General features: G+C 64.5%; 60 protein-coding genes and 2 pseudogenes (1 of these 62 running past the window's edge). 27 read left to right on the top strand and 35 right to left on the bottom strand.

All coding sequences use genetic code 11. From position 1 onward, the window contains the following. Positions 1 to 110: the start of a DUF3846 domain-containing protein gene (locus tag ACWIBS_RS14555; RefSeq protein ID WP_376127398.1), read on the bottom strand. It extends 253 nt beyond the left edge of the window; the window shows 110 of its 363 coding nt (coding positions 1–110); the start codon lies at positions 108 to 110; its stop codon lies off the left edge, out of view. Positions 111 to 551: 441 nt separating this feature from the next. On the opposite strand from ACWIBS_RS14555, the gene ACWIBS_RS14550 reads away from it, so the two are divergent. The 3 genes from ACWIBS_RS14550 to ACWIBS_RS14540 are packed head-to-tail and all read left to right on the top strand — an operon-like array spanning position 552 to position 5,286. Next, positions 552 to 1,769 carry a ComEC/Rec2 family competence protein gene (locus ACWIBS_RS14550; RefSeq protein ID WP_282837534.1) on the top strand — a complete coding sequence of 406 codons (1,218 nt, stop codon included), beginning with the start codon at positions 552 to 554 and terminating at the stop codon, positions 1,767 to 1,769. Then, a complete protein-coding gene (locus ACWIBS_RS14545) occupies positions 1,766 to 4,213 on the top strand; it encodes a ThiF family adenylyltransferase (protein WP_282837533.1) in 2,448 nt (815 codons plus the stop codon). Before ACWIBS_RS14550 ends, ACWIBS_RS14545 begins: the two co-directional genes overlap by 4 nt. Further along, positions 4,210 to 5,286 (top strand): patatin-like phospholipase family protein, encoded by a 1,077-nt coding sequence (locus ACWIBS_RS14540; RefSeq protein WP_282837532.1) that lies wholly within the window; start codon positions 4,210 to 4,212, stop codon positions 5,284 to 5,286. The genes ACWIBS_RS14545 and ACWIBS_RS14540 overlap by 4 nt, the downstream gene beginning before the upstream one ends. Before the next feature lie 92 nt (positions 5,287 to 5,378). Here the strand turns inward: ACWIBS_RS14540 and ACWIBS_RS14535 are convergent, their stop codons facing one another. Next, positions 5,379 to 5,699 carry a hypothetical protein gene (locus ACWIBS_RS14535; RefSeq protein ID WP_282837531.1) on the bottom strand — a complete coding sequence of 107 codons (321 nt, stop codon included), beginning with the start codon at positions 5,697 to 5,699 and terminating at the stop codon, positions 5,379 to 5,381. A 336-nt stretch (positions 5,700 to 6,035) separates the two neighbouring features. On the opposite strand from ACWIBS_RS14535, the gene ACWIBS_RS14530 reads away from it, so the two are divergent. Further along, positions 6,036 to 6,551 (top strand): hypothetical protein, encoded by a 516-nt coding sequence (locus ACWIBS_RS14530; RefSeq protein ID WP_279071139.1) that lies wholly within the window; start codon positions 6,036 to 6,038, stop codon positions 6,549 to 6,551. A gap of 161 nt (positions 6,552 to 6,712) precedes the next feature. Here ACWIBS_RS14530 and ACWIBS_RS14525 read toward each other — a convergent pair whose 3' ends face one another. Beyond that, the gene (locus tag ACWIBS_RS14525) at positions 6,713 to 7,396 is read right to left on the bottom strand and encodes a uridine kinase family protein (protein ID WP_279071142.1); all 684 of its coding nucleotides are present in this window, start codon (positions 7,394 to 7,396) and stop codon (positions 6,713 to 6,715) included. 137 nt (positions 7,397 to 7,533) lie between these two features. Here ACWIBS_RS14525 and ACWIBS_RS14520 point away from each other — a divergent pair, with 137 nt between their 5' ends. The 5 genes from ACWIBS_RS14520 to ACWIBS_RS14500 all read left to right on the top strand — a co-directional run bounded on the left by ACWIBS_RS14520 (position 7,534) and on the right by ACWIBS_RS14500 (position 11,164). Continuing rightward, positions 7,534 to 8,802 carry an IS256 family transposase gene (locus ACWIBS_RS14520; protein WP_242089912.1) on the top strand — a complete coding sequence of 423 codons (1,269 nt, stop codon included), beginning with the start codon at positions 7,534 to 7,536 and terminating at the stop codon, positions 8,800 to 8,802. 153 nt (positions 8,803 to 8,955) lie between these two features. Next, positions 8,956 to 9,378: a thioredoxin family protein gene (locus ACWIBS_RS14515; protein ID WP_101966232.1), complete on the top strand. Its 423-nt coding sequence runs from the start codon at positions 8,956 to 8,958 to the stop codon at positions 9,376 to 9,378. A gap of 320 nt (positions 9,379 to 9,698) precedes the next feature. After that, the gene (locus ACWIBS_RS14510) at positions 9,699 to 10,082 is read left to right on the top strand and encodes a thioredoxin family protein (RefSeq protein ID WP_101966233.1); all 384 of its coding nucleotides are present in this window, start codon (positions 9,699 to 9,701) and stop codon (positions 10,080 to 10,082) included. A gap of 157 nt (positions 10,083 to 10,239) precedes the next feature. Beyond that, positions 10,240 to 10,740 carry a hypothetical protein gene (locus ACWIBS_RS14505; RefSeq protein WP_144820275.1) on the top strand — a complete coding sequence of 167 codons (501 nt, stop codon included), beginning with the start codon at positions 10,240 to 10,242 and terminating at the stop codon, positions 10,738 to 10,740. A 61-nt stretch (positions 10,741 to 10,801) separates the two neighbouring features. Then, complete coding sequence (locus tag ACWIBS_RS14500) at positions 10,802 to 11,164, top strand: hypothetical protein (protein ID WP_180951267.1); 363 nt, start codon at positions 10,802 to 10,804, stop codon at positions 11,162 to 11,164. 60 nt (positions 11,165 to 11,224) lie between these two features. Here ACWIBS_RS14500 and msrA (ACWIBS_RS14495) read toward each other — a convergent pair whose 3' ends face one another. The 10 genes from msrA (ACWIBS_RS14495) to msrB (ACWIBS_RS14450) all read right to left on the bottom strand — a co-directional run bounded on the left by msrA (ACWIBS_RS14495) (position 11,225) and on the right by msrB (ACWIBS_RS14450) (position 16,920). Further along, entirely contained in the window at positions 11,225 to 11,782 is a 558-nt protein-coding gene (msrA, locus tag ACWIBS_RS14495; protein ID WP_101966235.1) for a peptide-methionine (S)-S-oxide reductase MsrA, read from the bottom strand. Beyond that, on the bottom strand, positions 11,779 to 12,255 hold the full coding sequence (msrB, locus tag ACWIBS_RS14490) for a peptide-methionine (R)-S-oxide reductase MsrB (RefSeq protein ID WP_251393508.1): 477 nt from the start codon (positions 12,253 to 12,255) through the stop codon (positions 11,779 to 11,781). The genes msrA (ACWIBS_RS14495) and msrB (ACWIBS_RS14490) overlap by 4 nt, the downstream gene beginning before the upstream one ends. Positions 12,256 to 12,385: 130 nt before the next feature. Continuing rightward, positions 12,386 to 12,877, bottom strand: a complete 492-nt coding sequence (locus tag ACWIBS_RS14485; protein ID WP_219721920.1) for a carboxymuconolactone decarboxylase family protein — start codon at positions 12,875 to 12,877, stop codon at positions 12,386 to 12,388. Between the two features lie 18 nt (positions 12,878 to 12,895). Continuing rightward, on the bottom strand, positions 12,896 to 13,315 hold the full coding sequence (locus ACWIBS_RS14480) for a GNAT family N-acetyltransferase (RefSeq protein ID WP_101966237.1): 420 nt from the start codon (positions 13,313 to 13,315) through the stop codon (positions 12,896 to 12,898). Between the two features lie 52 nt (positions 13,316 to 13,367). Further along, a complete protein-coding gene (msrA, locus tag ACWIBS_RS14475; protein ID WP_101966238.1) occupies positions 13,368 to 13,928 on the bottom strand; it encodes a peptide-methionine (S)-S-oxide reductase MsrA in 561 nt (186 codons plus the stop codon). Further along, positions 13,925 to 14,401 (bottom strand): peptide-methionine (R)-S-oxide reductase MsrB, encoded by a 477-nt coding sequence (gene msrB / locus ACWIBS_RS14470; RefSeq protein WP_101966239.1) that lies wholly within the window; start codon positions 14,399 to 14,401, stop codon positions 13,925 to 13,927. Before msrB (ACWIBS_RS14470) ends, msrA (ACWIBS_RS14475) begins: the two co-directional genes overlap by 4 nt. A 420-nt stretch (positions 14,402 to 14,821) precedes the next feature. After that, positions 14,822 to 15,217, bottom strand: a complete 396-nt coding sequence (locus tag ACWIBS_RS14465) for a carboxymuconolactone decarboxylase family protein (RefSeq protein ID WP_376127409.1) — start codon at positions 15,215 to 15,217, stop codon at positions 14,822 to 14,824. A 113-nt stretch (positions 15,218 to 15,330) separates the two neighbouring features. Next, the gene (locus tag ACWIBS_RS14460; protein WP_376127411.1) at positions 15,331 to 15,768 is read right to left on the bottom strand and encodes a GNAT family N-acetyltransferase; all 438 of its coding nucleotides are present in this window, start codon (positions 15,766 to 15,768) and stop codon (positions 15,331 to 15,333) included. Positions 15,769 to 15,880: 112 nt separating this feature from the next. After that, positions 15,881 to 16,447: a peptide-methionine (S)-S-oxide reductase MsrA gene (msrA, locus tag ACWIBS_RS14455; RefSeq protein ID WP_376127413.1), complete on the bottom strand. Its 567-nt coding sequence runs from the start codon at positions 16,445 to 16,447 to the stop codon at positions 15,881 to 15,883. Further along, complete coding sequence (gene msrB, locus ACWIBS_RS14450; RefSeq protein ID WP_376127415.1) at positions 16,444 to 16,920, bottom strand: peptide-methionine (R)-S-oxide reductase MsrB; 477 nt, start codon at positions 16,918 to 16,920, stop codon at positions 16,444 to 16,446. The genes msrA (ACWIBS_RS14455) and msrB (ACWIBS_RS14450) overlap by 4 nt, the downstream gene beginning before the upstream one ends. A gap of 293 nt (positions 16,921 to 17,213) precedes the next feature. Between msrB (ACWIBS_RS14450) and ACWIBS_RS14445 the strand changes: the two genes are divergently transcribed. From ACWIBS_RS14445 to ACWIBS_RS14425, 5 genes are all read left to right on the top strand, one after another. Then, positions 17,214 to 17,561 (top strand): GNAT family N-acetyltransferase, encoded by a 348-nt coding sequence (locus ACWIBS_RS14445; protein ID WP_452325341.1) that lies wholly within the window; start codon positions 17,214 to 17,216, stop codon positions 17,559 to 17,561. Further along, on the top strand, positions 17,548 to 18,102 hold the full coding sequence (locus tag ACWIBS_RS14440; RefSeq protein ID WP_376127419.1) for a carboxymuconolactone decarboxylase family protein: 555 nt from the start codon (positions 17,548 to 17,550) through the stop codon (positions 18,100 to 18,102). The genes ACWIBS_RS14445 and ACWIBS_RS14440 overlap by 14 nt, the downstream gene beginning before the upstream one ends. A 635-nt stretch (positions 18,103 to 18,737) precedes the next feature. Continuing rightward, complete coding sequence (locus tag ACWIBS_RS14435; protein WP_376127421.1) at positions 18,738 to 19,394, top strand: hypothetical protein; 657 nt, start codon at positions 18,738 to 18,740, stop codon at positions 19,392 to 19,394. 40 nt (positions 19,395 to 19,434) lie between these two features. Beyond that, positions 19,435 to 20,454: an NADPH:quinone reductase gene (locus ACWIBS_RS14430; RefSeq protein ID WP_376127471.1), complete on the top strand. Its 1,020-nt coding sequence runs from the start codon at positions 19,435 to 19,437 to the stop codon at positions 20,452 to 20,454. Further along, a complete protein-coding gene (locus ACWIBS_RS14425) occupies positions 20,451 to 21,299 on the top strand; it encodes a zf-HC2 domain-containing protein (protein WP_454137040.1) in 849 nt (282 codons plus the stop codon). Before ACWIBS_RS14430 ends, ACWIBS_RS14425 begins: the two co-directional genes overlap by 4 nt. A 209-nt stretch (positions 21,300 to 21,508) precedes the next feature. On the opposite strand, the gene ACWIBS_RS14420 is transcribed toward ACWIBS_RS14425, so the two are convergent. The 7 genes from ACWIBS_RS14420 to ACWIBS_RS14390 form a co-directional block, all read right to left on the bottom strand. Beyond that, positions 21,509 to 22,746 (bottom strand): IS3 family transposase gene (locus ACWIBS_RS14420; protein WP_282838261.1). Its coding sequence is split into 2 segments (ribosomal slippage): positions 21,509 to 22,461 and positions 22,461 to 22,746, totalling 1,239 coding nucleotides; the frame shifts between segments, so codons are not numbered across the junction. 454 nt (positions 22,747 to 23,200) lie between these two features. Continuing rightward, positions 23,201 to 24,433, bottom strand: a complete 1,233-nt coding sequence (locus ACWIBS_RS14415; protein WP_282837942.1) for a bifunctional alpha/beta hydrolase/OsmC family protein — start codon at positions 24,431 to 24,433, stop codon at positions 23,201 to 23,203. Between the two features lie 210 nt (positions 24,434 to 24,643). Further along, positions 24,644 to 25,072 (bottom strand): Rid family hydrolase, encoded by a 429-nt coding sequence (locus ACWIBS_RS14410; RefSeq protein WP_282837943.1) that lies wholly within the window; start codon positions 25,070 to 25,072, stop codon positions 24,644 to 24,646. Positions 25,073 to 25,271: 199 nt separating this feature from the next. Further along, the gene (cysS, locus tag ACWIBS_RS14405; RefSeq protein WP_282837944.1) at positions 25,272 to 26,678 is read right to left on the bottom strand and encodes a cysteine--tRNA ligase; all 1,407 of its coding nucleotides are present in this window, start codon (positions 26,676 to 26,678) and stop codon (positions 25,272 to 25,274) included. Between the two features lie 39 nt (positions 26,679 to 26,717). Continuing rightward, positions 26,718 to 26,975 (bottom strand): DUF6510 family protein, encoded by a 258-nt coding sequence (locus ACWIBS_RS14400; protein WP_282837945.1) that lies wholly within the window; start codon positions 26,973 to 26,975, stop codon positions 26,718 to 26,720. Beyond that, complete coding sequence (locus ACWIBS_RS14395; RefSeq protein WP_345947492.1) at positions 26,972 to 27,706, bottom strand: FAD-binding oxidoreductase; 735 nt, start codon at positions 27,704 to 27,706, stop codon at positions 26,972 to 26,974. Before ACWIBS_RS14395 ends, ACWIBS_RS14400 begins: the two co-directional genes overlap by 4 nt. Beyond that, complete coding sequence (locus tag ACWIBS_RS14390; protein ID WP_282837946.1) at positions 27,703 to 28,296, bottom strand: molybdopterin-dependent oxidoreductase; 594 nt, start codon at positions 28,294 to 28,296, stop codon at positions 27,703 to 27,705. Before ACWIBS_RS14390 ends, ACWIBS_RS14395 begins: the two co-directional genes overlap by 4 nt. A 553-nt stretch (positions 28,297 to 28,849) precedes the next feature. Between ACWIBS_RS14390 and ACWIBS_RS14385 the strand changes: the two genes are divergently transcribed. Then, on the top strand, positions 28,850 to 29,380 hold the full coding sequence (locus tag ACWIBS_RS14385; RefSeq protein ID WP_282837947.1) for a TetR/AcrR family transcriptional regulator: 531 nt from the start codon (positions 28,850 to 28,852) through the stop codon (positions 29,378 to 29,380). A 132-nt stretch (positions 29,381 to 29,512) separates the two neighbouring features. Beyond that, positions 29,513 to 30,544 carry an IS110 family RNA-guided transposase gene (locus ACWIBS_RS14380; RefSeq protein ID WP_376127427.1) on the top strand — a complete coding sequence of 344 codons (1,032 nt, stop codon included), beginning with the start codon at positions 29,513 to 29,515 and terminating at the stop codon, positions 30,542 to 30,544. A gap of 814 nt (positions 30,545 to 31,358) precedes the next feature. Here ACWIBS_RS14380 and ACWIBS_RS14375 read toward each other — a convergent pair. Both ACWIBS_RS14375 and ACWIBS_RS14370 read right to left on the bottom strand, forming a co-directional pair. Next, a complete protein-coding gene (locus tag ACWIBS_RS14375; RefSeq protein WP_282837949.1) occupies positions 31,359 to 32,057 on the bottom strand; it encodes an RraA family protein in 699 nt (232 codons plus the stop codon). Between the two features lie 297 nt (positions 32,058 to 32,354). After that, the gene (locus ACWIBS_RS14370; RefSeq protein ID WP_282837950.1) at positions 32,355 to 32,915 is read right to left on the bottom strand and encodes a nucleoside/nucleotide kinase family protein; all 561 of its coding nucleotides are present in this window, start codon (positions 32,913 to 32,915) and stop codon (positions 32,355 to 32,357) included. A gap of 339 nt (positions 32,916 to 33,254) precedes the next feature. Here ACWIBS_RS14370 and argS point away from each other — a divergent pair, with 339 nt between their 5' ends. Continuing rightward, positions 33,255 to 34,922 carry an arginine--tRNA ligase gene (gene argS / locus ACWIBS_RS14365; RefSeq protein WP_376127429.1) on the top strand — a complete coding sequence of 556 codons (1,668 nt, stop codon included), beginning with the start codon at positions 33,255 to 33,257 and terminating at the stop codon, positions 34,920 to 34,922. Between the two features lie 319 nt (positions 34,923 to 35,241). Here argS and ACWIBS_RS14360 read toward each other — a convergent pair whose 3' ends face one another. From ACWIBS_RS14360 to ACWIBS_RS14345, 4 genes and pseudogenes are all read right to left on the bottom strand, one after another. Continuing rightward, positions 35,242 to 36,252, bottom strand: coding sequence for an aldo/keto reductase (locus ACWIBS_RS14360; RefSeq protein WP_376127431.1), 1,011 nt, complete (start codon positions 36,250 to 36,252; stop codon positions 35,242 to 35,244). Positions 36,253 to 36,322: 70 nt separating this feature from the next. Continuing rightward, positions 36,323 to 36,916, bottom strand: a complete 594-nt coding sequence (locus tag ACWIBS_RS14355; RefSeq protein WP_376127432.1) for a molybdopterin-dependent oxidoreductase — start codon at positions 36,914 to 36,916, stop codon at positions 36,323 to 36,325. Positions 36,917 to 36,935: 19 nt separating this feature from the next. Further along, positions 36,936 to 37,886: an MFS transporter gene (locus ACWIBS_RS14350; protein ID WP_376127434.1), complete on the bottom strand. Its 951-nt coding sequence runs from the start codon at positions 37,884 to 37,886 to the stop codon at positions 36,936 to 36,938. Positions 37,887 to 37,956: 70 nt separating this feature from the next. Next, positions 37,957 to 38,319, bottom strand: a pseudogene (locus ACWIBS_RS14345) (MFS transporter); the annotation flags it as partial. Positions 38,320 to 38,491: 172 nt separating this feature from the next. On the opposite strand from ACWIBS_RS14345, the gene ACWIBS_RS14340 reads away from it, so the two are divergent. The 8 genes and pseudogenes from ACWIBS_RS14340 (at position 38,492) to ACWIBS_RS14305 (ending at position 44,839) form a co-directional block, all read left to right on the top strand. Then, a protein-coding gene (locus ACWIBS_RS14340) for an IS3 family transposase (protein WP_376127435.1) occupies positions 38,492 to 39,744 on the top strand; the annotation gives its coding sequence in 2 pieces (ribosomal slippage) (positions 38,492 to 38,774 and positions 38,774 to 39,744; 1,254 coding nt in all). An 18-nt stretch (positions 39,745 to 39,762) separates the two neighbouring features. Then, positions 39,763 to 39,912 (top strand): annotated as a pseudogene (locus ACWIBS_RS14335) (AAA family ATPase); the annotation flags it as partial. Beyond that, positions 39,893 to 40,285 (top strand): hypothetical protein, encoded by a 393-nt coding sequence (locus ACWIBS_RS14330; RefSeq protein ID WP_454137039.1) that lies wholly within the window; start codon positions 39,893 to 39,895, stop codon positions 40,283 to 40,285. The pseudogene ACWIBS_RS14335 and the gene ACWIBS_RS14330, both read left to right, overlap by 20 nt. Positions 40,286 to 40,363: 78 nt before the next feature. Next, positions 40,364 to 40,927 carry a hypothetical protein gene (locus ACWIBS_RS14325; RefSeq protein ID WP_376127439.1) on the top strand — a complete coding sequence of 188 codons (564 nt, stop codon included), beginning with the start codon at positions 40,364 to 40,366 and terminating at the stop codon, positions 40,925 to 40,927. A gap of 100 nt (positions 40,928 to 41,027) precedes the next feature. After that, positions 41,028 to 42,089 carry a phosphogluconate dehydrogenase (NAD(+)-dependent, decarboxylating) gene (gene gnd, locus ACWIBS_RS14320; protein WP_376127441.1) on the top strand — a complete coding sequence of 354 codons (1,062 nt, stop codon included), beginning with the start codon at positions 41,028 to 41,030 and terminating at the stop codon, positions 42,087 to 42,089. A gap of 94 nt (positions 42,090 to 42,183) precedes the next feature. Beyond that, positions 42,184 to 43,551, top strand: coding sequence for a glucose-6-phosphate dehydrogenase (locus ACWIBS_RS14315; RefSeq protein ID WP_282837952.1), 1,368 nt, complete (start codon positions 42,184 to 42,186; stop codon positions 43,549 to 43,551). Between the two features lie 244 nt (positions 43,552 to 43,795). Next, the gene (locus ACWIBS_RS14310) at positions 43,796 to 44,296 is read left to right on the top strand and encodes a hypothetical protein (RefSeq protein ID WP_071044872.1); all 501 of its coding nucleotides are present in this window, start codon (positions 43,796 to 43,798) and stop codon (positions 44,294 to 44,296) included. A 63-nt stretch (positions 44,297 to 44,359) separates the two neighbouring features. After that, entirely contained in the window at positions 44,360 to 44,839 is a 480-nt protein-coding gene (locus ACWIBS_RS14305) for a hypothetical protein (protein ID WP_376127443.1), read from the top strand. A 16-nt stretch (positions 44,840 to 44,855) separates the two neighbouring features. On the opposite strand, the gene ACWIBS_RS14300 is transcribed toward ACWIBS_RS14305, so the two are convergent. From ACWIBS_RS14300 to ACWIBS_RS14285, 4 genes are read right to left on the bottom strand one after another with little or no spacing between them, the layout of a single operon-like run. After that, entirely contained in the window at positions 44,856 to 46,145 is a 1,290-nt protein-coding gene (locus tag ACWIBS_RS14300) for a hypothetical protein (protein ID WP_376127445.1), read from the bottom strand. An 11-nt stretch (positions 46,146 to 46,156) separates the two neighbouring features. After that, entirely contained in the window at positions 46,157 to 46,624 is a 468-nt protein-coding gene (locus ACWIBS_RS14295) for a hypothetical protein (RefSeq protein ID WP_376127447.1), read from the bottom strand. After that, entirely contained in the window at positions 46,617 to 46,868 is a 252-nt protein-coding gene (locus ACWIBS_RS14290; RefSeq protein WP_376127449.1) for a hypothetical protein, read from the bottom strand. The genes ACWIBS_RS14295 and ACWIBS_RS14290 overlap by 8 nt, the downstream gene beginning before the upstream one ends. A gap of 2 nt (positions 46,869 to 46,870) precedes the next feature. Next, a complete protein-coding gene (locus ACWIBS_RS14285; protein WP_376127451.1) occupies positions 46,871 to 47,077 on the bottom strand; it encodes a hypothetical protein in 207 nt (68 codons plus the stop codon). Positions 47,078 to 47,320: 243 nt separating this feature from the next. Between ACWIBS_RS14285 and ACWIBS_RS14280 the strand changes: the two genes are divergently transcribed. Further along, positions 47,321 to 47,638, top strand: coding sequence for a hypothetical protein (locus ACWIBS_RS14280; RefSeq protein ID WP_376127453.1), 318 nt, complete (start codon positions 47,321 to 47,323; stop codon positions 47,636 to 47,638). 69 nt (positions 47,639 to 47,707) lie between these two features. After that, positions 47,708 to 48,424, top strand: a complete 717-nt coding sequence (locus tag ACWIBS_RS14275) for a helicase associated domain-containing protein (RefSeq protein ID WP_376127455.1) — start codon at positions 47,708 to 47,710, stop codon at positions 48,422 to 48,424. Here the strand turns inward: ACWIBS_RS14275 and ACWIBS_RS14270 are convergent, their stop codons facing one another. The 5 genes from ACWIBS_RS14270 to ACWIBS_RS14250 form a co-directional block, all read right to left on the bottom strand. Continuing rightward, positions 48,425 to 49,699 (bottom strand): AAA family ATPase, encoded by a 1,275-nt coding sequence (locus ACWIBS_RS14270; RefSeq protein WP_376127457.1) that lies wholly within the window; start codon positions 49,697 to 49,699, stop codon positions 48,425 to 48,427. 50 nt (positions 49,700 to 49,749) lie between these two features. Next, the gene (locus ACWIBS_RS14265; RefSeq protein ID WP_376127459.1) at positions 49,750 to 50,907 is read right to left on the bottom strand and encodes a hypothetical protein; all 1,158 of its coding nucleotides are present in this window, start codon (positions 50,905 to 50,907) and stop codon (positions 49,750 to 49,752) included. Next, complete coding sequence (locus tag ACWIBS_RS14260) at positions 50,904 to 51,107, bottom strand: hypothetical protein (RefSeq protein ID WP_376127461.1); 204 nt, start codon at positions 51,105 to 51,107, stop codon at positions 50,904 to 50,906. Before ACWIBS_RS14260 ends, ACWIBS_RS14265 begins: the two co-directional genes overlap by 4 nt. Positions 51,108 to 51,450: 343 nt before the next feature. Next, positions 51,451 to 52,647 carry a vWA domain-containing protein gene (locus ACWIBS_RS14255; RefSeq protein ID WP_376127463.1) on the bottom strand — a complete coding sequence of 399 codons (1,197 nt, stop codon included), beginning with the start codon at positions 52,645 to 52,647 and terminating at the stop codon, positions 51,451 to 51,453. After that, a complete protein-coding gene (locus ACWIBS_RS14250; RefSeq protein WP_376127465.1) occupies positions 52,644 to 53,774 on the bottom strand; it encodes an ATP-binding protein in 1,131 nt (376 codons plus the stop codon). Before ACWIBS_RS14250 ends, ACWIBS_RS14255 begins: the two co-directional genes overlap by 4 nt. Positions 53,775 to 53,987 lie beyond the last annotated feature (213 nt).

Here is a 53,987-nt window from a genome sequence, read left to right as displayed (position 1 = left end):
TCCCCCTGGACCGCCTCCGAGATCACCGGATAGGCGTTCGCCCCCAGGTCCACGCGCTCCGTGCGCGCATCGGGCGAGACCTTCACTGCCAGTCGCATCGTTCCGCTCATATCATGCTCCTTTGTTTGTATCTCTGACAGTTACACTTTAGCGCGGACCACTGACATTGCTGAAGAAGAAACTGTAGGTTCCGCGTGAAGATGGCACTTTCCACGACGAGATGGCATGCAGTTGGCATTCGTGCCAGGTACCCGGGATCCGCTCCTTGTGCCATTCGCCGGTGCTTGCCGTGGTGACGTCGAATGTGGGGCGGCGCTGGGAGCCGGATTGGCGCTGGGTGGCTCAATGATCCGCTTGCGTTTCCCAGTGTTGGTGTCGGTGGTCGTAGCTACCTTGAGCAGTGCACACCCGAAGTGTGGCGGATTGGCGCGCACCGGTTTTGGTCGACAGGAAGGTGCGTGATGTATTCAGAGGGGCTTCCCGCGAGAGGCGCGGTGTTCTGGCCGGTTGGCACCGGAGATAGTACGACAGTCGTCGTTGATGATGGCGTGGTGATGCAGGTCGATCTTCATGACCTTGCGAAGGCGGACAGCGATGAGAACCCAGAAGTCGCGGTTGTTGATCGCCTCGTTGATGCCCTCCCGATCGTTGATGGGGAGCCGTATCTTGCCACCTTCGTGTTGACGCATGCCGATAAGGACCATTGCCTGGGTTTTGCGGATCTGCTGGCGAAGGTCCGTATTGGTGAGCTGTGGTCGACGCCGCGCCTGTGGCGTGAATACAACGATCCGGAGGCACCGGAGCTGTGCGCGGACGCGATCGCGTTTCGTGAAGAGTCGGAGCGTCGTATTGAGGTCACGCGTGCAGCGGTGAGCGTCGGTGGGGCTCCAGGGAGTGGCGATCGGATCCGAGTAGTTGGATACGACACCGATCACAGCTCCCATGCGTACGACGATCTCCCGAAGGAGTACTTGGCGTATCCGGGGACGTCGCTGACAGTGCTGGACGGTCATGATCGTGCCGGTGTTTTCGAGGCGTTCATCCATGCACCCTTCAAGGAGGATGCTGCGGCTGCCCGGAACGAGACATCGTTGTCGATGCAGGTGACCCTCACCGACGAGTCGGGTGTTGACGGCAAGGTTCTGCTCTTCGGAGATCTGGCGCACGACACGATCATGAAGATCTTCAAGTACAGCGAGGCGAAGGATCGCGAGCAGTATCTCGAGTGGGATCTGTTGCTTGCGCCGCATCACTGCTCGAAGCGGGTGATGTACAAGAAGGATGTGGACGGCGCGGAGGTCTTGCAGCAGGACATCCTTGACGCTTTCGAGCGCAACGCCCGGCTGGGTGCCTCGATTGTGGCCAGTAGCGCGGTGTTTCCTGACGTGGACGTGGACGGCCACAACCCGCCGCACCTTATGGCGGCGGATCGGTACGCCGAGATAGCTGATGAGCTGATTTGCACCATGTCGTGGGTTGATGAACTGGCACCCAGTCCGGTGGTGTTCGGCGTCGACGCGTACGGTGCGCGCGTGATCCGCGGCGAGCTGCTTGAGAAGTCGGCGCAGGAAGCGGCGCTGGAGTTGTCGATGTCCTCCGTCGGCCGCCGGTTTGCCGCCGTCACTGCTGCCGCGGTGAGCTTGGCGCACGCACTTCCTGCGACAGCGGTGGCCTCTGAGTTCTCGGGCGTGGATCGGGTTCAGGACGCGATCGCCGCTGATCGTGGTGGGCAGAGCGCACCGGAGAACCCCATCGGGTTCGGTCGTTGAGCGAACTCGCCGCCCGCCAGCTCGCGGATCTCGCCGACATGAGTGGCGGCGCTATCCAGCTTCTCGGATCGACGGCGGACGAGACGATCTCCACCTACAGCATCTCCTTGGACACGGCCGGTGTCGTTACCGCTGGCTCCGGTATCTCAGTGCGGCGCAGGGAACGATTCGAGATCCTGGTCGAGCCGTCATACCCTCACGCGTACCCGTCAGTGATGGTTCGACACCGGCGGTGGGCGGGCACACCGCACGTGCAGTGGGGTTCGGTGTTGTGTCTCTATGCGGCGCCGTCCGTTGAGTGGAATCCAGCAGATGGCATGCGGGGTTTGATTTCCCGCCTGATGTCGTGGGTGCAGCGCGCAGCTGCGGGAGAGCTCGATCCAGCGGGTCAGCCGCTGCACCCACCTATCGCGTACGGCTCCTATAAGAACGGGTGGATTGTGCTGCGCCCGGATCTGGGAGATCTGGTGCCGTGGCGCGATCTCGGCGGTGACGGGGTCAGGCTGGTCTACGCGTGGTGTGTGCAACGCGGGTCTCGCGTTGATGTGCTCGAGTGGCTCACTCCGCTTCAGACCTATGAGCGCGTTCTCGAGGACGGTGTCGCGAGCCATGACGATCAGGGTCGCGCGCTCTTCGTGGCGCCCTCGATAGTGATCAGCGACACACTCGATATGGAGTACCCGGCAACTGCCGCTGCCCTCGCCGACGCGCTGGATGGGTACGGGGTTCCGCGGGACATGCTTCTCTCGGCTCTCGTTCGGGCATCGACGATCAACAAGGTGCTCGGGCACTCGGTAAGCGGTGGCAGTGCAGTGCCAGCGATGATGCTTCTGGCTACACCTGCGCGGCGCCTCGACCCTGGGAAGCCGCTTGCGCACGTGACGTGCTGGCACCTCGATGACCTCGGCTCCAAGATCACCGATCTCTTGCAGATGATCCGACCGGAGAACGAGCAGCTCGCCACGGACGTTCGCGAGCTGGCCGAGGCCTGGTTGGGTTTCGCGAAGGTTCAATGGATGATCGTCCATGAGGCGCGCGCCGAGGTGACACGACGCCGTGACACGGGATCAGCGTCGACATGGCTGGCCGGAAAGCGTGTGCTGCTGCTCGGCGCCGGGGCGCTCGGCGCACCGATCGCAGAGCAATGCGTTCGCGCAGGCGTGGCGGCTCTTCACGTGATCGACAAAGGGAATGTCGGCCCGGGGATCCTCGTGCGCCAGCCTTACGACGATGATGACATCGGTTACAACAAGGCGGAGCGTCTGGCAGCTCGGTTGTCCCGTGTCCGCGAAGACTTGATCGTGACGGCCTCCCGATCCCACATCGTCACGGGAATCCTGAGCGAACCCGACGCCGTCCTGGGATACGACCTCGTCATCGATGCGACGGCGGACGTGGGCGTGCGGACCGCCCTCGAGGATGCCCGCTCTTCGCGCAGAGATCAGTGGCCGCCCACTGTCGGTGCCGTGTTCGGACACACCGCGGAGCGCGGCGTCGTCACCGTGTCCTTGACGGGAGCAACCGGGGCAACACACGATGTCCTGCGACGAACTGCGATCGACATCGCCACCAACCCGCCCCTCGGATGGGCTGAGATCGCTGAAGATTTCTTCCCAGCCACCCCGCGGACGGACATGTTCTTCCCCGAGCCGGGTTGTTCTGCACCCACGTTCACGGGGTCCTCCACCCAGACAGTGGCTCTCGCTTCCCAACTGTTGTGGTCGGCTCTTCGTGTGCTGACTGATCGTGAGGCAGCACCGATGACGGCGGTGGCGATTCACCTCACCCCGCCCGCGGCCGGCCACGTGCCGCGGCCATTGACGTGGCCGAACGACGTGACGATGGCGGATCATTCCGGTGAGTATGAGGTCCAGGTGAGTTCGCGTGCACTGGCTGAGATCCGGAGCGAAGCCCGTCGGGGTGCGCGCATCCGAGGGGCAAAGGTCGAGACGGGCGGGATGCTCCTGGGCATGATCGACGATGCGACGGGAACTGTGCACGTGGACGCCGCCACGGGCCCGTCCCCGGACAGCCACCTCTCCTCGATCTATTTCGATCACGGCGTCGAGGGCACTCAGCAGATCGTGGAGGCAAGCTTGCGTAACACCGGTGACCGGGTTGGCTTCGTGGGCATGTGGCACACGCACCCGCACGGCCCCGCCAGACCGAGCGACATTGACGATGCGGGAATGTCGCAGATCGTCGCGCCTCAGGGTGCTGGGCGGCGGGCGCTGATGCTGATCCTCGGCGGACCGTCACACGCCTGGTCGACCTGGTTACGCGATGGGACCCCACCCCACCTATATGCGCGCGTTGTCCGACGGGATGAAGGACGCACCCGGACACCTGCAAGCTCACCGTTTTACATGACGATCGGCAGCACCCACTGGTTCCCGGGAGGATTCGCCTACCCGACGGCGGGCGCGATCGAGGCGGACGGATGACCACTCCGCGTATTGGCTTAGCCCTTTCGGGAGGCGGGTTTCGCGCTACAGCCTTCGGACTTGGCTGTCTCCGGGCACTGCAGGATCGCGACCTTCTCCAGCACGTGTCTGTCGTATCCGGAATTAGCGGCGGAAGCCTACTCACGGCCATGTGGGCGTACGGGCCGGCCGAGTTCGCTGAGTTCGACGACTCGGTAGTCCAACTCCTTCGCTGCGGGCTGCAGGCCGAGCTCGCCCGACGCGCATTCGCGCCCACCGCGATGGTGAAGAGCGCGAGCAGCGCACTTCGCGCCACAGTCCCGGGTCAGCGCCGCGGGTACTCGCGTACCGATGCCCTCGTCGCTGCACTTGCCTCACGAGCGTTCGGCAGCCGCGACGTGGCCGACGTTACGCACCCGGATCGCAGCGTGATTTTCTCCGCGACGGATATGACTACCGGCAACGCCGTGAGATTCGGTAGCAGGGTGAGTTCCTGCTCCGCGTACGGAAAGATCCTGGATCCGGTCACCGTCGCAGAGGCGGTGGCGGCTTCGGCTGCGTTCCCGATACTCCTGCCCGCGATGACCAGGGAGTATGAATTCGAGAACCGCGATGGTCATCGAACGCATGAGACGGTGGTCATGACCGACGGCGGCGTATACGACAACCTTGGACTGAGTCCCTTGCTGCCCAATCGATCCACTGCTCACACAAGCCACACTTACGAGCTCGATTTCCTGATCGCGGCTGATGCCGGCCGAGGGCGCGCCCACCGCCGCGCTGCACGCTTCCTCCCCGGCCGGCTGTCGCAGAGCTTCGATATCACGTACGGCAAGACCCAAGATGCGAGCCGCGGCCGCATCCACGACGCAGCCGCGGCCGGCCAGATTGATGGATTCGTGCACGCATACCTCGGGATGCGCGATCACAAGCTCCCGGTGCCACTCCATGATCTGATCCCGCGTGAGCGTGTCGAGCGATACCCCACCAACTTCGCCGCAATGACCACGGAGGACCTCACGGCCGTCGCGGTACGGGGTGAACAGCTCACCCGGCTGCTCCTGGGCCACTACCACGCTGACCTCGGCAACTGAAGCGACGGCTCACGGCACCCTTCCGGTGAAGCTTCTCCTGCTTCCCCACGTTCGGCTTATCGGTCTACCACGTAGGTGCCCGCAGACAACTCTCAGCTGGCGAGTTGGCCGACTTCGTCGTCGACGCCGTCTGCGTATTTCTTCATTGCATCCCAGATGTGGGTGCGGCGTATGCGGTAGAGCTTCGCCTTGCCGTCTGGCCCACGGCCGAGGTATTCGATCTGTCCGGCGTCGGTGAGGCGGTGGATCAGTGGGTGAACGACACTGCCCAGCAAGCCGGTGCGCTCCACGATCTGCTTGGGCGAGAAGGTGTCGTCGTCGAGCGAGGCGATTTCGAGCATGACCGTGGACATGTGGCTGTTGCCGAAGAGCGCCTTCGACTTCTCCGGGGTGTACGGGTCGGCCATGGTCATGACCTGAGTTTCCCACACGTCGGCACGATGATCTCTCCTTACTCGCGGACGGCGTGATCGCCGCCTGCTGGTGCGCCCCATCGGACGTGGAGCCAGTCCTGTCTCGGACATCTCAATCTTTGTAGGAACCGGTGCGACTTGTCCACCGCGCGCACGTCACAGCGGGCTTTCGACTCGAGAAATGTCCACGAGCTGCAGCGTCATCGTTGCGCGAAGATGTCCACTTCCCCCTAGGGCGAGCGCCCGCAAGCGGATCCGCTTGCGGGTGCAGAGATTCCCATTGATGCTGAAGACGACGACACACAGCATCTGGGATCAACGACAGGCAGGCAGCCGATGACCAGCACGGAACCTCTACTGGCCACCGCTGAACCGCGATCGACGAGAACGGTGGCGGCGGTAACCGTGCTTTACGTCATCGTCACCATGACATCACTGGTGGTGGCCTCCCTGACTTCGTTCACCGATATCCGTCTCCTCGGGACGGTGCTCGCACTTCTCGGTCAGCTTGTCTTCCTCGTTCCATACCTGCGCCGACACCTCCAGGCTGTCGCCGTCTGGATCACGTCCGGTCTGTGCATGGCCGCGAGCGGACTGTTCTTCGCCTACCTCGGTTCGTACTTCCTTGCGGGGCTCGTCTCGCAGCAGATCACGAGCGACACAGAGAACCTGTGGGCGATCGCGGCGTTCATCGCGACATGCTCCGCCCTCCTCGCGCTGAGCGTGGGAACGATCGTGGTCGGCCTGGCGGCGTCCACCTCCGCGCGCTGGACGACTTTGGCTGTCATGGGCATCGTGGTGACCGCTATCGTGGCCGTTTCCGAACCCGTCGCGTACTTGCTCGCGCCCTAAGCCGAAATTCCGCACGCGCCCAGGGGGACGACCGTAGAAGGATGGGTCCACAGAATTGTCGACGATGGTCTCGCTGAGGGCACCTCAGTAGCGGATCTCCGCACGATGTCGGGCGCCCACTGATCAGAGCGTCCTACCTGAGATGACGCGGGCTTGGAGATTTACAAGGGTCCGCTCGCCACGGCCAGCCGATCTCGCTCGAGCGGGATCGTGGGGGTCCCCGCGACAACTATGCATGCCCGTTCCCACGGCCTCTGCTCCGATAAGAACAGCAGTTCCTCATCCATCCATTCGTGCCAGAAAGCGACGGTCTCTTCGGCGCTTCCATTCACGCCCTGAGCAATGTCTCGGGCAATACCTCGTGTTTCCGCTGCAGCGAAGTCGGACTGTACCCAGACGGTGGCATCAACGAGGTCGCTCAATTCGCGCTGGCTGGCCCCAACGCCCTCGATGATCACGAGATCCAAACCAGCGCGAACCTCGATGGCCCCGTCCCTCCCATGCTTAGCCCAGGCGGGCGGTGAGAACATCACGCTCTCACCGCGGCGCAACGGACTCAGGATGTGATCGCCGAGGAGATGGCCCCACGTGAAGAAGGGTTCATTCCAAGCGATGTCATCGGTATGGACGATGGCTGAGCGATCCACCTGTCGAGCCAACCGTTCGGCGAGAGTTGTCTTCCCGGATGCACCGCGACCGTCTACCGCCACGATTAAGGGCTTGCGGGGCGAAACGCTGCCCGCATTGAACAGCACCCGGACGAGGTCCTCTTCTCGAATCGCCCGCCAAGGGCCGGCAGCCGGCTCGCCGGGCGGCAAGGTCATCGGAGCAACGAGGCCGGGCATTCCGCGATCGTACTTTGTCGGGGTGAGTCCCATAGCGTGGTGTCACTTCCCGCGGGGTCCTCGTCGTCGTAGACGATGACGGGCCACCGTGGGATACCCAGTTGTTTCCGCCAAGAAGCAAAGAAGTGGATCCCACGATGACCCAGAACCAGTCTGCCTTGACGACCCTGATCGGCGAAGTCCTCGCCGACCCCGACCTCGCCCACTCGGACGTGTTCCGCCGGATGCTGCAGGCCGGCCTGCAAGACCTGATCAACGCGGAAGCGACCGTGAAGATCGGCGCGGCCCCGCACGAGCGGTCTCCTGAGCGGACGACCCGCCGCAACGGAGTGCGCCCGAAGACGCTCGCGACCCCGGCCGGGGAGGTGGACCTTCAGATCCCGAAGCTGCGGGAGGGGTCGTTCTTCCCGTCGTTGCTGCACCCGCGTCGCCGGGTCGACAAAGCCCTCTACGCGGTCATCTGCCAGGCCTGGATCGACGGAGTCTCGACCAGGAAGGTCGACCAGCTGGTCCGTGCGCTCGGCAACGACACCGGCATCTCGAGGTCGACCGTGTCGCGGATCTGCGGGGAGATCGACGAGGCGGTGCAGGAGTTCCTGCACCGCCGGATCGATCACACCTGGTTCCCTTACCTGTTCCTCGACGCCACCTACCTCGACGTCCGCCACCGCGGCCGGGTCGTCTCCCAAGCCCTCGTCGTGGCCACCGGAGTCTCCGGCGACGGCAGGAGGGAGATCCTCGGGATGGCGCTCGGGGACGCGGAGACCACCGACTTCTGGACCGAGTTCCTCCGCTCCCTCCGCGACCGGGGACTCAAGGTCGCCACCGACGCCGACCCGCTCGGGGTGACCCTGGTCACCAGCGACGCGCACGCCGGCCTGAAAGCCGCGGTCAAAGCGATCCTGCCCGGATCCGGGTGGCAAAGATGCCGGGTCCATTTCGCTCGCAACGTCACCCAGAAGATCGGCTCGGCCCGCTCCAAGCCCGTCAACGCACTGATCTCCACGATCTTCGCGCAAACCACGACCGAAGCCGTCACCGCGCAATACCAGGCCGTCACCGACAGCCTCCGCGGCTCATTCCCGGAGATCGCGACCATGCTCGAGGCCGCCGAACCCGACCTCACCGCGTTCGCACCGCTGCCCCGCGAGCACTGGCAGAAGGTGTGGTCGAACAACCCCATCGAGCGCCTCAACCGCGAGATCAAACGCCGCGCCGACGTCGTCCAGATCTTCCCTGACCGCGACTCCGTCACCCGCCTCATCGGGGCCGTCCTCCAAGAACAGCACGAGGAATGGTCCTACGGCGAACGCCGCTACTTCTCCGACATCTCCATGCGCAAACTCGTCCATACCCTGCACGATCACACCGAGCAGCCCCGCCCCGAGCGCTACCTCACCGCCTGACCCTCCACCCACCACAGGGAACAACCGGAGTGACACCACACCACGGGACTTGACCGAGACACGATGCGGGGGTCGCCCCGCAGCCACCGGGGTCGCCGCCATTCCGTTGCCCCTCCAAGACCGCCGCGTCGAAATTGACAGGAGCATTGACCCATGACCGTGGTTGCTTTGACTGATCAGAGTTTCGTAAGCGTGGTTGCGACGACCGAACTCGTCGTCGTCGACTTCTGGGCGAGCTGGTGCTCTCCCTGCCGTGCCTTCGGTGCGATCTACGAGAGGTCATCCGTCGAACAGTCACACGTCCTGCACGCACGCGTCGACATCACCAGCGAGCTCCAGGCTGCGCACGTCGCACGCGTGGCCGCCGTCCCGGCCCTACTGGGGTACCGAGACGGCGCACGAGTCTTCAGCCATACCGGCACGCTTTCTGAACCAGCGCTTGCTCGCATCGTCCAGGCACTCAACGAGAGTCGTCGCTCGGGTGCCGGCGTCGAGGCCGTGTCGGACGCCACCGAGATGGAAGTCGATCCTCTGGAGCAAGAGCACACTCATCCGGTGATACCCCCCCGGTGGTGAATGACCGTCACAACGATCGGGTCCGACAGCAGCACGTAGTCAGCCGTACGCGGGTGGCGACGTTGACGACGCCGGGAACCTTCGCGGCGCCCGAAAGCCGACCGCTACCGAGGCTCGCCTCGCGAGCCCGACAAGCCTGATCTTGGACGGAAAATCCGGCGATCGCGTGTAGCGACGTGTCGACTCGCATCTCCGCCCCGCTGCTGACGGTTATCGCTACGCCGCCAACAGGTAGCCGCGACCTTGCGCAGTCCCGCGCGACCGAGGACTATGTAACAGGACCACGAAGTCCAATAAGGTTGTTCACGAGAGGACCAGAGATGGCGACGATAGAGGTAACAGACGAGAACTTTCAGGAGGTCACGGGCCGCGATGGGATCGTGATCCTCGACTTCTGGGCGACCTGGTGTGGTGCGTGCCGAGCGTTTGCCCCGGTGTATGAGGCCGCCTCCGAAGAGCACCCGGACATTGTGTTCGGCAAGGTCGATACAGAGGCTGCGGCTCAGCTGTCGTCGGAGATCGGCATCCGTGCATTGCCTACCGTGGCGGTCTACCGCGACTCGATCAGGGTGTTCATCCAGGCTGGCGCACTGCCGAAGCCGGCGTTGGAGGACCTCATCGCTCAGGTGCGAGGGCTGGACATGGAGCAGGTCCGTGCCGAGCTCGACAACCACCAGCACGAGCCGGGTCACGTTCACGCCTAGCCGCCGCGGCGCGAAGCGAATTGGTGACGGGCGGTCCTCCTCGCCCGTCGCCGAGGGGCAGTGGCACACGAAGGCGCAACTATCTCGACGGGAGCCTCAACGATGGACGTAGATGGGCACGCAAGCCTGTGCGGCATGCCCCCGATCAGTTGGCGCGATGTCTGACATACGTTCGCCAGTCCGTATTGGCGACGACGCGGCCGTTCTGGATCTCGTCCCGCTGGCCTCCGATATGCCCACGGTCGAGGACCTGCGGATGGTGCTGGCCGCATATCGGATCAGAGGAATGCTCGGTTTCCGCTCAAGGAGAGCAGAAGTGGCGCGCATACGCCGGGAGGTCACTGGCGCGGTGCACGCTGTGCAGCCGCGGACGGTGGTGATGGTGTTCGAGGGTGCTGACGGCGCCTCACGGCGACGTGTGGACCGCATCGCACGGCACGTCACCCGCGACATCAGAGTGGCAGCGACCAACGCGGTCGGGTCCGACACCACGGTGATCGGGCTCGTTGTCATGACGGGACAAGAGCGAGATCTCGCCGCGACTTGCGTGCGGCATGTCGCCGTGGAACCGCCCGAGCGCGGCGACGGTCTCGTCTTTCACGCCGCCGACCTCCGGCGCGCGAACATCTACGAGCTCATCGAGGAGGCCGTTGTTTGATGGAGACCGCGTCTAGCACGAAGACGAGGGCCGAGGCTCCGTACGCTGGGAGAAGCCGATCATGAAGCATGGCGACGTCGTCCTCGCCGAAGACATTGCTTACGCGGTGACAAGAGGACCTCTCCGATACGCAGACGGGGCGACACAGACGTTCGACCCCGCCGGCGGCACTGTGTATGTCGAGTATGGGCGGTCCACTCGCGGCGAATGGTACCTCGACGCGACGGGGCGTTTCTGCTCCTTCTGGCCTCCGAGCTACCGGGCCTGCTATGACGTTCGATGGATCGTTGAAGACCATCTTGTTGCTGGGCTCAGCTTCCGGAATGGGTCCTACACCGCCGAAGGGCGATACGAGACGCCCATGCTCGACGAGCTTGTGATGAACGAGCTGCAGGTCTGGGCCGACGACGGCGGAGCTCACTAACTGCTTCCCTATCGACCGGGAGGGTGTGTTCACCCTGGTGAGCACACCCTCCTCCTTTGATCAGATCGCCGCATGCGCCGCGCGAGGCGGAAGCACCCAACCTGCACGAGGGAAGTGACACGTGTAGCCGTTCGGATACCGCTCCAGGTAGTCCTGGTGCTCAGGCTCTGCCTCCCAGAACGGGCCTGCCGGCTCGATTGTGGTCGCGACGCTGCCCGGCCACAGGCCGGAGGCGTCCACGTCTGCGATGGTGTCGCGGGCGATCTTCTCCTGCTCCGGGGTGACGGGGAAGATCGCTGAGCGGTAGCTGGAGCCGATGTCGTTGCCCTGGCGGTTGACGGTGGTCGGGTCGTGGATCTGGAAGAAGAATGCCAGGAGATCACGGTAGGTGGTCTTGGCGGGGTCGAAGACTACCTCCAGCGCCTCTGCGTGACCGGGATGACGATGGTAGGTGGCGTGGCTGTTGCGACCGCCGGTGTAGCCGACTCGTGTCTGCAGCACGCCTGGCTGGCGGCGGACCAGGTCCTCCATGCCCCAGAAGCAGCCGCCGGCGAGAACCGCCGTCTCGGTGCCGGGTGTGCGGGTGATCTGGCCGGCGTCGTGGATGCCACTGGTCATGATGCGTTCTCCTCTGTGGTGTCGGTGGTGTCGAACAGGGAGCGGTACTCGCCGTATCCCTGTGCCTCGAGCTCCGCTGCGGGGATGAAACGGAGTGCGGCCGAGTTCATGCAGTAGCGCAATCCCCCGGCATCGGCAGGTCCGTCGTCGAAGACGTGCCCGAGATGGCTGTCGGCTCCTGTGGATCGGACCTCTGTGCGCTCCATCCAGAGCTTCCGGTCGGTCTTGGTGTGGACGGCGTCCGACTGGATCGGTCGGGTGAAGCTCGGCCATCCGGTGCCGCTCTCGTACTTGTCGGTGGATGAGAACAGGGGCTGGCCCGAGACCACGTCGACGTAGATGCCGGGCTCGTGGTTGCTCCAGTACTCGTTGCAGAACGACGGCTCGGTGCCGTCCTCCTGGGTCACGCGGTACTGGATCGGGGTGAGACGGCTGAGCGCCTCGGACGTCTTGGGGTAGTTACTGCTGGGCACGATTCCTCCGTTTCTGCCGCCGCTGGCTTGCGGCGTCACTGGAGATAACGTCAGAAGTGGACCTTTTGGTCCCGCTTTCCTGAGAGAATGCTGTCCTTTTCGCGGCGTTGCGGGGCGTCCGTTCTCGACTCTAGGAGAGCTTCCCTTCAGCATCTCGCGCTCGCACGGGGTGCTCGCTGAGGATGGAGATCCTGTTGAAGATGTTGATGGTAGTGGCCACCCATTCGGCGCTGACGAAAGCTTCCTGACCGAGGGCGCTTCGGGCGGCGAGGAGGTCGGCCTTGCTGTCTTCGCTCAGCGGGAGCGTGGTCGCTGTCTCGGCGACTGCGAGCAGCGCTGCCTCCCGGTCACTGAAGAGCGTGGACTCTCGCCATGCTGGGAGCAGGTCGAGCTTCTGCTGCGGCACACCCAGCTTCCGGGCTTGCCGGGAGTGGAGGTCTAGGCAGAAGACACATCCATTGAGCTGCGAGACGCGGATCTTGATGATCTCGCCTTCGGCGAGTGACAGCCCGTGCTGAGCGGCTTCTCTAGAAATCGCGCTAGCGAAGGTTGTCGCTGCTTTCCATGCATCGGGGAGGGCTTTGTCCATGTACGGGAGCGAGTGTTCTTCGAGGTGGGTCATGGCTGCCTCTCTTGCGGCTCAGTGCCGTCGTCCGTGCCTGCGTGAGTGCGCGTTGCCAGGGAAGGTGGGGTCGACGACATCCGCGTACTCGGGATGGGAGTGGACGAATGCGGTGGCGAATGGGCACGTCAGGGTCACGGTCCGGCCCTCGGTGCGAAGCTTGTCGAGGACGCCGCCGAGGAGCTTGCCGGCAAGCCCTTTTCCGCGGAACTCAGGAAACACGGATGTCGCGAGCAGAGTCACCCGGTTGCCGGTCTCGGCGTACACAAGTCCCGCAACGGTGCGGTCCTCGACGCGGAGTTCATAGACCGATGCGCTCTCGTCGTTCGTGATGTTCGTGACTTCGGCGAGCGAGTCGGCGGTCCGGGACGAGTCCAGTTCTCCGAGCACCTGATCGGTACCTCTCAGCGTGACCATGCCGTCCTGGCTGCTGTCCATGTGTGTCCTGTTTCCGGCGCGATCGTCCGAGGTTCGCTGAGATCCGCCGTCGCTATGCCGGCGCGTCCGCCTCGGTTCGGCTCGGCAGCACCCAATCGGGGCGTTCGAAGTGACATGTGTAGCCGTTGGGGTATGTAATCAGGTAATCCTGATGCTCGGGCTCGGCTTCCCAGAAAGAGCCCGCGGGCTCGATGGTGGTGACAGGCTTCCCCGGCCACAGACCGGATGCGTCGACGTCGGCGATCGTCTCGCGGGCGATCTGCTCCTGTTGCATGGAGGTGGGGAAGATCGCGGAGCGGTAGCTCGTGCCGTAGTCGTTGCCCTGGCTGTTGAGGGTCGTGGGGTCGTGGACCTGGAAGAAATAGGCGAGGATGTCGCGGTACGTCGTCTGGGTCGGGTCAAAGACGATCTCGATCGCCTCGGCATGCCCGGGGTGGTTACGGTAAGTCGGGTGATCGTTCTCGCCTCCCGTGTAGCCGACACGGGTGTCAACCACGCCCGGCTGGCGACGGAACAGATCCTCCATGCCCCAAAAGCAGCCGCCCGCGAGGACGGCGGTCTCGGTGTCGGGGTTGCGGGTGATCTTTCCGGTGTCATCGATGCCGGCGGTCATGCGACGACTCCTGTCGAGCCGGCATCCGCGTCGAACAGCGAGCGGTACTGCCCGTATCCCTCTTCCTCGAGGGATGAGGCCGGGACGAAGCGAAGGGCGGCGGAGTTCATGCAATACCGGAGCCCCCCAGCATCCTGCGGTCCGTCGGGGAAGACGTGGCCGAGGTGGCTGTCCGCACCGGTCGAACGCACCTCGATGCGAGGCGTGACCAGCTGATGATCGGTCCTGGTGTCCAGGGCGTCGTCATCGATCGGCCTGGTAAAGCTCGGCCAACCGGTGCCGCTGTCGTACTTGTCGGTCGAGGAGAACAGCGGCTGCCCGGAGACGATGTCGACGTAGATGCCGGGCTCGTCGTTCGCCCAATACTCGTTGTCATAAGCAGGTTCGGTGCCCTCTTCCTGCGTGACGTAACGCTGGTCCTCGGTGAGGCTGCGTAGCGCCTCCTCGGTCTTCACGTAATCCTTCGCGCTCATGGTCTCCTCCTGGGTGAGATGGTCCGCTCTTCAAGATTACTGATACGGAATGACACCACACCACGGGACTTGACCACGATTTCTCCGTTCCGGCCGCGTCTGGTCCGCGGCGTCATCAGGTGAAACGCAGGAAGTAGACCTTTTGGTCCTGAGTTCCTGGGAGCTGACTGTGACTTCAGTCTCGGCCCGGCCGGCAACCGGGCACGCCGATCTCACAGCGCGGCAGATGGTGATGGCGAGTGCGCTGCTCCCGACGAGAGGACCGTCAAACGACGAGTCGGGCTCGGTTCGTGCCCCGACACAGGGGCCGAGTCCCGGCGTCAGCGTCAGGAGAGATGTCCGTCAGCATCGCGTGTACGTACCGGGTGCTCGCTGAGGATGGAGATCCGGTTGAAGATGTTGATGGTGGTGGCTACCCATTCAGCGCGTACGAAGGTCTCGTCGCCGAGGGCGATACGTGGCAATGAGGTCTGCCTTGCTGCGTTCTGTTAGTGGCAACTCGGTGGCTGTCTCGGCGACAGCGAGCAAGGCAGCTTCCCGCGCGCTGAACAATGCGGTTTCCCGCCATGCGGGCAGGAGATCCAGCTGTTGCTGCGGCACGCCAAGTTTTCTGGCCTGCCGTGAGTGCAGGTCCAGGCAGAAGACGCATTCATTGAGCTGGGAGACGCGCACCTTGATGAGCTCGATTTCCGCGAGCGTGAGGCCGTGCCGGGTGGTCTCCCGGGAGATGGCAGCCGCGAAGGTCGTCGCTGCCGTCCACGCGTCGGGTAGAGCTTTGTCCATGAAAGGGAGCAGACCATCTTCGTTGCGCATCATCGCTCCGCGGGCGCGTCGTCCAGGCGCACCCTGACCCCGTGATCCCGAGTCGATGGTGTGATGTTGTTGGCCGCGCGGTGTGTTGGCTCCATCGCTTGCTCCCTCGACATGACTCAGTGCTGGCGCAAGACTCCGTGCATGCCGTGGTGCCCAAGAGAGTGCGCACTGCCAGGAAAAGCGACGTCGACGAGGTCCGCGTACTCGGGGCGAGATCGGACAAAGGCCATCGCGAACGGGCAGCTGAGTGTGACCGTTCGACCCTCTCTGCGAAGCGTGTCGAGGACTCCGCCGAGAAGCCTGCCCGCGATACCCCTGCCGCGGAACTCGGGGAACACAGACGTCGCGAGAAGAGTGACGCGCGTCCCCGTTTCCGTATAGAGAAGGCCAGCTACCGTCTGCCCGGCGACCCTGAGCTCGTAGGCGCCAGCGTCTTTGTTGTCGCTGATGCCAAGATCGTCCTCATCGGTCGCCCCGGTCTCGGACACCGTCAGCTCCGCGATCACTTGGTCAGTGCCCATCAGCGTGACCATGCTGTCTTCACTGCGTTCCATGTCGTCCTGACTGTCTGGTAGTGGGCGACCTGCGAAAGCCTCTCCGCGTGCTCTGCGACCACGGCGTCCGAAAGGAAGGGGCGAAGCTGGTCACTGGCAACCGCTGGGTGGCTCAGTGACTCGCCGGCACTTCTGACACGATTCGCCTCGGGAGAACCCAGTCCGGACGCACAAAGTGGCACGTGTAACCATTCGGGTAAGTGATGAGATAGCCCTGGTGCTCAGGCTCCGCTTCCCAGAACGACTCGGCCGCCTCGATGGTCGTTACCGCGTTGCCCGGCCACAGGCCGGACGCATCCACGTCCGCGATCGTGTCCCGCGCGATCTGCTCCTGCTGCATGGAGGTTGGGAAGATCGCAGATCGGTAACTTGTGCCGTAATCGTTGCCCTGACTGTTCAGTGTTGTCGGATCATGCACCTGGAAATAGAAGGCCAGGATGTCGCGGTAGGTCGTCTGGGTTGGGTCGAACACGACCTCGATCGCCTCGGCGTGACCCGGGTGGTTGCGGTAGGTCGCATGATCGTTCTCGCCCCCGGTGTAGCCCACACGGGTGTCGACCACGCCTGGCTGGTGTCGGAACAGATCTTCCATGCCCCAGAAGCAGCCGCCAGCAAGGATAGCGGTCTCCGTGTCGGTGTTGCGGGTGATCTTCCCGGTGTTGTTGATGGCGCTGGTCATGATCCGTGTCCTGTCGATTCTGTTGTCGAGTCGAATAAGGAGCGGTATTGGCCGTAACCCTCCTCCTCGAGCGATGTGGCGGGGATAAAACGGAAGGCGGCGGAGTTCATGCAGTATCGAAGACCACCAGCTTCCTGCGGTCCGTCCGGGAAGACGTGGCCGAGGTGGCTATCCGCACCCACCGAACGCACTTCGACGCGGGGCCGGGTCAGACGGTAGTCGGTTCTGGTGTCGACAGCATTGTCTTCGATTGGTTTGGTGAAACTCGGCCAGCCAGTTCCACTGTCGTACTTGTCAGTAGAGGAAAACAGGGGCTGCCCGGAAACCACATCGACATAGATGCCGGGCTCGTCGTTCGCCCAGAATTCATTGTTGAACGCGGGCTCAGTGCCCTCGTTCTGGGTGACATAGCGCTGCCGTTCAGTAAGGCGACTGAGCGCCTCCTCGGTCTTGAGATAGTCCTTCGAAGTCATGGCTTCCTCCTCGGTACCGCCGCCATTCCTCACCATAGATGGGCTTGGACCTTGGCGTCCATAAACTTTCGCCTGGGAGTATGCTCAGCCTCACGGAGGCGTTCGACATCGAAGTCCCCTGAGCGCCTGGCGGCCCGCTTTTCGGGCTCCGCTAACGCCCTGATCCCATATCTCCGCAGTGGACTCGAGAGGCTGACATGACCGATTCGCGTCTTCCGGCTTTGTCGTCGTCGGATGCTTTGGACCGGGCGGACCACAGCTCGCCCGCTGTCTCCGCAGACCAGCAGGCTCTGATGGACGAGATGCCGGCGACTGGTCCAGAGGAGGAGCCCTCGTTTTCGATCTCCCTAGACGAGGCCGCCGACGTGTTCATAGCCACAAAGGATGGCATCGAGTTCGGCGGAGTGGTGTTCGCCGAAAAAGACGACAGAGTTCTGCTTCTGGCAACGTCGATCCTGCCGGAGTTTCGCGGGAAGGGTTTGGCCGCGGCACTCACGCGAAGGGTGCTCGACATGCTCCATGCCGAGGGCAAGAGCGTGACGGTGAAGTGCCCCGTTTTCCGCTCGTTCGTCCAGCATCACCCAGAGTACGCGGCACGCCTCGACCACCAACCGGGCCGGGATCCGGATGACGATGTCTGAGCAAGAGACCAATCGCTTCGGTAAGGTCCTCGAGAACGTCAGCTTCCGCAACACCCGGTTTAACCCGGAACAGACTGGACTCGACCGCTTGGCGGCAGAGATGGCCGCAGCATTCGGGTACTCGGCCGAACTGGCCGTTGATCCGCAACTGCTGCAACTGCTGAGACTTCGAGTCGCGCAGCTCAATCCATGCTCCTACTGCCTGATCCTGCATTCCGAAGTCGCAATCAAGATCGGGATCTCGTCGATCGACGTGGCGCATCTCCCCTCGTGGCGGGAGAGCACGATGTTCTCCGTGAAGGAGCGAGCAGCACTGGAATACTGCGAAGCCCTAACCGTCTTCAACCAGGAGCGGTTTGCCACCGCACACGACGAACTGCGCACCCACTTCACCGAACGCGATGTCGCAGAGATCGCCGCTGTCGTCATAAACATGAATGTGTGGACTCGCCTCAAGCTCGCGCAAGGGGCTGTGCCCGTTGAGTCGGAGGCGATGGGGCCGGACGAAACGCAGATCGTCGGTCAGGTGGACCCCGGGTGAGTCCGCGCCATCGGGACAAGGATGTGTGGCTTCGCTACGTGAGGCCTGCGATTGGGGCCTTCGCCTTCACACTCGTGCTGACCCTTGCTGGCTGCGCCTCGTCGCCTGATCCTCCACTCACGGACTCAGTAAACGCAGTGGTAGGGGTCACGGACGCGGACATGTGCGCTGCCATCGGCGACGTTGTCGCGATCACGTTCAACGCTGACTCGGCAGCGCAGGAGGGTCGCCTGACTGTGCAGGAGCAGCGGAGCTGGAATCGGCTCGCGACACGTGCACTCGATCGAGTGGCTACCTCCGGCCAGGGTGCGGTAAGTGAGGCGGTCGCCGACCTCCAGGCCGCAGTTCCGCCGATTGCAGCGGGTTCCGCGGCCACGGCGCGAATCGAGTCGGAAGCCGCCTACCGTGCAGTCCTCGGATCCTGCGCGAGCGCGGGATCCGAGGTCGAGACCTGGAGCTTCACCGGAGTTGGTCAGATTGTCTGCGTGCGGGGGTGGTGCCTCAGGAGTTAAGAAAGGAGGCGATGCGGTCGAGATTCGATCGCGGATCGTTCAACTATGGCAAGGCGAGTCTGCGTGGAGCACCGTACTTCATGGGATGCAAACGGAAACCCTCCCTGGTTACCGAGAAACCCTATGATCCGCACCACACTGAGCCTTGAGGGTCGCTCACACACGATGGCCAGCGGGCGACTGCCAAAACAAACTCAGATTGTGAGAGGTCCGACGATGCGCATCAACTTGAATGAATTTCTGCTGGGCGTTGCGGGAGTCTCGTCGACGCTCCTCGGCACCTTCATTGTCGGGGTGTTCTTCTACATCGACACCGACATGCACCGTGTTGTGATGGCGTCAGACGCGGCCGATCGATACCTCCGTTCCAACGTGCGCTGGGTCTTCCTTGTCTACGCCCTACCGCTTTTCGCCTCCTTAGCTCTCGCGGTCTTCGACCCGGTCTGGGGCGCCGCTATATTCATCCTCTTGAGCGCGATTCTGATCGTCTGCACCGGGGACACGGTGCGACGGATGCTCGTGCGTGGTGGATCGGGTGACTCGACTGCCACGGTGATCAATCAATGGGTGTCTACAGCAGCCGTTGTTGTCCTGGTCGCGCTTCCTTGGGTCATCGGAGGATGGGTGCCTCCGGCGACCGCATTCATCCCGTCCATCCTCCTCGCCCTCGCCGCCGGCTTCACAAGCACTCTCGGTCTGATCATGGGCCAATTCGATGCGACCGCAGCAATGGCCGATCTGAGCCTTGCGGACGACGAACCGGATTCTGCTCAGCGGTAGGCGAGATTCACTATTCACTTCAACAGTTAGGGATACCACTATGAAATCAATCAGCTACAACCGGCCCGGCGCATCCTCAGTACTGACCCTCGACGAGGTCCAGGCCGCTGATCCGGGCCCAGGAGAAGTCCGCGTGCGGATCGTCGTGTCCGGCGTTAACCCCACGGATTGGAAGGCACGCGCCGGCAGCTCGTCGAGCAGCTTCGAGCGACGAGTGCCGAATCAAGACGGTGCGGGTATCGTCGACGCGCTCGGCAGCGGAGTGTCTGGGCTGTCGGTGGGCGACCGCGTCTGGGTGTGGGATGCCGCATACGAGCGAACCGCGGGTACCGCCCAGGAACTCGCTGTCGTGCCCGTCCGGCAGGTCGTTCCGTTGCCGTCCAACGCTTCCTTCGACGTGGGCGCATCGCTCGGCATCCCGGCGTTAACCGCGCACCGCACCCTCACCGCCAACGAACACGGCCCCGCGCGGCTCGCTCCCGGTGCACTCGGCGGCCAGGTCATCCTCGTGACCGGCGGCGCCGGCGCCGTGGGGCACGCAGCCATACAGCTCGCGCGCTGGGCAGGGGCAACGGTCATCACCACGGTCAGCGGCCCCGAGAAAGCGGAACTCGCCCGAGCGGCCGGCGCCCACCACGTCATCAACTACCGCAACGAGGATGTAGCCGCCGCCGTACTCTCCATCGCGGAAGAGGGCGTCGACACCATCGTCGACGTGAACGTGCAGGCCAACGGTGCCACAGACTTGGCGGTGCTGAAGTTCGGCGGAACGATCGCCATCTACGCCTCGGACTCGTCCGCGCCGCTCGCCGTTCCCATCGGTAGCGCAATGCGTCGAAACGCTCGATACCAGTTCGTGCTCACTTACACCGTGACCGAGGACCAGAAGACCAACGCGGTCACCGCCGTCACCTCCGCTCTTGCTGACGGTGCACTGCCCGTCGGCGCCGAGCACGGGCTTCCCCTCACCAGGTTCGACCTCGCTGACACCGCGGCAGCTCACGATGCCGTTGAGGCGGACACCGTCGGCAAAGTGCTCATCGACGTCACCGACGCATGAGCGCCTCGAGTCGAATGATGGCTACATTGACATGCGCCCGGGTCGTATCGATGGCCTCGGACTATCTCGACGGCGTACTCGAGCCGCAGGAGCGCTCAGAGGTTGACGCACACCTGGAAGGCTGCGACGCGTGCCCGCGGCACCTCGCCCAACTTCGGACCACCATCAGGATCCTGGGCGAACGGCCAGATGTCGTCGTGCCCGACGAACTACGGAATGTACTCGCCGCCGCTTCCGCAACCGCATCTTTGGCCGACGTGGCGGCTCAGGCTGCCATGGACCACACCGGATACCTGCTCGGACTCGCTCGGGCCTTCCGGCCCGAGAGCGCGCAAGATGCCGTCCAGTCTGCCTGGCTGCGCGCTCTTCGCGAGGGTTCGGAGGCGTTCACCCGCGAACGACTCACCGAGCTGCTTCTGGTCGAGGACGACGGTGACCCCGAGGTGCGGTCATGGGATGATCACGACGGCGGCGCAGACGCCATCGTCGACCAGCTGGACGCGGACGCGGATGAAGCCGAGTTGTTTTACCCCGCGTTCTATGGCGAGGGCCCCGACGCTGGCGCGTGGATCGACCAGCCCAACGCGTGGCCCGGACACAACGAAATCCTGGGGCCGCAAGCGGATCTTTCGACCACGGAGTTGTACGGCGTCGTCGACGATGCCTTCGACGACCTTAGCTCTCTGCAAGCTACGGCGGTCAACCTGGTGGATTTTGAAGGTGAAACGAGCGAGCGCGCGGCGACGATCCTCGGCGTCGCGGTCGGCGATCTCCGCCGTGCGCTGAACGAGGCCCGCCATCATCTTCGTGGTTCTCTGGACGGCTATTTCGTCACCAGCAGCTGAGCAAGCACTGGGATCCGGCGTGGCTGCGCTCCCTCTCGAGCGAGCTTGTCGCGCGGCCGTTCCGGCGTCCTCTTTCGCATGCTCGAGCGGGCTTTTCGGGGTGCCGGCAGACGTCGTCGATGGTCGCAGCTCGATCAATTCACTCTCGGTCATGTGTTTCGACCACAGTCACCAATTACGCTCAGTGTGAATCGGCCTGACTTTCGTTCCTATCGGGAGCCTTGTCTGGCGGGGGCCGGTTGGGCTGATTCTTGGTCAGCGTAGTACGCCTGCTCGACCTCGAGTGGGGTGCGCATGTCGAGCTCGCCGTGGAGGCGGGAGTTGTTCCACCACCACACCCATTCGAGGGTCGCGAGCTCGACCTGCTCGACGGTCCGCCAGGGACCGCGTTGGCGGATCAGCTCGGTCTTGTAGAGGTTGTTGACCGCCTCTGCCATCGCGTTGTCGAAGCTGTCGCCGACCGTCCCGGTCGAGGGAACAGCGCCGAGTTCGACGATCCTGTCGGTGTAGACCATCGCCATGTAGTTCGAGCCGTGGTCCGAGTGGTGCGTCAGCCCGGTGAGGTCATCGCCGGCGTCCCACGCCGCCATATCCAGCGCCTGCATCGGCAGAATCTCCGCCCGAAGCGTGGCCGCGACGTTCCAACCCACGATGCGACGTGAGTAGACGTCGGTGACGAACGCGACGTAAGCGAACCCGGACCACGTCGCGACATAGGTCACGTCGCAGACCCAGAGCCGGCGGGGACCGTCGGCGGTGAATCGGCGGTTGACGAGATCCGTCGGACGCTGCAGGGCGGGATCAGACTTCGTCGTGAACACTCGCTTGGACTTGCGCACCCCGCGAACACCGGCGAGACGCATCAGCCGTTCGGTCTGGTCGCGCCCGATGTCCCACCCCTGTCGTCGCATCAGCGCGTGCATCTTCCGGCGCCCATAGACCCCGTAGTTCTCTGCGTGCAGCCGGACGATCTCGGGCACTAGCAGGTCATCCTGCAGCTGCCTGGCGGATGGAGTGCGGTTCACCGCAGCGCGGTAGCCGCGTGACGTGAGGAATCCTCTCACTGCCGGTCGGAGGACCTGGCAGATGAGCTCGACCCCGAAACGATCCCGGTGTTCGTTGATGAACCGGATCATCTCGTCGAGGGGTGGTCGAGCTCCTTCGCGAAAAAGATGCTCGCAGCCTTGAGGATCTCGTTCGCTTTCCGTAACTCCGAGACCTCCTTCTGCAGACGCTTGATCTCCGCGGCCGCCTCGGTCGTTACGCCGGGCTTCACGCCGGCGTCTACCTCGTAGCGGCGTTGCCACAATCGCAACGTCTCCGGGCTCATCCCTAGCAATCCGGCCACGTGCCGGACGGCGCTCATCATCGTCGGGTGCGACGGCCGCGTCTCCGCGAGCATCCGCAGCGCCCGCTCACGCATCTCCGGCGAATACTTCCTGTTCATCGTGTTCCATCCTTACTTGAAGAACGGAACGAAAGTCAGGCCGATTCACCCCGCAGATAGCCAATACCTTGTCGAGTTGCACAACGCGGGTCTCGAGGGCAGCGGCAGGTAACGCTCGGTGCGCGATCTGACGGTCCGCGTGCCGGCGGGAGCCGTCGGGTCGGTGAAACGAGCAAGCGTGCAGCGGTGACCCTCGGCATCGATGTCGGGACCTCTCAGCCGTGCGCTGGACGCGGCCCGCGAGCACTTAGATGATTCCTCGACGGCTATCTGATCACCGCTAGCTGAACACGCACTTGAGCCCGGCGTTGCTGCGCTCCTTTTCGAGGTCTAGCGTGCGGGCGAGCTGATTGCGGCATTCCGGCGTACTCGTTCGCATGCTCGTGCTCGGTAAGGGTCTACGGCGGCAAAGCTCATGAAGCTGACACCCTCGTCGTCGCCCTCAGGTTGGCGTCTATCCGAGCCGGGTTGATACGACGAGTCCGGCGTGAAGCGTGCGATGCACCGGGCACTTGTCGGCGATCACCAGGAGAGCGGACCGCTGATCGTCAGTCAGGTTGCCCGTCAGAGTGATCGTGCGGTCGATGTGCTCAAGCTGCGCGGTGGTCTCGTCGCAGGTTTCGCAGTCGTTTGGGTGGGAGCGCGCGTGGGAGAGCTCAACCTCCACGTGCTCGAGCGGCCACTTCTTGCGATTCGCGTAGATCCGTAGGGTCATCGAGGTGCATGTTCCCAGGGCGGCGAGAAGAAGCTCGTAGGGATTCGGGCCTGCGTCAGTGCCGCGCGGGAAGGGTTCATCGGCGACGGACAGGTGTTGGGCCGTGGTGACCGTCTGGACGAAGCCGTCGGCTGATCGTTCAGAGACGCGCACGTGCCCCGGGGCGAGGTCTGGCCCACGACCGATGGCCTCGGCCGGTGGGTCGGTGAGGGCGTAGCGGCTCGCCCAGTGACCGATGATGGCAGCGACGTAGGTAGCGTCCTGCTTGTGGGAGAGCAGATGGTTGGCACCGTCGATCGCGATGAACGACTTGGGGTGTCGCGCCGCGTCGAAGATTATGCGTGCGTTGTCGATGCCGACGGTCTCATCCACCGGTGAGTGCAGCACGAGCAGCGCCGCGCCGAGGCTCGCGATCCGCTCCTGCTGGGGCTGCATCTCGATGTCGCGCAGGAACTGTGTCTGGATACGGAACGGTCGGCCGCCGAGATTCACCTCTGCGACTCCGTCGCGCTCGATTGTGGAGAGGTCATCGCCGATCAACCGCACGATGTGTTCCGTCTCTGCGGGAGCGCCGATCGTCACCACAGCCGCCGTTTCGGGGATACTCCCCGCAGCGGCGAGCACGGCTGAGCCGCCGAGCGAGTGACCGATCAGAATGCGGGGCGCGTCGTAGTTCTCGCGCAGATAGTCCGCAGCGGCGATCAGGTCTCCGATGTTTGAGCTGAAGTTCGAGTTCTCGAAGTCACCGCCGGACTGGCCGAGGCCGGTGAAGTCGAAGCGCAACACTGCGATCCCTGAGCTGGTGAGTGCGCGAGAGATGCGACTTGCGGCGACGGAGTCCTTATTGCAGGTGAAGCAGTGGGCGAAGAGGGCGTACCCGCGCGGCTCGCCGAGCGGCAGTTCGAGTCGGGCGGCAAGTGAGTCACCCTGCGAGCCTGAGAATTCAATGCGTTCGGTCGCGGCGGGATTCATGTGAGATCTCACCGGTACTCGGGGTGGGAGCCGTAGTGCTCGTCAGCATCCCTCTGCCGGCGAAGGTCGCCCAAACCGCCGCAGCCGCGTGCTTCCTTAAGTGGTCGAGCCATGAGTATCAAATCCCTCGTCCTTTGGGTTGTGTTGCGGTGTGTGAGGTCGTTCTTGGGCCGATGTCGACCATCCTTTTGATGCGATGCCACGTTGCCGCTAAGCGACGATCGCGGTGACGCGGATTTCAACCCTCATCCCGGCCAGTCCGAGTGCTGTCACGCCGGTCTGGGTCCAGATCGGAGCACGTTGCCCTGTCCAGCGCCGGAGCTGTGCCACCATCACGTCATTGTGTGCGTGACCGATCGCGTCTGTCTCGGTTGGCACGTGGTAGGAGTTCACATGAACGACGTCCCGCCAGCTCGCGCCGGCCGTCGCCAGAGTGCGCTCGACGTTCTCGAACGCACGTACGATCTCCGCCTCCAGCGATTCAGGGAGCACCCAGTGGTCGTCCCAGCCGCCTTGGCCGGAGGTCTCGATTCGATTTCCGATCCGCAACGCTTGCGAGTAGTGAAGGTGCTCACGTGCCCATTCCCCATATCCAGGGGTCGCAAAGAACTCGGGCGTGGACTTCGGTGCGTGTTCCATGGGACTCCTCAGTGGATGTGGACTTGAAAGTGTGTCCCAGGCGCAGATGCACCTGAGGTCTAGATCAGTTCGGGGTTGATGCCGCTTCAGTCGGACCAAGCCATGGGGTCCTCTTCTCCCGTCAGAGGAGGAACTCCGACTCCCGGATGTCACCAGGACACGCTCGCCCACGCTGACTGCCGGAGGATTGTTGATGTGCTTACGGGGGAGTCGTCATGGTCCTCCAGGTGCTGGTTGAGGGGGTGTCTTCGAGGACTATTCCGGCGCGTGCGAGATCGTCGCGAATGCGGTCAGCTGAGGCGTAGTCGCCTGCCGCTCGTGCCTGCTCGCGACGGGCCACCAGGACATCGAGGAGGTCCGCAAGCGTGTCACGGTTGTCATGCTTCGTCGGACGGGTCTTGTCATCAAGGTGCATGCCGAGCGCCGTGAGCATTGCCGATACTGCTCGATACTCCGCGGATGCGATGGCTCTCTCGCCGCGATCGAGTGCCATGTTTCCGGTGCGGACATGCTCGTGAAGGACGGCTAGAGCCGCTGGCACGTTCAGGTCATCATCCAAGGCATCAGCGAATTGGCGAGGAAGGGCATCGACTGTGTGTGCTGCGGCGACAGCTTGTTGCTGATGCCGCTTCAGGAAGGTCAAAACTCGAGCGAAGGCCGCTTGGGCGTCGGCGAGAGCGTGCGGGTGATAGTCGAGCGTCGACCGGTAGTGAGCACTCAGCAGGTAGTAGCGCAGGGAGTCCGGGCCGACAGTTTGGAGGAGCTCGTCAGCGGAGACCCAGTTGCTGAGCGACTTGGCCATTTTCTGCCCGCCGACGGTGACCAAGCCGTTGTGGACCCAGTTCCGGGCGAATGCGTCGCCGGCAGCCGCCGATTGGGCGAGCTCGTTTTCGTGGTGTGGGAACCGAAGGTCAAGACCGCCACCGTGGATATCAAAAACGGGCCCGAGATAACGGTGCGACATGGCCGAGCACTGGATGTGCCAACCAGGTCGGCCAGCCCCCCATGGGGAGGGCCATGAGGCCGACGCCGGTTCGTTGGGCTTCGTTCCCTTCCAGAGAGCAAAATCTCGTGCATCGCGCTTCGCGGCGCTGGGGGCCTCATCGGAATCGGGGATGCTATCCGGCTTCTGCCTCGTCAGCGCACCGTAGTCGCCCCAGCTGCTGACGTCGAAGTAGACGTCTCCAGATGCGTCGCTAGCAGCGTAGGCGTGACCGCGCTGTATCAGCCTCTCGATGAATGCTTGCGTGTCAATGATGTGGCCCGAGGTGCGCGGCTCATACGTGGGCGCCAGGATTCGCATCGACGCGTACAGCCGCGTGAATTCTGTTTCGACACGGTATGCGCGGGCCCACCATGGTTCGTCTTCGGTGGCCAAGGCGAGGACTTTGTCATCGATGTCCGTCACGTTTCGTACGAGGGTGACGGTGTATCCGCGGTGGGTGAGCCAGCGGTTCAAGAGATCGTAGGTGAGGGCACTTCGCAGGTGCCCGATATGTGGCGCGGACTGAACCGTGGGCCCGCAGAGGTAGATGCTGACCTTTCCTGGTTGGACGGGGATGAATGCGCGCACTGCGCGGGTGCGACTGTCGTAGATATGGAACATCTGTGCTCGCACCCTTTCTGATCTCTTCCGTGCACGCGGTCACGACCGCGGGGCTGCCACGAACGATAGGCCAGTGGGGCTGAAGAGGGTCTCGTGGGGCTTGTTCACGATCACGGCGAGCGTCGACTGGCAGTGTGCACACCGCATCACTGACCCCATGGCGGTGATGAACACGTGTGCCACGGCGAGCTCGAAGATGCGTTGACAGTGGCGACACCGTGCAATGGCCGCAGTCATTTCGACGCCGAATACGTCAGCAAGCACTCCCGCAAGAGCGTTTCCGTCTACGTAACTCATCCGATTCCTCCAAATCGTTCCGTGCGGATTCTTGCGGGGTCGTGGCCAAGCTGAACAAGCCAACCAGCAACCGCCTCGACGAACGGCGTGGGCCCACAGACGAAGATCCGCGGTGCTGCTGAGGAAGGGAAAGTGAGGGCACCAAGCGATTCCCTTGTTAGCCGTCCCGCCGGGCGGTCGGCCCCGGGAGGTGGCTCCCTGGTGTGTACGAGGTCCACGGTGGTCCTCGCGAATGCGGCGATCTCCTCGGAGAAGAACACGTCCTGAGGTGTGCGGACGGAGTACAGCAAGCGAAAAGCGACGCTGTCTGCCTCCAGCTCCCGAGCGACCGCCATCGCGAACAGCGGGACTATACCCGACCCTCCCGCTATGAGCTGCACGGGTGTTAGATCGGGTGTCGAAGGATCCCATACGAAGTAGCGGCCAAGTGGGCCGTGCACCTCTACTTCTTCACCCTTGCTGAGATGGTGGACGAGAAAGGGCGATACCTCGCCGCCATCAACCTCTTCGACAGCCAAGACCACTCGCGTCGTCTCGCCAGAGCTGGCGACGGAATACGACCTCGCAGCCTGGTAGCCATCAGGGGCGGTGAGACGGATATCCAGGTGCGCACCGGGGTGATTACCAGGCCAAGTAGGTACATCGAGTTCAATACGCACCGCCGATCTTGTCTCGCGGCGAATGTCCACTACTCGCCCGATGTGCCATTTCGCACGGGTCAGTAGCGTCACGAGTAGCGCTCCTCCAACCAGGGATCGCCTCGGAGGTGATATCCGTTCTGCTCCCAGAAACCGGGCTCATCAAGCGACATCATTCGCATCCCGCGGACCCACTTGGCGCTCTTCCAGAAGTAGAGATGGGGTACGAGAAGACGCGCCGGTCCACCGTGCTCTGGCGTAAGCGGTTCCCCCTCTGCTTCCGTGGCGATCCAGGCCTGCCCATCGAGCAGGTCCTCGACTGCAAGGTTGGTGGTGTAGCCGCCATAGCTCTGCACCATCACGTAGTCGTGCAGCGACTCCACGTTCTCGAAAATCTTGTCAAGCGACACCCCGCGCCACGCCATGTCCAACTTGGACCAGTGCGTGACGCAATGAATGTCGGTGACGATCTCCTCCACGCCGAGCTCGTGGAGTGCGTTCCAATCCCAGCTGTGCTCGGCGCCCGTCTCTGTCCTGATCGTGAAAGACCACTGGTCATCCCCGATCTCGGGCGTTGGACCTGCCGTGAGCACCGGCCAGTCATCGGCCAATGTTTGTCCCGGAGGCAACCGTGGGTCGCTAGAGGCGTGTCGGCGACCGAAACCGCTGTTAATGACTGACATGGGACTCCTTCACTCGGGACTGCCACGTTCAATCCGAGCAGCATCACAGCGAACGGGTCCACGCGATCGAGCTCGGCAAGATGAAGCTGGCACCATCCAATGGCTTACGCAAGACGCGTACGATAACGCGCCCAAACGCAGTTACCAGGTGCCGTTCAGGGATGTGAAGACGGATGCTCCACTCCGATCGTGAGGCGAACACTTCGTCCTGGATTGTTCGATCATCATACGCCGGTCATGTAGGACCAACAGGTCCATTTTTACAACTGGGTGCCACGTGACCGGGAAGCTGAGGACGGAGCGAAAACTCCGGCAAACGCTGGTCTGCTGGCCCCCTTGTGTGGGATCAACAGCGCCCGCTCATCCAGTAGGCTTTTCGCAGACGAGGACCCGAGGGTCCAAACGAAGAACTAAGTAGACCAGTGGGATTGAAATGAAGCCGCACGACGACACGCGATAGCGCCGGCCAACTCATTCGGCGCGCCTCGATCCACGCACCTCCACACACGAAGCCTCCCGGATTCAAAGCCTGGGGGAGGGCTAACCTGGGGGTGTGACTACTAGCAGCGCCGACGCGAGTGTGCGCCGTTTGACGTCGCGTGGGAAGGCCACGAAGCTGCGCATCGTCGAGGTCGCTGATCAACTGATGTACGAGCGGGGCGTTTCGGCTACCACGCTTGCTGATGTTCGGATTGCTAGTGGGACGTCCAAGTCCCAGCTTTATCAACATTTCGCCAGCAAGGCCGCACTAGTGGGGGAAGTCATCGAGGTTCGGGCCGAGAAGGTGCTTGCGCAGCAGCGTCGTCGGCTGGAGAAGGTTGACTCCATTCGCGGGCTCGAGCTTTGGCGTGATGAGCTCGTGGAGCGCAACGCGATCCGTGATGGGGCGTTCGGGTGTCCCCTTGGGTCAATGGCTAACGAGATCGCCGACCAAGACGATGAGGGCCGACGCAGGATCGCCGCGCACTTCGATGAGTGGCTTCAGCTACTGACCGCCGCGCTTGACAGGCTGAAAAGTCATGGAGTGATCAGCGCGGACGCTGATTCGCGGGCGCTAGACGATATGGGTCTTCGGTCCTCTTGAGGCTGGGGCCTCGATTCGCGTAAGCGTGGGTTACCAGTCCGGTGGGGACTGGTCTATCCGACAGGCGAATGGAGGCCCCAGTTGATTACTCAGCGTACGAGCGTCGGACTGGATGTGCACGCACGGAGTGTGGTGGCGGCGGCGATCGATGAGCAGACCGGCGAGGTCCTCCGGCGACGATTCGGGTATGACCCCGCCGAGGTCGTCGCCTGGGTGCGGTCTTTGCCGCAGCCCGCGGCGGTGACGTACGAGGCCGGTCCGACAGGTTTCGCGTTGGCGCGACTGTTCGCGGTGTCGGGGATCTCGTGTCTTGTCGCGGCGCCGTCGAAGCTTCAGCGACCGTCAGGGGATCGAGTCAAAACGGACGCGCGGGATGCGTTGCATCTGGCCAGGCTGTTGCGGTTGGACGAGATCGTCGCGGTCCGGGTGCCGACGATCGAGCAGGAGACCGCACGGGATCTTGTCCGCACGCGGGAAGACAACCGGGCCGCGCTGATGGCGGCGCGGCATCGGCTGTCGAAGCTGCTGTTGCGGCACGGGATCCTCTACGACGGCAAGTCTGCGTGGACGGGCGCGCACGATGCCTGGCTGCGACGGCACCGCTTCGAGCATCCGGGCCTGCAGGCCGCGTTCGACGCGGACTACGAGACCGTGCAGCAGATCGGTGCCCGCAAGGACCGCCTCGACAAGCTGATCGAGGAGCTGGCGGAGACCAGTCAGTACGCGGCCACGGTGCGCCGGCTCGGCTGCCTGCGGGGTGTCTCGACGCTGACCGGGTTCGCGTTGGCCGTCGAGATCGGCGACTGGGACAGGTTCACCGGATCGACCATCGGTGCGTTCCTCGGGCTGGTGCCCTCAGAGTTCTCCTCAGGCCAGTCCAGGGTTCAGGGATCGATCACGAAGACCGGCAACACGCACGCCAGGCGCCTGCTGGTCGAATCAGCCTGGCATCACCGCAAGCCGTACCGACCCGGCGCGGTCATGCAAGCGCGGTGGGCTCAAGCTTCGGGGATGGCCGTCGCGCGGGGCGACGCCGGCAACCACCGCCTTCACCACAAGTGGCAGCAGTTCACCACCCGCAAGAAGCGTCCCGTGATCGCGAACGTCGCTGTCGCCCGCGAGCTCGCGGGCTGGTGCTGGTCCCTGGCCGTCATGCCCGACTGACAGCCCCCGACCGGTCGACGGCGCCGCGGACAACGGTGACGGCAACGCGAGGAGCGACCCGCGATTTAGCTATGAGCAGCCTGCCCACGGCGGGCGACGCTCGATCCTAGACAAGCGGTTCCGCTCCAGCCGAACAGCCCGTCCTGCGGTAACCAACCCGCGCATATCAGTCTGACCACGCGTCGCCACGACACGCTCGTCAACCGAGACCACGACGCCGTCGACCCCACGAAAGAGCGCCCGGAGCTCGATCACTCCGGGCGCTCTTTCCCCTGCCACTTGACAGGAACCAGTCACATATCAGCTAACGGCCTCCTCGCTGCAGTGCAGGGAGGGTACTTGCTGGCAAAAACTTTCCGTGATGTGCAGCCCATGCGAGTGGCGCTGGACATGGCAATCGCGCAAGTTCGGATGTTTTCAACCTAGTCCGACCCCTCGTCTGGTCATTTGGCCTCCCCGCTGTAGACCGTGCGCGCGACCGAAGTTAATTATGCGGGCGTCCATTCGCGCAGGAACGCCAGCACCTTCGCATCTGGCATCTCGCATGATCGAAGAACGTCGTCTCGACGGGTGCGATACACGTTCGCGCTGATGAGGTCCTGTCCGCCCAGCTCCGCCGCAGTGACACTAATACTTCGACCTCCAACCCGAGTCGTCCGGGACAAGCCGTAGGCGCGCCCTCGATAGCTGGCACGTGTCCAGCCCTCAGGAATTCTCTCCACCAAATCTGCCAGACGCGGGGACCCGAGGCTTGCTGATGTGCCACCGTCGTGGACGGATGGGATCTCCTGAGGGCTCGATTCGCTGTCACCCATCACCGCTCGTCTCCGGCAGCGGCAGTCATGCCCTTTCGGGCGATGTCGATACGGTGAGATGCATCCTCGCGTCGAATCTGATGAGCAGTTTCAAGCACGTTGTCGATGTCCGCTTCCGGGATGAACACGGCTCCAGACGAGTCGCAGAATACGTACTGGTGCGGGTATGCGCCGACGCCGCCGATGACTACCGGCACGTTCGATTGGAAGGGGGTCACGTCGCCACCGCCCCACGCGACCGCTTCGCCTGAACACCACGCCGCGTACGGTTCGTTGACCAGCTCGTCAAAATCACGCAGGCGCCCGTCGGTTAGCACCCCCGCCAGGCCTGCGGTGGTGACGCGTGACAGCTTTGTTCCGCCAGCGAGCGACGTCGACGTGTACCCGTTACTCGCCATGACGAGAACCGTGTGCGCGGGATCGCTTCCTCCGCCGTGCACGGCCTCGTGAAATAGTCGGTCAAAGTTGAAATCGTCCGGATTCAGTCTTGATCTGCATGCGGGGAAGAATGAGATCGTCACAACTCTGCCAAAGAGCGTGCGACTCGGTACTGGACTTACAAGGCCGGTGAGGTGCGCCCGGTGACGGTGCTTCCGGCCGACGGCGTCCGTCACGTCAGCACAGCTCAATCCCGCAGCCAACTCCGCTCGTCGGATGTCGACATTCTGGTCGCGGGCGTCAACTGCATTGTCCTCCACGGCAACACTCTTCTCAGGCGACCCGCGACGGAGGTGATGACGTTAACGCTCCAGCTTCAGACTTTGCCGGACCGCTGAGATCACACGCAGTCCATCCGTGACAGCGGCATCGCACATTGTCGGGCGCCAGTCCTCGATCATCGCGTGAGGCGCCGCCGCCCGGACGAACGTGCTGGACGGCGCACGTTGGCTTGTCGCGGCTGAGTGGGTGTGGGGAAGTCGTCGTAACGGCTGTTTTCACCTTTTCTGAGGCTCGCTGCCCGCGTGAGAGGGCCGGATGGGCCGGATGCTGCAAGGTCAGCACGAGTCAGCCCATACTCGAGCGGGCGCATCAGTCTTCGTGACATCGAAGATGGCGTCTGCGGCGGCCCTGGGTGCACTGTCCCGGCTGTAGCGAATCTGTGCTTCGAGTGATTCGTCGCTGAGACGGGTGTCGCCCTCTAGCCACACCCCGAAATGCCAAACTCCCCGCAGTTCTGGTCGCAGGAGGAATCGGCCGTCGACGATCAGCACCGCGTCGCTAGGAATCACCGTCTCTGAGGTATCTGTGGACAGGTCGCCGTCACGGAAATGCGAGACGATGTCGCGCAGCCGACTGTAGTCGTCGTCGGCGAGATAGCCCTCATGCCGAGGAAACGAGAGATTACACCCTTGCGCGGGATCGGAGGTCGCCGTACTTGTCGACCGGACAACTACCCGCGACCTGGCTCTGATCGCCTCCGCCAGCGAGAGAGCAAACCCACCGGATACTTGTGCATCAACTCCGTCGATCGCGATGAGAACGCGCCCCCGTGGGTGGTGCTGGATGATCTCGCCGACGAGATCATCAAAGATGGTTGCACTTTCGGCCGTTGTCATGAGGGTCAGTATCCGGCACGCACAGTTGCTGTCGCAACGGCTATTGGCCCAGCAGGACCAGTTTAGCGATGTAGCTTCAGCGCGCCCCGCGTCAAGATGAGCCTTGGCCCGTAGGCCGGTGTCCGGCAGCACGCCTCCGATGGCAGCGTATGTTGGTCCTGTTGGGCCAGTTCTGGGGATGGTGTTATCCAAACTCCTGGAACCTTCTCATCCCAGAAATGGACCGAGAAGTTGCTTCACCGGCCCATCCCACCGCGATTCTCGTGTCCGGGCTGCAACTAATGGACTTTCCCAGGGTGCCGGAGGGCAACATGACGGCGACCATAGACTGGCCCGGTCATGAATCCTGACGCTCTCGCCGAAGCCCTGCTCGCCGTGATCATTCCGCTTGCGGAGGCACGGCGCTCCGGATCGACAGAGAATCTAAGCGTCGCTGACCTCCTGCTGGGCCGGCCGAAGAACCGCGACCACGGTGACTGGGCCTCCAACGCTGCGCTCAAGCTCGGCAAAACGGTCGGAGCGAATCCGCGGGAGTTCGCGGCCGAGATCGCAGAGGCCCTGACGGCGACTCCCGGTGTCGCGACCGTCGAAGTGGCCGGCCCCGGCTTCATCAACATACGACTGGAGACCGCGGCAGCTGGGTCGGTGGCGCGGGTGATCGTCGAGGCCGGCGCGGCCTTCGGCACCAACGACTCGCAGCGTGGCAACTCGATCAACGTCGAGTTCGTCAGCGCGAATCCGACCGGTCCGTTGCATATCGGCCACACCCGCTGGGCGGCGCTCGGTGACTGCATCGCGCGACTGCTTCGTGCCAGCGGTGCGACGGTCGTCCGGGAGTTTTACATCAACGACGCTGGTGTGCAGATGGATCGTTTCGGCCGCTCGGTGATCGCGGCGGCGAAGGGCGAGCCCGCACCGGAAGGCGGCTATTCCGGGGCGTACGTTGACGAGTTGGCGCGGCGGGTCATCGCGGCGCGGCCCGACTTGCTCGGCTTCGACGACGCTGAGCAGATGACCACTGCGCGTGATCTCGCGTACGGCTTCCAGCTCGCCGAGCTGCAGGCCTCACTCGCAGCCTTCCATGTGGCCTTCGACGTCTGGTTCTCCGAGCGAGACCTGCACGCGGCCGGCACCGGCGGGGCTCCCAGCCTCGTCGAACAGGCGGTGGGCCGATTGCGGGCGCAGGGCCACGTCTTCGATGCTGATGATGCGGTGTGGGTGCGCACCACCGAGTTCGGCGATGACAAGGACCGAGTGATCCGTCGATCCAATGGCGAGTACACGTACTTCGCTGCTGACGCCGCGTACTACCTCAATAAGGGCGACCGCGGCTTTGCGCACAAGATCTATCTCCTCGGAGCTGATCATCACGGCTACGTTCATCGGCTAAAGGCACTCGCCGGTGCCGCCGGGGACGACCCGGAGAAGGACATCGAGGTGCTGATCGGCCAGCTGGTGTCGGTCAATGGTGCAAGGCTCTCCAAGCGCGCCGGGAACATTATTGAGATGGACGACCTTCGTGAGTGGCTTGGGACCGATGCATTGCGATACTCGCTGGCACGCTACCCGGCCGACTCGCCGCTCACGCTTGACCCCGAGTTGCTGCGCAAGCGGACGAACGACAACCCCGTCTTTTACGTGCAGTATGCGCACGCCCGTACGCATAACGTCGGACGTAACGCGGCCGCATCAGGTGTCGACCGCTCGGAGTTCGCGCCCGAACTGCTCGACCACCAGACGGAGGCCGCACTTCTGGGCGCCCTGCAGGAGTTCCCGCGCATCGTCGGCTTTGCTGCGGAGTTGCGCGAGCCGCACCGCGTCGCGCGCTATCTGGAGGAGCTGGCCGGACTGTACCACCGCTGGTACGACATGTGCCGCGTGATCCCACTCGGCGACGGACCCATCGAAGCCGTGCACCGAACGCGGTTGTGGCTGAATGACGCGAGCGGTCAGGTTCTGCGCAACGGACTCGACCTTCTCGGCGTCGACGCGCCTGAACGGATGTAGCGCGAAGGACCACGACGGCCGCCGAGGCGGAGGCCGGGCATCACTGCATGCGGGACGATCACGATTTCCGACGCCGGGACTTCGATCGCGTGTGTGGCGGTAACTGGCGGCGACATCACGGCCGATGAGCTTCGCGACTGATTCGGCCGACTGGCCGATCTCGTCGCCGAGGACTCGCCGCGGGGCCGACGCTGAGACAGCTGACGTTCTCGGGGGGATTAGGTCGTCGCGGACCTCGACGAGAACTGCACGACTATCACCGATCCCGTGGGGGAGGGGACGGCTGCCCGAAGGCCCAGCACATGAGGGCTCAGGCCGGTCAACTCCACGTGCGTGCGGCTCGCTCCGCCCAATATCTGTCCGTGGGGATCAACAGTCGGTCGAGTTCTGCGGCGTCCATGATCAACGGTTGGGCACTCGTATTGCTTATCAATTGAGTGGGGGTTACCGCACCGCTGAGGATGATGTGAGCCCAGCTTTGCGCGAGGGCCACGCCGATTGCGAGCGCGTCGCTGGTGGTGCCAGCCGCAGCCGCGAGGCGGTCCACCTCGGGTGTCCCACCTGGCGCGAGGCGACCGTTGGCCATGGCTTCCTTCACGATGACCGTCCACCCGTGGTCGGCAGCGGTCTCGAGAGATCGCTGTGCCGATCGTTCGAGCAGGTTCCATGTGGTCTGCACAGCGGAAAACGGCGATGATGGAAGGCTCAGCGCTGTGTCGATGGCCTGTGCTTGATACGGGCCGCTGGTGGTGAGCCCGACTTGCGTGCCCTCGTCCGTCACAGCTCTCAGCCGCGCGAGCAGAGCGGGATCGCTGAGCGCCGGGCTGTCAGGAGTTACGGAGTGGACCAGATAGAAATTTGGAGTGCTCCCAAGGGCGGCACGGCTCTGGGGCCACTGCTTCTCGAGCATCTCAAGACTGTGTTCTTTGCGTTCGTGGACTGTCGCTTTGGGGTCCCATCCGGCAACGTACTCGTACCCCCATTTTGAGCTGACCAAGAGTTGACCGCGGCGAGTCGGGTGCAAGGTGAGCCATGCTCCCAGGAAGTCTTCCGCGTGCCCGTACGAGGGGGCGCCGTCAAGGAACCGGATGCCGAGTCGCCACGCAGCATCCAACACCTCGAACGTCCGGGCACGCATGGCGTCGACGCTTCGGTCGCCAGGAGCGCCGAAGGCATCGGTTCTGCCCGCCGTGAGGTAGACCGGTCGTCCGAGAGCCGCGAGTCCAAGCCCAATCCTGCCTATCTCCTGGCTGTGATCTGCCTCGCTCTTCGCGTGTGCGCGAGGTTCTTCGCGGCCGGCATGGTCAGCGACTTCGTTGTGCGCGGTCATGTTCTCCTCCGTTTCGTGCCTCACGACGCTGAGCTCCAACACAGCTGGCGACCCGTCCTGCCCGTATGGGTCACGAGTAGCGCTCCTCCTGCCACGGATCACCGCGGAGGTGGTATCCGTTCCGTTCCCAGAACCCGGGCTCGTCGCTGGGAATCATCCGAATCTCGCGGACCCACTTGGCGCTCTTCCAGAAGTAGAGATGGGGCACGAGAAGACGCGCGGGTCCGCCGTGCTCATCAAACAAGGGCTCACCTTCTGCCTCGGTGGCGATCCAGGCCTGGCCGTTGAGCAGATCCTTGAGGGGCAGATTGGTGGTGTAGCCGCCATGGCTTCGGACCATGGCGTAGTCATAGGACGTCTTGACGTCCTTGAATAGCCGGTCCAGGGAGACTCCGCGCCACGCCATGTCGAGTTTCGACCAGTGGGTGACGCAGTGTATGTCGGCGACGATGTCTTCCACGCCCACGTCTTGGAGCGCGTTCCAGTCCCATCGGTGCTCGTTGCCCGTCTCGGTCGTGATGGTGAACGTCCACTCGTGCGCTCCGATATCGGGCGTCAGGCCAGCGGTCAGGACCGGCCAGTCGTCGACGACTGTCTGGCCCGGTGGCACCCGTGAATCGTCGTCGCCGCGACGCCCACCGAATCTGCTGTTGATCACTCCCATCGGATAGCTCCTTCGTTTGTCACCTGGGTCTTGGGTGTGCTCGTGCGACGCCGACAGCCACGGGGATATCCGACGCTGTGCAGGGCTCAGCCGTGACCATCGTTTTGGTCAGAGAATTCGGCTCGATCACAGTGCGGATCCCGGCCCATGACACGAGAGCGCCCGCACCGAGAAGTGCTGCCGTGACGACAGCGGCGCGGTGAAACCCTGAGAGGTCGATTTGCCCTCCGACGATCACGGCGAGCAAAGCAACAATGACGAGACTGGAAAGTCGGGCAACCGCGTTGTTGATCGCCGACGCGGTTCCGGAGCGTTCGATGGGCACCGAGCCGAGCACGGCGCTCGTCAGCGGCGAGACGGTCACCGTGAGGCCGGCTCCGAACACGATGACGCCAGGCAGCACTTGCAGCCAGTAGTTGAAGTCGACTGACACGGTGAGAAGCATTAGCGAGCCAAGGGCCATCATGATCGGCCCGACGGTCATGAACAGTCGTGGTCCGAAGCGACCACTGAGCGAACCGATGGCGGAACTTCCAAGGATCATGATGATCGTCATGGGCAGCGATGCCAGCCCGGCAGCGGTCGCAGAGAGGCCAACCGACTGCTGCAGGAAGATGGCCAGGGCGAACCCGTTTAGTGACAGGGCTGCGTAAACGAAAATCGTGGCCAGATTTCCGCTCGAGAAGTTTCGCTTCTTGAACAGCTCCAGCGGCACGATCGGGTGTGAACCATATCGCTGCCGGGCGATGAAGGCGAGGAAAAGCGCGGCACCCCCGATCAGGCATCCGAGCACGAGAGGCTCGGCCCAGCCTTGGCTCGGTCCCTCGATCAGCGCAGTCACGAGACCGCCCAGGCCCAAAGCGCATAGCGCCGCCCCGAGAATGTCGACTCGCCCGCCCGTCGGTACGTCGCGCAGTTTCACCACGGCGACGAGGACCAGGACGATCACGATCGGTAGCAGGTTGATCACGAAAAGCCAACCGCCACGACAGGAAGTCCGAGAGCAGTCCGCCGACTATGGGGCCGACAATGGAGGCCATGCTTGTGGCGGCAGTCCAAATGCCGATCGCCCGAGCCTGGGCAGCACCGCGGAACGTGGACGTGATCAATGCGAGCGAGCTCGGTACCAGGAACGCGCCCGCGGCGCCCTGCACGGCCCGGAAACCAACGACCAGTTCCACGGTTGGTGCGAGGGCGATGGCCGTGGAGGCAACCGCAAACCCGACTAGACCTACGCGAAGCACCAGAGCGCGACCCAGCGAGTCGCTGACAGAGCCAGCGACGAGGATCAGCGAACCGAGCGTGACCAGGTAGGCGTTGATCATCCACTGCTGCCCCACGAGACCCCCACCGAGGTCGTCGGTGATTCTGGGCAGCGCGACCGTGAGGACCGTTCCGCTCATGAAGACGACGAACGATGCTCCCACTGCGATCGAGAGCACGAGCCGTTCGTGGCGGGACACACCCGTCACCTTACGCCCAGCCTTCCGGACCAACCAGTCCAACGACAACATTTCCACGTCCTGAGTCACCCCGGTGTGTCCGGAGGGCAGATTCCTTGGAAGGATCTGTCTTATGGGACGTCCCAGTAAGTACCCGCGTGAGCTTCGTGAGCGCGCTGTCCGTATGGTCGCCGAGGTGCGGCCCGATTATCCGAGCGAGTATGCCGCGATGACGGCGGTGGCGGGGATGCTCGGTATCGGTTCGCCGGAGACGATCCGGACGTGGATTCGCCGGCGTGAGGTCGATGCCGGCGACCGGGCGGGTGTCACGACCGACGCGCAGGCCGAGATCAAGAAGCTGAAGCGGGAGAACGCCGAGTTGCGGCGGGCGAACGAGATCTTGAAGGCGGCTTCGACTTTCTTCGCGGCCGAACTCGACCGGCCACACCTGCGTTAGTCGCCTTCATCGAGGCGCACAAGGACCGCCGGGATGGTGGGCTGCGATGGGGTGTCGAGTCGATCTGCGCCGTGCTGAGCCAGCATGACGTGAAGATCGCCCCATCGACCTACTACGACGCGAGGCGCCGCGGCCCCTCACCCCGGGGGGTGTCGGACGAACGGTGGAAGTCGATCGTCCTGGCGACGTGGCAGAAGCAGCGAAAGCTCCTCGGCGCCCGGAAACTCTGGCTGAGGCTCCGTCGTGATGGGCACGATATCGCCCGCTGCACGGTCGAACGCCTCATGCGAGAACTGGGCATCGCCGGTGTGATCCGCGGGCGCCGGAAGCGTCCGGTCGATGCGGACCCGCGGGAGACCAGACCAGCTGATCTCGTCGACCGGCATTTCGCGAGATTCCGCACGAACCAGCTCTGGGTCGCCGACTTCACGTATGTCTGGACATGGTCCGGGTGGGTCTACGTCGCGTTCGTGTTCGACGCGCACTCCCGCCGCATCCTCGGCTGGCGCGCCGCCACTTCGATGACGACACCGTTGGTTCTGGACTGTCTCGAAATGGCGCTCTGGACGCGTCGTCGTGAGGGCATCGCTGGGTTCGCCGGCCTCACCCATCACACGGATGCGGGCAGCGTTTACACGTCGATTTCCTTCACGGATCGGCTCGTGGATGAGGGCATCGACGCGTCCGTCGGCAGCGTCGGCGATGCGTATGACAATGCCCTCGCGGAGTCGCAGATCGGGCTCTACAAGTCCGAGCTCATCCACCACGAAGGCCCCTGGCGCGACGTCGACCAGGTCGAGGTTGCCACCGCGAGCTGGGTGCAGTGGTTCAACACCGAACGCACCCACAGCTCGATCGATGACCTCACCCCCGTAGAGGCCGAGCAGCTCGACTACGCTCACACCGAACCCCTCGAACGAACGGGCTGACACCAGCAAAACGCTCTCCGAACATGCCGGGGTGACTCATTCCGCCTCCTCGAACGACTCTTCCCTCAGATCAACCGGGTCCTCAAGATCAACCAGCTGGACACCATCACGGACGACGTCATCGAGGCCGCCGCCAGCACCCTCGTCATTGGCAACCAGCGACACTAAGCGATCACAGAACACCGCCAAAAAGCGCCAACTCCACAGGGAACCGTGGCGGAGCGTGCACTCGGCCGTTTGGCACTCCGGCGATTTCTTCATCGTTCAGAATGAGCGCGCCAACGGACCCTTCGACACGATGAGCTTCCTCGGATGGGACGCCGACCGTTCGACCTACTTTTCATGGAGCATCGAGAATCACGGATTCGCGCGTGAGTATCTCGTCACCGTCGACGGAGACGTCTGGACCCTCACCGGCGACGAGGAGCGCGCCACCATCACGTTCAACGATGACGGACGCACTCAAACCCATCACTGGGAGTTCAGGCCGGAAGGCGAGTGGATCACGCTCTGCAATCGCGTTGCAACCCGCATCACCTGAGGATCCGCCGCCCGAGTGTCATGACAGCATGAGTGCGTGACAGAGTCCACACCACACGAAAGAGGGGTTTGACCGACCATGCGCATCAACGTGGATGAACTTCTCTTGGGCGTCGCCGGGGTCTCAGCGACCTTGCTCGGAACATTCATTGTGGGAGTGTTCTTCTATATCGACACCGATATGCACCGCCGACTCATGGCGTCGGATACGGCCGATCGCTATCTGCGTTCGGGTGTGCGTTGGGTCTTCGTCGTCTACGCGTTGGCACTCTTCGCATCATTGGCTCTCGCGGCGTTGGACACGATCTGGGGTGCCGCGGCGTTCATCGCCCTGAGTGCGATATTGGCGGTCTCCACGGTCGACACGGGGCGGCGAATGTTGATGAAGGGCGGATCCGGCGATTCGTCGGCACTCCTGGTCAATCAATGGACGAGCACGGCGGCCGTCGTCGTGTTGATCGTTCTTCCCTGGATCATCGGAGGATGGGCGCCTCCCACGTCCGCTTTCGTCCCGTCGATCCTCATCGCCCTTGCCGCTGGCTTCACAAGCACAGCGGCCTTGATCATGTCGCAATTCGATGCAACCGCAGCGATGGTCGATTCGAGTGGCCCAGACCACGAACCGGAGATTGCCGAGTCGTAGACGAGCTCGGTCTTCCCCGGTGCTATTTCCCGGGACGACCTCGCCGTAGACTCCGGTGATCCGCCGCCTGGGTGGGGTCGATCGAGTAATCGGAGGAAGCATGCGGCTGGGAATGGTCGGCCTCGGCCGGATGGGTGCGAATCTCGCGCGGAGGCTGATGCGGGACGGTCACGACACCGTGGTCTTCGACGTCGCCGAAGCGGCGGTCACAACTCTCGAAAGTGAGGGGGCGGAGGGCAGCCGCAACATCGAGGAGATGGTTGCGAAGCTGCCGGCGCCACGTGTCGTGTGGCTGATGATCCCCGCAGGACTCACGGGAAAGGTAGTCGACCAGGTCGCCGATGTACTCGAGCCCGGCGACATCATCATCGACGGCGGCAACTCCAACTACAGAGATGACGTCCGCCGGGCCGCGAAGCTGAAGGAGCGTGGCATCCACTACGTCGACGTCGGCACGAGCGGCGGCGTGTTCGGACTGGAGAGGGGCTACTGCCTCATGGTGGGCGGCCCCGACGAGGCGGTATCGGTGATCGAGCCGATCCTCAAGACGATCGCACCCGGGCCGGGCGAGATCCCTCGAACTCCCGGTCGGGAAGGCGACTACGCGCCGGAGGAGCAGGGCTACCTGCACTGCGGGCCGTCGGGCGCGGGGCACTACGTGAAGATGGTGCACAACGGCATCGAGTACGGAATCATGGCGGCGCTGGCGGAGGGGCTGAACATCCTCGACAACGCGGATGCCGGCATCCGAGAGTCCGAGCATTCCGCCGAGGTCGCACCACTGGAGGAGCCGGAGTTCTACCAGTTCACGGTCGACACTCCGAAGGTCACCGAGCTGTGGCGTCGCGGATCGGTCATCTCCTCATGGCTGCTCGACCTGACGGCTGCGGCGCTGGAGGAGAATCCGACGCTGGACGGTCTCGCGGGTCGCGTGTCGGACTCGGGCGAGGGGCGATGGACGATCAAGGCCGCTGTCGACACCGGAGTGCCTGTCCCGGTGCTCGCGGCGGCACTGTTCGAGCGCTTCGCCTCCCGCGGTGAGGATCACTACGCGAACCAGCTGCTCTCGGCGATGCGCCTGCAGTTCGGCGGGCACGCCGAGCTTCCCGCCGGTGACGTGCTGGAGGCCGGCAGCCGGAAGGCGGACTCCGCCAGCGCGTGACCTCGAGCGTGTACCGGGATCCAACCGGCAGCACCGGAGGGGCTCGCGCACGAGGGGCCCTCGCGCCGGACGACCACGACCTAGCATTGGGGCTGTGACCAAGCGTCGAGCACCCAAGAGCGTGAGCCTGTTGATTCTCGGAGCCGGGGGCGACCTGACTAAGCGCCTGCTGCTCCCGGGGCTGGCGAGCCTGCTGTCGTCGCACGACTACGACGTGCAGGTGATCGGCGCGGCTCGGGAAGAGCGCACGGACGCGGAATGGCGGCAGCTGATCCGCGACAGCTTCGCGCTGGTCACCGATCCCAAGAACGCCGACCGCTACCTCGAATCCGCCCGGTATATCACGGGAGACGTGACGGATGCCGAGCAGCTTCGCAGTCTGATCGCGGCGTGCGACCACACGCCGATCATCTACTTCGCCCTGCCGCCCGCCGTCACCACCAAGGTGTGTGCCTCGCTGCGTTCGCTTGACCTCCCCGATGGCACTCGCCTCGCGCTCGAGAAGCCGTTCGGCACCGATTTGAAGTCTGCGCGCGCGCTGAACCGACAGATCGCGCAGCTTGTGCCCGAAGAGCAGGTGTTCCGCATCGATCACTTCCTGGGGATGTCGATGGTGCTGAATATCCTCGGCCTGCGCTTCGCGAATCAGTTTCTCGAGCCGGTGTGGAACAGCCGCCGCATCGAACGCGTCGAGATCGTGTACGACGAACTGCTCGGACTCGAGGGGCGCGGCGGCTACTACGACCACGCGGGTGCCCTCGTCGACATGCTGCAGAGCCATCTGCTCGAGGTCCTCGCGCTCGTCGCGATGGAGCGGCCGCCGCGGCTGAACGAGGTCGAGCTCCGATCGAATGCCTCCCAGGTTCTGCGCGCCACCCACGTGTGGGACGACGATCCGGCTACTTCCAGCCGCCGGGCCCGCTACACGGCCGGCAAGGTGGGCGAGCGATCGATGCCTTCGTACACGGATGAACCGGGGGTGGATCCGGCGCTAGAGACCGAGACGTTCGCGCAGGTCACCCTCGAGGTGGACACCGCGCGGTGGCATGGCGTGCCGTTCGTGCTGCGGTCGGGCAAGGCTCTCGGCAAGTACGTGACTCGGGTGCGCGTGCACATGCGGCCGGTGCCGGCAATCCCCGGGTTCGGCGGCGCTCCGGCGCCCGACTGCATCACGCTTGATCTCAAGTCGGGCTCAGTCGAACTCGATCTGACGATGAACGGAAGTGGCGACGCGTTCACATTGGAACGCAGCACCCTGGTTGCGAAGAAAGAGCTGGGCGACCTGCTCCCCTATGGTCAGGTGCTGCAGGGCATCGTCGAGGGTGACCCGCTGCTGTCGGTGCGGGCCGACATGGCGGAGGAGAGCTGGCGCATCTTCGAACCGGTGCTGCGCGCCTGGCGGAATGGCGAGGTCCCGCTCGAGGAGTACACGGCCGGCTCCCTCGGCCCGAAGGGCCGGTAGCTCGGATCCGCGCGGGCAGTTCTTCCGATCCGAACCGCCTACAGCTCCACTGCTAGTTGGCGGAATGTAGGAATCCGCCACTTCGCGTGGATTCCTTGTCCGTAAGTCGCTGTCAAATACCGTGGAATAGCGGAAACCTTCGCCATTTCGGGCGGGAACCTACAGAAACATCTTGGGTTGAAGAAGTGCTATCTTCGAAACGAGTGACAAAGAAGACCCATCTTCACCGGATGAAGGAAGAACAATGATCGTCGTGAATCTGCGCAAGTCCTACCGAGAGGTGCTCGCCGGCCTCAGGGATATGGAGGACGCCACTCTGGGCTGGTGGGCCGGGGTGACCGATGAGGCTGTGGAACGCTACGGCGATGTGGTCGTCGGGGTTTACAACGACCAGGTGGTCTCCGTCTATGACGTGAAGTCGCATGAGCGCCAAGAGGACGGCCGCGTCTACTTCGACGCCGAGGAGTCGGTGGAGTTCGCCTCGTTGGTGGGGCAGAAGAGCCCCGTCAAGCCGTGGGTCCGTGGCCAGGCGCGTCCGATCCAGTACGTCGACACCGACGTGGTTCGTCACGGTGACGCGCCGATCGAGGAGATCCAGGATCACCGTCGCGCTGTCGTCAGCGGATACGTCCTGACAGTCGACGCCGACGGGATCGCGACGGTGGAGCCGCCCGAGGGTGGCGTGGTCATCGTTACGGCTGCTGGTTCGAGCGGCAAGCTGCTCTCGGTGCCGGTTCGTGGTTGAGCTGATGCGAGCGTCCGTGCATCCTCGGGGGATTGCGCTCGCCGTTGCGGAAGTGGACGGCGAATGAGCTCGCTTCAATTGCCGGCTTCGTGGGATCGAGCTGGACTCGAGGAGGTGGGCTTCGCTGGCTTCGTCGCCTTCGCCGAGCTCAACACAGCCAATGTCCCCCGTTCCCCCGGCATCTACCTCGTGCTGCGAACAGCGAGCACACCGCCTCACCTACTCGAGGTGACCAGAGCACGCGCCGGAGCGGCTTACCCCCTCGAGGACTTGTCCGCTCGATGGATTGAGGGCACGCCGGTGGTCTACATCGGGAAGGCCGAGGCAAAGGCCGGCGGGCTGCGCAAGCGACTGGGCCAGTTCGCGCGAAAGGGTGCCAGTCATCAGGGTGGACGGTCCATCTGGCAGCTGGCTGATCAGGACGAGCTGCTGGTCTGTTGGGCCACAACTCCTGACGAGTCGGCAGAGGCTGTCGAGATCCACTACCGCGCAGTGTTCGCGGAGCGGTATGGGCGCTGGCCCTTCGCCAACAGGAAGCGGTAACCGGTGCGTGATTGACTCACGCAGTCTGTGAGGATGCTCCGCGGTGGGGCTTGAGCTGCATGATCCGATCAGCCTTGCCCTGTTCGATCGCCGCGGGCACCTCGCCCTTGCGGGCACCCGACCGCCCATAGAGCAAGATCTTGATCCCTGTCTTGGAGACCTGCGCGTCGGCGGCGATCGAGAGGATGGTCATGCCCGATGCCATGAGTTCTCGAACGCGTTCGCGCACGGGCTCAGCGGGGACACGGGGAGCTTGTGCGGGAATGCCCGCTTGCCGTGCTCGTCGTCGTTCCTCGTTCAGCGACGCATCCGCGCAGGAAATCTCGGCAGGGCAGTTCGAACGGTCTTTGCAACCGAGCTGGTAGCCATAGGCCGTGCCGTGATGTTTCGTCTCGATGTTCTGACCCTGCCGCCCGGCCACCCATGCGCGGTGGTACTGACGGCCTGCCTCGATGCATTCCGGGCGATCACACCCTCGAGCCCGGCAAGCGTTCGTCCCATGGGGCTTCAGCTCGCGCGGCGCCGCCGGCGTCCGCTTCACGAGGCGGTGTTGCGGCCGGCGCGGACGGGCAGGCGGTTCTGGCCTCGCGGACGCCGCATGCTCCTCCCACGCCGCCAGGGCACAGTCATACTCCGTTCGTGCGGCATCCGCTGCAGCGGAGATCGCTCCGTCCAGGGAGATCCCTGTGCTCAGGGCGATCCGGGTTTGCTCGAGCATCAGCTTGGCGCTGCGCAGAGTTGCACGGCCCCGCCGGCGATCGGCCGCCCATCCGGCCAGGTCTGCGACGTGCGCGTCAAGCGCGGAGCGATACTCCTCGAGCGCTCGCCGCCAGTCGGCCGCCTGCTCAACGGGGAGTTCGGCAGCGAGGGTCTCAGCGTTGGAAAGCCAGGCATATCCGGGGTGCACCCTTGGTGCCGCGGATTCGGGAGCTACTGGGGGTGACACCGCTGGGGTGGCGCGTGTCGGAAGTGCCACCGCGGGCGAAGCGCCGCGGCCGCGGGTGGACGATGGCTTCCGGTTGGCGGCGCGCGCTCGTGTGGTTCGCGCCTCAGCGTGACGGTCCGCGTGGGTCGCGGCTCGGTCGCGTTCTCGGACGCTGTCTCGTTCTGCTGTCTCGCGGGCGATGATCTCCTCGAGCGGGGTGCCGACGTCGATGAGGCGTTTGAAGCTCCAGTCGCCCGCGTATCTGGTGTGGATGTCGCGACAGCTGATCAGCGCGGGGCAGGCGGCTCCGCGGCATCCTTCGGTGAATCCTCGAGGTGTGCCGTGGGGGAACTGGTCGCCGATGATGTCGATCGTGTGCATTGTGCTGCTCGCTATCCGCGCAGAAGCTTCGTCTGCACGAGGAAGAGCAGTGCTGCGCGCTGGCTGTGGTTGAGGCGGGAGAAGTGTGCGGCGAGGGTGTCGAGGGCGGCGATGAACTCGTCCGGGACGCCGGCGAGCTCTTTGCGCGCGCGTGACTCGTTGGCGTCGCGTTGGTACTCGGCACGGTCGGTTGTGCGCCACTCGTTGATAGCCGCTTCGTCGTGCCATGCGCCGGAGATCTCGGGGGCGTACTGGCCCGCAGTGTAGATGTGGTCCGGTTGGCCTGCGGGTCGGTGGACGGTGACGATCGCGCCAATAGGGCTGGACGCGTAGCGCTTGAGTGTCCCGACCTGCCGCCCGGAATCGAGGATGTTGCCCACGATGGGGCGGTACCAGTGTGCGAGCTTTCCTGAGGCTGCTCGCGCTCGGCCGATGTAGACGAGCTGCTCGGTGCTTGTGGCGGGGTTGGTGTCATCCATGGTGGCTCCCTGTCAGGAGAAGCGCCGGCGGCGTGTGCTCGAGTGCGGGCTCGTCCACGTGCGGGAGGGAGAGGAGGATCGCAGTGGGGATGAGAGGGATCGCCGTGACCGGCGGTGCGGGCAGCTCTCGCGCGCACTCCATCTCGAATCCGCAGTTGCCGCAGCTGTAGGTGCCGTAGTCGTCGACGACGTCGTCCGGGATGTACATCGGGTTCGGCTCGTCGCACATGATGCAGCGCCGCATGATCAGTCCTCGACGATCCGCTGCATGGTGTCGACTATGGTGACGCGGTCCGCGGCGGGCACCGAGATCGTGCTGGTGAGCACGTATCCCGAGCGCCCGTAGTCGTCCAGCTCCTCCTGTCGCCGAGCAAGCGCCTGGTTCGTCTGAAACTCGGTGTTCGCCTCGGTGCTGAGGGCTGTTCGGATGCATCCGAAGAATGCTCTGCTCATCACTCACTCCATCTTCTTTGTATCTCTGACAGTTACAAAGTATCACGGGCCACAGACATGCGGCGAGCGGAAAGCCGAGGGCATGCCAGTGCTCACCTATAAGGGGTGGAAGCGGGCCGGAAAAGTCGACAGGTTGCTACAAGTGGTCGTGGTCGTGGTCGTGGTCGCGGTGGTGGCGGCGCAGCCCGCGATGTCGGAGCTCCTCGATAGGCTGACACTGTCAGAGATACAAAGGGAGCAAAAATGACGAAGTATCAGGAGCAGCTCGCCGATGATGTGAGCCGGCTGCGCACGGTCGTATCCGACGGCGTCACGAAGCGCACCGTCGTCACGCTGTCGGAAGGTGCCGCCGTCGAGGTGAGCGATGCGACGGAACACTTTTACGGCGTCTTTCCGTTGGTCGGGACAGTCACCGTCGGCAACGGTGTCGGGATTCACCGTGATCCGCACACGGGAAAGCCATGGTCGGCGGAAGAGGAGCACAAGCTCGAGGTCGTCGTGAAGCGCGCGTATCGCGTCGCTCGTGGCGCTCGAGCTCGAGAGGCCGCCCGGTCGCTCTAGTCCAACCCGGGATGTCGGTACCGCCCGGTAACGTGTCTAGTTATTCCGGCATAAGGGTGGTGCGAGACGATGGGCGATGTCCAACGCGAGATGGGGCGCACGCAGGAGGCCGCGTGGACGACGTTCCTCGACGAGCTCGACTGGTGGATTGGGCAGCACGGTGAAGCTCGTGTCCCACAAGCGGCCACGAGCCGTATCATCGCGGGCGTCCCGTACCCGCTCGGGCAGCGCGTGAAGAATCAGAGGATCCGGTACCGCCAGGGCACGCTGGACGCTGTCCGGACACGCGAGCTCGAGGAGCGTGCCGGCTGGTCCTGGAGCGGATATGCGTCCCGATCCGCGATGATCTGGGAACGGCGCATCGCCGCACTCCATGATTACGTGTCGGAGCACGGCAGCCTGGACGGGCTCGAGGCGGTCGACTCGCTCCTCTCCCGATGGCTCCGCGCTCAGCGCGAGGCAGCACTGACGAACTCCCAACGCCGCGAGCTCGGGAAGATCCCCGGTGCGCTCGAGCAGCGCAAAGCGAGGCTCGAGGAGTTCCTCACCGCGCTGCGCGGATGGATCGCGGCCGAGCCAGATCGCGACGCCGGCGACGTGCGATTCAGCACCGTCTTCCAGATCGGACGCCAAGTCATTCCGATCGGCCGGCGTGTGGCCTACTGGCGATCACGCTACAAGGCCGGCCAGCTCGATGAAGTCACCACTGCAGCGATCGCCTCGCTGCCCGGATGGGATTGGACACACCCGACACAGCGCCTTGCTCCCGCCGTCGTCGAGCAATGATCACGCCGCAGTGAGTTGGCCCAGCAGATCGGCGTGCGCGCGCAGGATGCGTGCGTCCGGGCGCTCTCGGAGCGCGTCGCTGAGCAGATCGCCAGATCGCTCGTCGATGATCACCGTCACGTGCGCGCGGTGCCGGGAGAGGGCGACACACAGGCGGCCGAGGTCGAGGGCGAACGGCTCGTCAACGTGATGCCCGAGAAGCGGATGGATCGCCACGACCGCCTCTCTCTGTAGACCTTGCGCCTGATTGATCGTGCCCACGAACACATCGGGCAGGTCGGCCAAACCTGCCGCGGCGAGCGCGGCCTGCTCGACATGGGGAGCGATGACGGCGACGTCGGCGGGAGTCAGCGGTCGGGACTCCCCGGGGGTGTTGACGGTTGCCGTCGCGATGAGGTCGCGGACGGTCTGAGTGGCGGTGAGGATCACGCGTGGATCGGCGGTGCCGCCCGTGGCGGGGAGCGGAGTGGCGCGGTATTCGGGGATCGGCTGGCGGTCGATTGTGAGGTTGCGTGGGGGCCGTGCGGACGTGAACGGCAGTGACGGGTAGAGCGGTGCGAGCAGGCTGGCGGTGTCGGGGCCGAATCGCCAGGTCTGGGGGAGTCGGAGGCGGGCGACGTCGGGGCCGTGCGCGGCGATGAGTGCCTGCGGTGCGGGAGTCTGAGGGCCTGTAGGGGATGCGTCCCAGCGGCGGGTGGCTCCGGTGACGACAGGAGCGATCTGACCAGGGTCGCCCACGAGGACGAACTGGTCGGCGAGGGAGCCGAGCGCGCCGAGGTCGGCGAAGGTGAGTTGGTAGGCCTCATCGATCAGGAGCACGTCGAAGTGGGTGCTGCGGTTGAGGGGCATCCACAGCCAGCGTGCCGTCGTGGCGACGATGACGCCCGCTCCGGGTTGCAGGTGACGGGCATTGGTGACGGCGACATTCGCATTCAGGGTGCGGGGTCGTTCTTTCTCGGCATCCACTTGGAGGACAGTTCGCGCTCCGGTGACGGCGGTGCGGTTGGCGACGTCGATGCTCTGCGCGCGAGTCTGCGCGGCTATCGCGACGGTCATCCCGGCGCGGGTGTGGAGTTGGTGTGCGAGCCGGGTGATCAGGTGGGTCTTTCCGGCTCCGGGAGGAGAGTCGATGACCACTGCGGCGTCGCCGCTCCACACAGCGAACAGGGCTTGCGCGAGCGTGGGATTTCTGAGGTGCTCGGTTGCGTGGGGCGGCTGCGGTGCCGGGGCAGGCGTGGGGGCTGTCGTGGTGGTCGCGGCCGGTGCTTTCCTCATACCTTCACGCTACTAGTAGCCTCCGACACCGGCAGAAGTAGACAGCAGTGTCATCCCTCTGCGGCGGCGACGATCACGTCTAGCGGAACGTCACCACGGCGAGGGACCGGGTTGCCGCGACCGGCGATCCAGTTGGTGCCGCGCCGATAGCCCGCGGCGGCGAGTCGCCGGGCGTTGGCTTGCATGTTCGGATCGACGCGGCCAGGTCGAAGCGTCAGCCGGTCGCCCGCTTTCAGATCGCCTCCCCGGCGAGGCAACCCGCTGATCGTGATGGTCAGGCGTGCGGTGGTGTCGATGCTCGCCGCGCTCACGCTCCCAGTGAGGCAGGAGACTGCCCCCGCGTTCACCGGCTCTCCAAGCCAGGCAGTGACCTTGCTGTCCACCCGCAGACGGCTGAGAGGTCGATCAGCGGCGACCACGACCGACGCCTCAGATCGGTCGATGATCGTGCCAGGAACAACGGTGCCGTCATGGGCCGCGGCGAGCGCGACGAGGGGGTCGTCGAGCCGGATGGATTCGTACCATTCGGCGGCGTGGGAGCGTCCGATCAGGCCGAGTGCGGCGTCGATGCGGGTGTCCTTGACCCACCAGGGGCGACCGGCGCTCAGGCGGTGGGTGTAGCGCTGCCAGGAGGCGGTGTCGAGGATGCTGGCGTGGAGGATGCCTGGTAGGAGCGGGCCGGAGCTTGTGCGGCGTGCGAGGTCGAGGAGCCGTTGCGGGCCGGTGGTCGTGACGCCGAGCCACTGTCCCCAGGTGTCGATCTCGCGCTCGCGGTCGGGGTGGACGCCGAGAGTCCAGCGCAGCCGTGCGGTGTCGGTGACGATGTGTACGGCGTCGGTGCCGGGGTAGTCGCGGCGCTCGTCCCACCAGCCGATCACGGGTGATGCGTCGGCGTCCGGGTACGCACGGGCAAGCGCGGTGAGGGTGGCGAGGTCGCGAGAGGTTCCGACCACGACCGGGCGACGGGGAGCGGTGACGGTTGCTCCGAGGGAGGAGAGCGCATCCAGGCCTGCCCGGTCGGTTCCGGTGATCGTGCGGCCGGTGGTGTCGTCAGCGGCGGCGAGGTAGACGTGCTCACCGTCGGTGTCCACGGTGACGGCGATGCCCCCTGTGGGCGGGATCGCGGGCGCGTAGGCGGCGATGGGGACGGGGGTGGCGGCGAGCGCTGCGCGAAGCCGAGCCCCGAGGTCGAACTGAGCGCGGCTCACGCGGTCACCGTCCCATCAGGGGCGGGGAGGGTGGTGTCTGCCACGTGCCAACCGGAGCGGATCGCGGCGGGGGTTCGAGGGTCGCCTGCGGTGGCGGTCAGGTCGTTCAGGACCGCGCCGAGGTCGGTGCCCGCGGCGACGCAGATGCGTTCCGCCAGTTGCGCGAGTGTGTGATCCAGGGTCCGTCTCGATCCGGTCATGGTGCCCTCCTCTTGCCTACTTCCAACCTACAAGGAGCCACCGACACCGGGAAAAGTAGACAACACCGGGCCGAGTCTGTCGACTCGATCAGACAGATCCACCCCTTGTAGGTGGAGCACCTGTACGGAGGGAAACGAGATGAGCCATCACCAGGGCGACGGAGTCGTGAGATCGCCGCGGCATCGAGGTCACCACAACGATGGGTACTACTCGCCCACCAGCCTCATCGGACTGGTGCGCGCCTCTGCGGTCGTCATCGGCGGGAGGCTTTTCTTGTGGGGTGGGGTCTTGCGGATCGTGTACTGCAGGAGGCCGAAGACGCAACCGATACCTGAGGATGGGTCAGAGGGCGGCGGGGACGTGGATGCCGCGCGCCCAGGCGGGGAGCCTTCGCATCCCGTGCTCGCGAGTGATCACAGCGATGAGGCGGGCGCGGGTGGGGCGGGGAGGCCAGGGGGTATCGCCGTCGGTGATGACGATGATCACGTCCGGGCTGGGGGTCAGTGACTCCGCGGCAGTGATCCCGACCGTCATGTCTGTTCCGCCGCCGCCGATCAGTTGAACGTCGCGTGCATGTCGCACGTTGCGGGCGCGGTCAGCGTGAGCGTCGCAGGCGATCACTTGGACCGTGCCGCCCACCGCTTTGATGACGCCGCCGACCTCGCTGAGCGCCGTGTCGAGGTCAGCGCGCGTCATGCTTCCCGACGTATCGATGACCACTGCCGCCGTCACCCGCGGTGCGCGCATGGCGGGAGTGACGATCCGGGGGAGGCGTCGTCGTCCAGGTCGGGTGTAGGTGTAGGTGATCCGGCCCGCGGTGAGGGCGGCGGCGCGGCGCACCATTCCGGCGAGCACCTTGCGCCAGGGAACGGTGGCCGGTGCCAGTTCCTTGCTCGCCCATCGCGCCATGCCAGCGGGGACGGTGCCGCGCCCGGAGGCTACGGTGTCGCGAATGTCGTGGGCGACCTTTCGGCGGGTGATCGTCACCTGTCCCTCGTCCAGGCCGGGCATCTGCGCGTCGCCTGGGGACGGCTCCCAGGGCTGTCGTGGGTCACCTGCGCCCGATCCGCAGCCGACGTCGGTCTGAGGCGGCTGAGGCGCGATAGCGGCGTAGTAGGACTCCTCGATGCCCGCATCCGGCAGACCGAGGCTGGCGGGGGTGACGACCCATTCCGGGAGGGGCAGGCCCGCGCGCATCAGGTCGTCGTTGATTGCGGCGTCCGCGGCGAGATTCCAGCGATCGTGATCGACGGGACCGGGGAGGGAATCGGCGCGGCCCGCGTGGTCGCGGATCAGGTGGCAGACCTCGTGTACGAGCACGGCACCGCTCATCTGCGGACCCCATTCGGCGAGCGTGGCCGGATCGGCGTACAGCCGCCAGAACCTGTCCACGGCGAAGGTCGCGAGGCCGACCGCGGCCAGCGGTCGAACGGAGAACAGCGCGTGCGCGAGGTAGGGCGCGGATTCGACGGCGGCCAGGCGGGCGGCGGCGAGCATCCGCCGCTCGTCGGCGGTCAGGGGGCGGATCGTCGGGTTCATGCTGCGACCTCCTGCGGGATCAGACCGGCGTCGCTCAGGATCGCGAGGAACGCTTTCGCGCTCGCCGGGGGACGGGTGCCGGTTGGGCGGGACTTGAGCAGCGCCCTGGCGTTCGCCGCGGCCACGTCCTGCAACCCGGCTGCCGCGGCGACCGCGAGCGGGGACCAGGCCGACAGCCAGCCTTTCTTCGTGCCGTCTGCGGTGGCATAGGCGGTGACAGCGGTGAGTGTCGCCCACGCGCGGGACGGTTCGAGACTCTCCCAGGGCACGGATGCCGGGTCGGCCAGCACGTCGGCAGGATCGGGCAGATCGTTCAGCGCACGCCAGGCGATGTACTCCGTGGCCGCGCCCTCTCCGACCAGGCCCGTCGTGGCCAGGAGTGTCGCGGGCGTGTCGCCGGGATCAAGGAACGCCAGCACGTCGGCAGTCATCGTCCAGGTGCGGTGTGAGGGCCACGCACGACCGCTCGCGGCATCCTCGCTCGGAAGCATGTGGAGCATGTCGGGGCGGGTGCGGATGAAGGACGCGACCTCAGCGCGGCTCGCGGCTCGCAGGACCGGAGAGTAGTCGAGCACACGCCCGGACGCGGGGAGTTGGAAGCCGGCCACCATGCCGTCGATCCAGTCATTCGTGGACGGCTCGTGATCGATGTGCAGGAACCGGTTGGCCATGGGCGCGGCCAAGTCCCAGCCGTCCGCGGCCTGCTCGGGCGGGTTCGCCGCCGCGACGATGCGGACTCCTCGGGAGAGGGTGAGATCGCCCACAACACGATCCAGCACGACCCGGAGTGCCGCGGCCTGTACTGCGGGCGGTGCGGTGGTCAGCTCGTCGAGGAACAGGTAGCCCTCGTCGGCCATGGCAAGCCGTGTCGCCCAGGCGGGCGCGGCCAGTTCGACGCCAGTGTCCTGCACGACGGGGAGGCCCGCGAAATCGGCTGGCTCACGAAGCGAGGCGATCACCGTCTCCATCGGCAGCCCTTCTGCCTCCGCCAGCCCCGCCAGCAGGGACGACTTGCCGACACCGGGCTTGCCCCACAGCAGCACGGCGACGCCCGCGCGGCCCGCGGCTCGCATAACGGTCAGGAGCGGGTTGCTCTCGCGGTTCAGGGTTGGCAGGTGATTGGTCATGGTGCCTGTCCTCTCAGCAGTCGTGGTCGGCGTCGTAGCCGTAGGTGATGCCCGCGGCGAAGTCGGGACCGTAGGTGACCGCGTAGTAGTCAGCGACCTTTTGGATTGCTTCTGTTTCGGTCATGGTGTGTCCCTTCCTGGGGTTTGTATCTCTGACAGTTACAGACTACGAGGGGGGTCAGACATTGGGGACCATGGGCGGCTGGTTGGGGT

The organism is Microbacterium sp. NPDC055442 (assembly GCF_053644215.1).
Note: the sequence above shows the minus strand (reverse complement) of the source record. Positions and strands in the feature narration are given on the sequence as shown.

Coding starts and splice junctions, on each gene's coding strand:
- ACWIBS_RS14540 (WP_282837532.1), top strand. CDS start 4,210: ATGACCACTCCGCGTATTGGCTTAGCCCTTTCGGGAGGCGGGTTTCGC.
- ACWIBS_RS14535 (WP_282837531.1), bottom strand. CDS start 5,699: ATGACCATGGCCGACCCGTACACCCCGGAGAAGTCGAAGGCGCTCTTC.
- ACWIBS_RS14530 (WP_279071139.1), top strand. CDS start 6,036: ATGACCAGCACGGAACCTCTACTGGCCACCGCTGAACCGCGATCGACG.
- ACWIBS_RS14525 (WP_279071142.1), bottom strand. CDS start 7,396: ATGCCCGGCCTCGTTGCTCCGATGACCTTGCCGCCCGGCGAGCCGGCT.
- ACWIBS_RS14520 (WP_242089912.1), top strand. CDS start 7,534: ATGACCCAGAACCAGTCTGCCTTGACGACCCTGATCGGCGAAGTCCTC.
- ACWIBS_RS14515 (WP_101966232.1), top strand. CDS start 8,956: ATGACCGTGGTTGCTTTGACTGATCAGAGTTTCGTAAGCGTGGTTGCG.
- ACWIBS_RS14510 (WP_101966233.1), top strand. CDS start 9,699: ATGGCGACGATAGAGGTAACAGACGAGAACTTTCAGGAGGTCACGGGC.
- ACWIBS_RS14505 (WP_144820275.1), top strand. CDS start 10,240: ATGTCTGACATACGTTCGCCAGTCCGTATTGGCGACGACGCGGCCGTT.
- ACWIBS_RS14500 (WP_180951267.1), top strand. CDS start 10,802: ATGAAGCATGGCGACGTCGTCCTCGCCGAAGACATTGCTTACGCGGTG.
- msrA (WP_101966235.1), bottom strand. CDS start 11,782: ATGACCAGTGGCATCCACGACGCCGGCCAGATCACCCGCACACCCGGC.
- ACWIBS_RS14485 (WP_219721920.1), bottom strand. CDS start 12,877: ATGACCCACCTCGAAGAACACTCGCTCCCGTACATGGACAAAGCCCTC.
- ACWIBS_RS14480 (WP_101966237.1), bottom strand. CDS start 13,315: ATGGACAGCAGCCAGGACGGCATGGTCACGCTGAGAGGTACCGATCAG.
- msrA (WP_101966238.1), bottom strand. CDS start 13,928: ATGACCGCCGGCATCGATGACACCGGAAAGATCACCCGCAACCCCGAC.
- msrB (WP_101966239.1), bottom strand. CDS start 14,401: ATGAGCGCGAAGGATTACGTGAAGACCGAGGAGGCGCTACGCAGCCTC.
- ACWIBS_RS14465 (WP_376127409.1), bottom strand. CDS start 15,217: ATGATGCGCAACGAAGATGGTCTGCTCCCTTTCATGGACAAAGCTCTA.
- ACWIBS_RS14460 (WP_376127411.1), bottom strand. CDS start 15,768: ATGGAACGCAGTGAAGACAGCATGGTCACGCTGATGGGCACTGACCAA.
- msrA (WP_376127413.1), bottom strand. CDS start 16,447: ATGACCAGCGCCATCAACAACACCGGGAAGATCACCCGCAACACCGAC.
- msrB (WP_376127415.1), bottom strand. CDS start 16,920: ATGACTTCGAAGGACTATCTCAAGACCGAGGAGGCGCTCAGTCGCCTT.
- ACWIBS_RS14445 (WP_452325341.1), top strand. CDS start 17,214: ATGGACGAGATGCCGGCGACTGGTCCAGAGGAGGAGCCCTCGTTTTCG.
- ACWIBS_RS14440 (WP_376127419.1), top strand. CDS start 17,548: ATGACGATGTCTGAGCAAGAGACCAATCGCTTCGGTAAGGTCCTCGAG.
- ACWIBS_RS14435 (WP_376127421.1), top strand. CDS start 18,738: ATGATCCGCACCACACTGAGCCTTGAGGGTCGCTCACACACGATGGCC.
- ACWIBS_RS14430 (WP_376127471.1), top strand. CDS start 19,435: ATGAAATCAATCAGCTACAACCGGCCCGGCGCATCCTCAGTACTGACC.
- ACWIBS_RS14425 (WP_454137040.1), top strand. CDS start 20,451: ATGAGCGCCTCGAGTCGAATGATGGCTACATTGACATGCGCCCGGGTC.
- ACWIBS_RS14415 (WP_282837942.1), bottom strand. CDS start 24,433: ATGAATCCCGCCGCGACCGAACGCATTGAATTCTCAGGCTCGCAGGGT.
- ACWIBS_RS14410 (WP_282837943.1), bottom strand. CDS start 25,072: ATGGAACACGCACCGAAGTCCACGCCCGAGTTCTTTGCGACCCCTGGA.
- cysS (WP_282837944.1), bottom strand. CDS start 26,678: ATGTTCCATATCTACGACAGTCGCACCCGCGCAGTGCGCGCATTCATC.
- ACWIBS_RS14400 (WP_282837945.1), bottom strand. CDS start 26,975: ATGAGTTACGTAGACGGAAACGCTCTTGCGGGAGTGCTTGCTGACGTA.
- ACWIBS_RS14390 (WP_282837946.1), bottom strand. CDS start 28,296: ATGTCAGTCATTAACAGCGGTTTCGGTCGCCGACACGCCTCTAGCGAC.
- ACWIBS_RS14370 (WP_282837950.1), bottom strand. CDS start 32,915: ATGACAACGGCCGAAAGTGCAACCATCTTTGATGATCTCGTCGGCGAG.
- argS (WP_376127429.1), top strand. CDS start 33,255: ATGAATCCTGACGCTCTCGCCGAAGCCCTGCTCGCCGTGATCATTCCG.
- ACWIBS_RS14360 (WP_376127431.1), bottom strand. CDS start 36,252: ATGACCGCGCACAACGAAGTCGCTGACCATGCCGGCCGCGAAGAACCT.
- ACWIBS_RS14355 (WP_376127432.1), bottom strand. CDS start 36,916: ATGGGAGTGATCAACAGCAGATTCGGTGGGCGTCGCGGCGACGACGAT.
- ACWIBS_RS14325 (WP_376127439.1), top strand. CDS start 40,364: ATGCGCATCAACGTGGATGAACTTCTCTTGGGCGTCGCCGGGGTCTCA.
- gnd (WP_376127441.1), top strand. CDS start 41,028: ATGCGGCTGGGAATGGTCGGCCTCGGCCGGATGGGTGCGAATCTCGCG.
- ACWIBS_RS14310 (WP_071044872.1), top strand. CDS start 43,796: ATGATCGTCGTGAATCTGCGCAAGTCCTACCGAGAGGTGCTCGCCGGC.
- ACWIBS_RS14305 (WP_376127443.1), top strand. CDS start 44,360: ATGAGCTCGCTTCAATTGCCGGCTTCGTGGGATCGAGCTGGACTCGAG.
- ACWIBS_RS14300 (WP_376127445.1), bottom strand. CDS start 46,145: ATGCACACGATCGACATCATCGGCGACCAGTTCCCCCACGGCACACCT.
- ACWIBS_RS14295 (WP_376127447.1), bottom strand. CDS start 46,624: ATGGATGACACCAACCCCGCCACAAGCACCGAGCAGCTCGTCTACATC.
- ACWIBS_RS14290 (WP_376127449.1), bottom strand. CDS start 46,868: ATGCGGCGCTGCATCATGTGCGACGAGCCGAACCCGATGTACATCCCG.
- ACWIBS_RS14285 (WP_376127451.1), bottom strand. CDS start 47,077: ATGAGCAGAGCATTCTTCGGATGCATCCGAACAGCCCTCAGCACCGAG.
- ACWIBS_RS14280 (WP_376127453.1), top strand. CDS start 47,321: ATGACGAAGTATCAGGAGCAGCTCGCCGATGATGTGAGCCGGCTGCGC.
- ACWIBS_RS14275 (WP_376127455.1), top strand. CDS start 47,708: ATGGGCGATGTCCAACGCGAGATGGGGCGCACGCAGGAGGCCGCGTGG.
- ACWIBS_RS14270 (WP_376127457.1), bottom strand. CDS start 49,699: ATGAGGAAAGCACCGGCCGCGACCACCACGACAGCCCCCACGCCTGCC.
- ACWIBS_RS14260 (WP_376127461.1), bottom strand. CDS start 51,107: ATGACCGGATCGAGACGGACCCTGGATCACACACTCGCGCAACTGGCG.
- ACWIBS_RS14255 (WP_376127463.1), bottom strand. CDS start 52,647: ATGAACCCGACGATCCGCCCCCTGACCGCCGACGAGCGGCGGATGCTC.
- ACWIBS_RS14250 (WP_376127465.1), bottom strand. CDS start 53,774: ATGACCAATCACCTGCCAACCCTGAACCGCGAGAGCAACCCGCTCCTG.